Source organism: Burkholderia sp. Ac-20349, assembly GCF_017104865.1.
Classification (GTDB): domain Bacteria; phylum Pseudomonadota; class Gammaproteobacteria; order Burkholderiales; family Burkholderiaceae; genus Burkholderia; species Burkholderia aenigmatica.
On sequence record NZ_JAAGPM010000052.1, the window covers coordinates 1 to 52220 of the forward strand.

The window sequence follows — 52220 nt, forward strand, 5'->3', positions numbered from 1 at the left end:
CCGCTGGTCGCGGCCGGCGTGTCGCTCGGCGGCAATGTGCTGCTGCGCTGGCTCGGCGAGCATCGCAGCGACACGTCGATCCTGCGTGCCGCCGCCGCGATCTCGACGCCGATCGACGTGCACGCCGACGAGCAGCAGCGCGCCGATCGCGATCAGCAGCAGTGCATGAACGCGCGTATACATCACGCACAGCGTCGACGCGACCGCGATCGCGCGCGCGGCACAGCCGCCGTCGAGCGCCTGCAGCAGCACCCACACCGACGCGAGGATCATGCCGGCCGCGACCGGGCGCAGGCCGGCCTCGAGCGCGATCTGCCAGCGCGCGCCCTGGTGCCGCCGCCACAGATGCGCGACGCCGTAGATCAGGAACGCGGTCGGGCCGAACAGCGCGAGCGTCGCGATCACCGCGCCCCAGAAGCCGGCCACCTGCCAGCCGATCAGCGTCGCCAGCAGCGAGCCGGGGCCCGGCGCCATCCGCGCGATCGCGAAGTCGTTCACGAATTGCGTGGCGGTCATCCAGTGATGCACGTCGACCACCTGCCGCTGGATGTCGGCGATGATCGCCTGTCCGCCGCCGATCGTCGCGATCGACAGCGGCGCGAACACGCCGAACAGCGCCGCGTAGCGTTGCGATGCGGTCATCGCGTATCGCTCCCGGCCGGCGTTGCGGCCGCGCGGCGATATTCGAGCGCGACGCTCAGCGTGCCGCCGACCAGCACGGTCCACACGAGCGGCCAGTGCAGCACCGCAACCGATACGAAGGTCAGCGCCATCACCGCGAACGGCAGCGCGCGACGCGGCAGCCGGCGCACCGCGGTGATCGCCATCGAGATCGACAGCCCGATTGCCGCGGCGGCCGCGCCGGCGAGCGCGATGTGCGTGAGCGGAAAGCGCGTGAGGGTCGAGAACGCGATGCCGAACAGCACGATCAGCACGGCCGGCGGCGCGATGATGCCGGTGAAGCCGGCCACGGCGCCGCGCCATCCGGCGAGCCGGTAGCCGATCCAGATCGCGAGGTTCTTGACGTTGACGCCCGGCAGCGCCTGCGACAGCGCGAGGCCGTTGAGGAACGCCTCCTCGTCGAGCCAGCGCCGCTCGTACACGAAGTCGCGCATCATCCGGCCGCTCAGCCCGCCGCCGAAGCTGGTCAGGCCGATCTGCGAGAACGCGATGAACAGCGCGAGGACGCCGGGCGGTGGGGCATCGCCAGCCGGCGGCGCAGGCGTGGGGATGGCGGAGGGCGGGGGCATCGGGCGGGCGGCGCGTGGCGATTGGGCGGGTGCCCATGTTAGCAAGCGGACCCTGTCAGCACGCTGACATAGGCTCGGCGGCGACGCGATGAAAGCCCGCGGACGAATCGACGGGTGAGTTCCGGCACATCGGCACATCGGCGCATCGGCACATCGGCACATCGGCACATCGGCACATCGGCGCATCCGGTGCATCCGGCACATCCGTACACCCCGCTCGGCCGCAACCCCGCACAGCTACGCGCGCACGACCGTCACGCCCGCCGCCTCGATCGGCTTCGTCAGCGCGGCGTCGGTTTCCTTTTCGACCACCACGGTGTGCGCCAGCGTGAGCTCGCCGATCACGAACTGCGACGCCGCGCGCAGCTTCGACTGCGACGCGAGCACGACCGTCTCGGCCGCGCGTTCGGCCAGCGCGCGCTTGATCGCCGCTTCCTCGAAATCGCCGGTGCTGAGCCCCGCGACCGGATGCACGCCCGTGACGCCCATGAAGTACAGGTCAGCGTGGATGCGCGCAATGCCTTCCATCGCCGCCGCGCCGACGGCGACGATCGAATGCTTGTAGAGCCGCCCGCCGATCAGGATCACGTCGATCGACGGATGCGCGGCCAGCGCCACCGCGACACTCGGGCTGTGCGTGACGATCGTCGCGCGCAGGTCGGCCGGCAACTGGTTGACGAGCAGCGCCGAGGTCGTGCCACCGTCGACGATGGCCACTTGCCCGGGCGCGATCATCTCCGCGGCCCGCCGCGCGATGCGCCGCTTTTCCGCCGTCTCGAGCGCCTCGCGCTGCGCGAACGGCGCGACGGCCGGCGACGCCGGCAGCGCGCCGCCATGCACGCGCTGCAGCAGACCCTCGGCCGCGAGCTCGCGCAGGTCGCGGCGGACGGTGTCTTCGGACACGCCGAATTGCGCGCTCAGCTCGACCGCCAGCACCTGGCCGTCGCGCGCGAGTGCGTCGAGGATCGCTTTCTTGCGTTGGGTCGTCAGCATCGTGTTTGCACGAAATTTCTTGAAGTTGCACGAATATGCACGTTACCATGGGCGCCGTCTTTTGTCGAACCGGAGGCTGGGATGGCTGCAACGCGGGACCGTGTCCGCATCGTCGATACGACGGTGCTGTCCGATGACTGGTATGTGCTGAGGAAGGTGACGTTCGATTTCCTGCGCCGCGATGGGACGTGGCAGCGCCTGAGCCGCGAGACCTACGATCGCGGCAACGGCGCGACGATCCTGCTGCGCAATGCCGATACGGGCGACGTGCTGCTGACGCGGCAGTTCCGGATGCCGGCATTCGTCAGCGGGCACGACGGCATGCTGCTCGAGGCCGCGGCCGGCCTGCTCGACGACGCGACGCCGGAAGCACGCATCCGCGCGGAGGCCGAGGAGGAGACCGGCTATCGCGTGCGCGGCGTGCGCAAGGTGTTCGAGGCGTTCATGAGCCCGGGCTCGGTGACGGAGAAGCTGCATTTCTTCGTCGGCGAATACGATGCGTCGCTGCGCACCGGCGATGGCGGTGGCGTCGCGGAAGAGGGCGAGGATCTCGAGGTCGTCGAGATGCCGCTGCAGGCGGCGCTGGATGCGGTCGAGCGCGGCGAGATCGTCGATGCGAAGACGATCATGCTGCTCCAGTACGTCGCGCTGCGGGAAACCGCCGGCGCGCGCACGGCATGACGCCGCTGCTCGTGCTGGTCGCCGGCCCTTATCGCAGCGGCACGGACGGCGACCCCGCACGCATCGCCGCGAACCTGCACCGGCTGGAGGCAGCCGCGCTCGCCGTGTATCGCCGTGGGCACGTGCCGATGATCGGCGAGTGGGTGTCGCTGCCGCTCGCCGTCGCGGCCGGGTCGCGACAGGTCGGCGACGCGATCAGCGAGGCGTTCCTGTATCCGGCCGCGCATCGGCTGCTGCGCCGTTGCGATGCGGTGCTGCGTATCGACGGCGCGTCGCGCGGGGCGGACATGGACGTCGGTCTTGCAAGGCAGCTCGGCAAGCCGGTCTATTTCGCGGCCGACGAGATTCCGGTCGCGCAGGACGGTTCGGATAGCTGAACAGGCGGGGGGCGCCCGGCCGCGGTGGCGCCCTGCATCGGCCGGCTGCCTGCATCGTCTGCGGCCGGTCGAGCATCGCGTCATGCCGTTGCATCGCGCATGCCGCGCCGCGCGCGAACCGGCGTATGATCGCGACGCTACCCGCGCACCGCTCGATGCTACCGCCGCCCCATCATGCCGTTTTCCGATTCCGCTGACTCCACCGCTGCTGCCGCTGCCGCGCAACTGCCCGCCGATCCCGTCGCCTCCGCCGTTGCTGCGCTCGCGCGCGCCGACGCGTTGCTCGTGACGGCCGGCGCCGGTATCGGCGTCGATTCCGGGCTGCCCGATTTTCGCGGTACGGACGGGTTCTGGCGCGCGTATCCGGCACTGCGTCATGAGCGTTTCGAATTCCACGAGATCGCATCGCCGCACGCGTTCCGTGCGCGTGCGCAACTCGCGTGGGGGTTCTACGGGGACCGCCTTGCGCTCTACCGTGCGACGGTGCCGCATGCGGGTTTCGCGATCCTGCGACGCTGGATCGACGCGATGCCGAACGGCGGCTTCGTGCTGACCAGCAACGTCGACGGCCAGTTCCAGAAAGCCGGCTTCGATCCGGCGCGGATCGTCGAGATCCACGGTTCGATCCACGCGATGCAGTGCCTGCGCCCCTGTTCGGACGACACGTGGGATGCGGCGCCGTTCGTGCCGGACGTCGACGAAGCGACCTGCCGCCTCGTCGGCGACCTGCCGCGCTGTCCGCACTGCGGCGGCCTCGCGCGGCCGAACATCCTGATGTTCGGCGACACCGGCTGGCTCGGTGCGCATTACGATACGCAGGAACGCGCGCTGGAAGACTGGATCGCGCAGGCCGGGCGGGTCGCCGTGGTCGAGATCGGCGCGGGCACCGCGATCCCGACCGTGCGCCTGCTGAGCGAACGGCTCGGGGCCGACGTGATCCGCATCAACGCGCGCGAAGCGCATGCGCGCCGTGCGGACGTGATCGGCTTGAAGGGCGATGCGCTGGCGACGCTGAGCGCGCTCGACGCAGCCTGGCAACGCGCGTGAACCTGCGGGCGGGCGAGACGGCCTGAACGGGCCGGGATCCTGCCGGCCGTCGCCGTTGCAGGTGCGCGGCGAATCCGCATACAGTTCAGCCTGTGCCGCCCGCGCGCGGGAGCGGACATCGCCCCGGGCGACCGGGGGCCGGCGGCTGAATCCAGCCGCCTCATCGACCGGGAGCGCCCTTGTTCTATTCGATCGTCGCGATCTTCGTCGGCGCCGGGCTCGGCGCGTTGCTGCGCTGGTTCCTGAGTCTCGCGCTCAACGAATTCTTTCCCGCCGTGCCGCTCGGCACGCTTGCCGCGAACCTGATCGGCGGCTACGTGATCGGCATCGCCGCCGTCGTGTTCACGACCCGCGTCGGGCTGCCGCCCGAGTGGCGCCTGTTCGTGATCACGGGCTTTCTCGGCGGCCTCACGACGTTCTCGACCTATTCGGTCGAAGTGATGACGCATGCGGTGCAGGGCGAATTCGGATGGGCGTTTGCGGTGGCTGCCCTACACTTGACTGGATCGTTCGCGCTGACGGCGCTTGGCATGTGGACCGCGCGCGCGTGGCTCGCGGCGGCCTGAGCGTGCCGCCCTCGGAGGGTGCGATGGACAAGATATTCCTGCGCTTCTATGTGCACGAGAAGCACCGGCTGCACTGGAAACCGTTGTGGGAATGGCTGCTGGAGGAGGCGAACCGGATGGGCGTCGCGGGCGGTTCCGCGTTTCGCGCGATGGCCGGTTTCGGCCAGCATCGCGTGCTGCACGAGGACCGCTTCTTCGAACTGCAGGGTTCGCTCGCGATCGAGATCGAATTCATCGTCACCGAGGACGAGGCGCAGCGCTTGCTCGAGCGGTTGTCGCACGAGAAGGTGCGGGTGTGCTACGCGATGATGCCGGCGCGCTTCGGCGTGATCGACACGCTCGGCGCACCGCCGGCGCAAGCGCCGGCGGCATAGGGGACGACAGCGTCAGATACCGAACATCGTCAGCGACACGGCGGCGCGCGTGACGATCATCAGCAGCACCTGCACGATCACGAACAGCAGGATCGGCGACAGGTCGATGCCGCCGAGGTTCGGGATGATGCGGCGCAGCGGGTTCAGGAACGGCGCGGTGAGCTGGTAGAGGATCGGCATGGCCGGCGAGCGCGGGTTGAGCCACGACAGCAGCGCCATCAGGATCGTCATCCAGATCACGAGGTTGAGCGCCCACTTCACGACGGTGAGCAGCGCGACCACGACGAGCGTCGCGATCACCGAGGCCGGATCGAAGCCGGCCATCACGACCATCAGCACGACGTAGACGAGCGCGGTGAGCAGCGCGGCGACGACGCTGGCCCAGTCGATGCCGCGTACGCCCGCGATCACGCGGCGCAGCGGCAGCACGAGCCAGTTGGTTGCCTGCAGCACGGCCTGCGTGACCGGGTTGTACGGCGGCACGCGGACGGCCTGCATCCAGACGCGCAGGATCAGTGCGGCGCCGAACAGCGTGAAGACGGTATTGAGCAGAAAACGGGCGATCTCGCCGAACATCGTTGGCATCCTTTTTATACAGTCAGTAGCTCAGTAGCGTGCGGCCGCCAACGCCGGATGGCGGCGCATCGGCCGACACCTTATCACGCCTCGTCTCGCGACGGGGAGGGGGGCGCGGCGGTGCGCGCGAGTGACGTTTCGACGGCTTCGGCGAGCGCCGGCAGCGACGCCGGCGGCGTGGCGCGCTGCGCCGCGAGCGCGACCGCGCGGCGCGTCAGCAGCGCGTACAGCGTCGCGTGATCGCCGCCGCGCGTTTCAAGCAGTGCCAACTGGCGTTCGACGATGCCCGTATCGCCGCGCGACACAGGGCCGGAGAGCGCGTTCGCGAGGCCCTTGTCGCGCGCGGTCTCGATCGTGCCGGCCAGCATCGGCAGCAGCGCGCGCAGCGCGGCTTCCTCGTCGAAGCCGAGACCGCGCCACAGCTCGACCGCTTCCGCCAGCCCGCACAGCGCGAAGCTCGCCGCGTAGTGCGCGGCCGCGTGATAAAGCATCCGGCCGCCGGCCGGAATCGACAGCGGATGGCAGCCGAGTGCGGCAGCAAGCCGCATCAGCGTCGCATGCAACGCGCCGTCGGCTTCGATCGTGACCGAGCAGCCGTCGATGCGGGCGAGGTCGGCGTCGGTGCCGCCGAACAGGTAGAGCGGATGGAAGCCGCCGGTGGCCGCGCCTTGCCGTTTTGCCGGATCGAGCAGCGCGACCGCCGACGCGCCGCTGCAGTGAACGACGGCCTGCTGCGCCGCGCGCGACGTGTCGAAGTGCAGCGCCGCGGCGGTCGACGCGAGATGGTCGTCGGGCACCGTCAGGAAGATCAGGTCGGCGGCGTCGGCGACCTGCTGCGGCGTGTCGACCGCCTGGCAGCCGTCGATGCGCGCGGCGAGGGCGGCGGCCGATGCCGGCGTGCGGCTCGCGATCGCGACGACCGGAAAGCCGGCCTGCGCGAAGCGCTGCGCGACGCAGCGCGCGAGACGGCCGGCGCCGATGAAGCCGAGGCGGGGTGTGTCGGGGAGGGACATGGCAGCGGGCGTAAGCGAAAACGAAGCAACCGCCAGTATCGCAGGAATGACGGCGGGGTCGCGAAAGGGCCATTTCCGCATGGACACGTGGGTGGATGACCGGTATGCGGCGCGATCGACGCGTGTATTGGCGCCCGGCGTCACGGTCGAATCACGATCGTCGAATCCGACCCCGAAACATATCGCGCCCGTATCCCGCTTGAAATGTCGGCATCTTGTCTCAAATTTGTAATCGTTCATTACGGTCGCGTGCCCGCCATGCGCGCCGTATCCGGTAAGACTGACCGGCCATGATGTGGCGACCCGACTCGTCGGACGGAATCGCGCGACCCGCAAGGGTCGCCGCAGGCGCTGCAAGCCACGCCGCACGGCGGCTCCGGCCGCGTGCGATTGCAATTTGCAACAAATGCACGATACGCGAGGGGCGGGTTTTCGCTACATTGCTTCCATGCGACGTGCATGCCCGCCGTTGCCGACAGGGGCGCATAAAATACCGCTCCAGCAGGAGAATCGAAGTGAAAAAGCTCATTCCGTTCATCGCCGCCGCCGCGCTGGGCCTGGGTGCCGCAAGCGTTGCGCAGGCTCACGTGTCGATCGGGGTCGGCATCGGTATCCCGGTCGCGCCCGCGTATCCCGTCTATGCACCGCCGCCGCCCGTGTACTACGCGCCGCCGCCTCCGCCCGTGTACTACGCACCGGCGCCGGCCTACTATGCGCCGCCGCCCGCCGTGGTCGTCGGCGGCTATGGTGGCTACTACGGTCGCCCGTACTGGCGCCATGGTTACGGCGGCTGGGGCCATCACGGCTACTGGCGTCGCTGATTCGTGCCGCGCGGCCTAGCCGCGCGTGGCAAAACGGCGCAACGTCCCGCGAGGGGTGTTGCGCCGTTTTTTCTTGGGAGCCGCCGCCCGACCGCGATGAGCGGCCCCGGGCAGGCCGGTTGCGATTACACCGCGTGCACGATCAGGTCGCGGTAACCGCCGACGATCACGCTGTACGAGAAATACGCGAACAGCAGCGCCGACGCGATGTGACACGCGCGCATCAGCCCGGCGCCCGCACGCTTGCGGCCCTGGCTCGCGAGCGTGCACATGAAGAGCGTCCACGCGAGGCCGCCGAGGAAAAAGCCCGACAGGAACACCGACGCGGTGGCCGGCGTGGTTGCGCCGGCTTTCGCGATCAGCGCGCCGCCGACCGCCGCGAACCACAGGATCGCGCTCGGCGACGACATCGCGAGCAGCATCCCGCGCAGGAAACTGCGCCGCGCGCTGGCGCGCGGCTGAGGCGTGTCCTCGGCATCGTCGCCGGACGCCTTGGCGGGCGCGAGCGCTTCGCGCGCCATCTTCCACGTGAGAAACAGCAGCACGGCGCCGCCGCCGATCCACACGATCCAGCGTACCGGCTCGAACTGCAGCAGCACGGCCATCCCCGCGAGCGCGAGCGCCGCGTAGACGAGATCGCCGACGCACGAGCCGATGCCGAGCCAGAAGCCCGGCCGGAAGCCGTGCGACAGCGTCAGCGACAGCATCGCGACGTTCACGAGGCCGATGTCGAGACACAGCGACAGCGACAGAAAGAAGCCGTCGGACAGCATGGAGGCGGGTGGAAAGGTCATCGTCGTTGTCTTGTACTTGTAGCGATGGCAGTCCATGGGCCGGCGGGCGCCGGCCCATGGCGTCAGAGTCCGATCTCCTGCCAGAGCCGGTCGACGCGCGCCTTCACGGCGGCATCCATCTCGATCGGGCGGCCCCATTCGCGGCTGGTCTCGCCGGGCCACTTGTTGGTCGCGTCGAGCCCCATCTTCGAACCGAGGCCGGCGACCGGCGACGCGAAGTCGAGATAGTCGATCGGCGTGCTGTCGACCATCACGGTGTCGCGCACCGGGTCGACGCGCGTCGTGATCGCCCAGATCACTTCCTTCCAGTCGCGGATGTTCACATCCTCGTCCACGACCACGATGAACTTCGTATACATGAACTGCCGCAGGAAGCTCCACACGCCGAACATCACGCGCTTCGCGTGGCCCGCGTAGCTCTTCTTCATCTGGACGATGGCCATCCGGTAGCTGCAGCCTTCGGGCGGCAGGTAGAAGTCGGTGATCTCGGTGAACTGCTTCTGCAGCAGCGGCACGAACACTTCGTTCAGCGCGACGCCGAGCACCGCGGGCTCGTCAGGCGGCTTGCCCGTGTAGGTCGAGTGGTAGATCGCGTCGCGGCGCATCGTGATGCGCTCGACGGTGAACACCGGGAACCACTCCTGCTCGTTGTAGTAGCCGGTGTGGTCGCCGTACGGGCCTTCGAGCGCATGCTCGTACTTGGCGGACGCATTGCCGGCCGGGCGCGGCGGTGCGCCGGCCGGAGCGGGGGCGGGCGTGCCGTCCTGCGGATAAATGAAGCCTTCGAGCACGATCTCCGCGCGCGCGGGCACCTGCAGCGTGTCGACGCCGGGCGTCAGGCACTTCGCGAGCTCCGTGCGGCTGCCGCGCAGCAGCCCGGCGAACTGGTACTCGGACAGCGAATCGGGCACGGGCGTCACCGCGCCGAGCGTCGTGGCCGGATCGGCGCCGAGCACGACCGCGACCGGATACGGCTTGCCGGGGTTCTGCAGCGCGAATTCGCGGAAGTCGAGCGCGCCGCCGCGATGCGCGAGCCAGCGCATGATCAGCTTGTTGCGGCCGATCAGCTGCTGGCGGTAGATCCCGAGGTTCTGCCGCGACTTGTTGGGCCCGCGCGTGACCGTCAGGCCCCACGTGACGAGCGGCCCCGCATCGCCGGGCCAGCAGGTCTGGATCGGCAGCCGGTTCAGGTCGACGTCGGCGCCTTCCCAGACGATCTCCTGGCACGGCGGCGACGACACCGACTTCGGCGCCATGTCCCACACGGCCTTCGCGAGCGACAGCAGCTTGCCGGCGTCCTTCAGGCTCTTCGGTGGATCGGGTTCCTTCAGCGCGGACAGCAGGCGGCCGAGATCGCGCAGCGAGTCGAGCGCGGCGTCGTCGCCCGCATCGACACCCATCCCGAGCGCGACGCGCCGCGGCGTGCCGAACAGGTTGCCGAGCACCGGGAAGTCGTAGCCGGTCGGTGCATTGAACAGCAGCGCAGGGCCGCTGGCGCGCAGCACGCGGTCGCACAGCTCGGTCATTTCGAGCACGGGCGACACGGGCTGCGTGACGCGCCGCAGTTCGCCGAGCGCCTCGAGGCGCTGGATGAAATCGCGTAAGTCTTTGTATTTCATGAAGATGGTCCGGGCCACCCGCAAGGCGGGCAGCGATGGGCGGGCGCAGCGGCCGGCTGCGGCCCCGAATCGACCGACGATTTTACCCGCGCCGCCGCATGCCCGCCCGACGGAGAAAAAAGTCGACCGCGCGCAACCCCTCTACGGCATGGGGCTGGCGATCTGAAGAGCGACGCTAAATTACTTTTTGTTATAATTTCAAGGTTCTATAGTGTTGACGATCTATAAAACCCTGCTAGAATCCGCTCACATTGGCTGCAGGGTAAAAGGCTTCGAGCCGCCAATCACCGATCTTTGACGCAGCGCGTCACCGTCCGCCGAAACCTGCACGGCGTATCCGACGGCCTTAGTCGTAGTCTCAGCCAGCGCCACCAGACGCTGGTTTTTTGCGTGGGTGCCACCGCGTATGCCCGCCTCGCCCAGTGTGCGAAGGTGCCGGCCCTCTTACACCGTGGCCTCGAACGGTACTTATACCGTTTCCCCGATGCTTGCACGCCCCAACCAAAGCGTGCGGCGTCGTGATTCCGCGGCGCGTTACCTGTCTCGCCATCGAGCTGAGCGAGCCGCACGAGTCATGTTCATGGGAGATGATCTGAATGAACGCTTGGTTATCGTGGCGTCCTAGCGAGCAGCATGCGCAATTCGTGCGCAGCATGCTGCGTCGTGGGACGCGTGTCAGTCACCATCTATTCAGCGTTGTCGGCTGTTTCGCTGTCGCAGTTGCGCTTGCACTGTGGCTGCTGCCAACCGTCCGCGGCACGCTCGCCGCGAAGCTGATGCCGGTCGTATCCGCGGCCGTGCAAGCCGGCCCGGCCCGTCTGCTGACCGGCCATCCGCTGCCGAACTTCGCGCCTGCCGGCGCGCAGCCGCAGCAGGAAGACAGCCCCGAAACGGACGCGCTCGCGGTCGGCCTCGACGTCGCACCGGAAGCCGCCGCCGCCCAGGGCGATGCGTCCGATCCGGCCCGTAACGGCCCGTCGCCCGTCGCGCTGGCCAAACTGATCCCGACCCAGCGCGTCGCGGCCGATGCGCGCGACGACCGTGCGCTCGCATCGAATCGCGAACAGGCGCTCGTCGCGACCTACCTGTCGCGCCGTTACCGCGTCGCGCAGGAGCCGCTCGGCCAGCTCGTCAAGGCTGCGTTCCAGACCGGCCGTGACGTCGGCCTCGATCCGCTGCTGCTGCTGTCCGTGATGGCGATCGAGTCGGGCTTCAACCCGTACGCCGAAAGCGGCGTCGGCGCGAAGGGGCTGATGCAGGTCATGTCGAAGGTCCACTCCGACAAGTTCGAGTATTTTGGCGGCACCGATACGGCATTGCAGCCGCTCGCGAACCTCCAGGTCGGCGCACTCGTGCTGAAGGACTGCATCGCACGTGGCGGCTCGCTCGCGACCGGCCTGCGCATGTACAACGGCTCGACGAACCCCGAAGACAATGGCTACGGTTCGAAGGTGATGGCCGAGCGCGGTCGCCTGCGTGACGTCGCGCGTGGTCGTAGCGTGCCGGTCAATGCGCCGCAGGCGCCGGCGAAGCCGATCGTGACGGCCGCGGCCGTCACGGCAGCGGCAGGCGGTGCGAAGCGCGTGCATGCGACGCTCGAAACCACGACGTCGGCGAAGTCGACGGCATCGAAGGACGCCGCGTCGCAGGACGACGCGAGCGTCGATACCGCGAAGCAGTCGCACGCGGATCATTCGGAGCTTGGCGCGTAACGTGCGGCGGTAATTTACCGCACGGCTCTGGCCGGCAGGACATGAAAAAGGCACCCGATCCGGGTGCCTTTTCTTTTTGCGGTGTGCGGAGAAGCCGCCGCACCGGCCGCGTGTCAGTGCTGCCCGAACAACGTCGCGAGCCGGTCGACCGCTTCCTCGAGCCGTGAGTAGGCCGTCGCATAGGACAGGCGGATATAGTCACGCGGCGCGTGGACACCGAAGTCCATGCCGGGCACCAGCACGACGCCCGCGTCGTGCAGCATCGCCGTCGTGAGCGCGGCGCTGTCACCGGCCGCCGGGTGGGCGACGCCGCCGCAGTGCGCATACACGTAGAACGCACCGTCCGGCATCACGGGCACCGTGAAGCCGAGCCGTTCGAGCGCCGGGGCGATGAAGTCGCGGCGGCGCTTGAATTCGAGCCGGCGCGCTTCGTAGATGTCGAGTGCGGCCGGCTCGAAGCACGCGAGTGCCGCGTGCTGCGCAAGCGCGGACGGGCAGATGAACAGGTTCTGCGCCAGCTTTTCGAACGTACCGACCAGTGCGGGCGGCACGACCAGCCAGCCGAGCCGCCAGCCCGTCATGCTGAAATACTTGGAGAAGCTGTTCACGGTGACGACGTCGTCGCCGAACGACAGCGCCGACACGGGTGCCGCGTCGTAGCTGAGCCCCTGGTAGATCTCGTCGACGATCGTGAAGCCGCCGCGTGCGCGCACGGCTTCGACGATCCGCTTCAGTTCGTCCGGCTCGAGCGACGTGCCGGTCGGGTTCGACGGCGAGGCGAGCAGCACGCCGCGCGTGCGGTCGCCCCAGCGCGTGCGGACGTCGTCCTCGGTAAGCTGGAAGCGCGCGTCGGGGCCGCTCGGCACGAGCACCGCGCGGCCTTCGGCCGCGGCAACGAAGTGCCGGTTGCACGGGTACGACGGGTCGGGCATCAGCACCTCGTCGTCGCGCCCGACGAGCGCGAGGCACGCGAGCAGCAGCGCGGCCGACGCGCCGGCCGTCACGACGATCCGTTCCGGGCTGATCGTGAGGCCGTAGGCGCGCGCGTAGTGCGCGGCGATCGCCTCGCGCAGCGGCGCAATGCCGAGTGCGCTCGTATATTGCGTGACGCCGCGGCGCAGCGCGGCCGCGGCGGCTTCGACGACCGGCTCCGGCGCGGTGAAATCCGGCTCGCCGATGCCCATGTGGATAACATCGCGCCCGGAAGACTCCAGACGCTGTGCCTCCTTCATCAATTCCATCACGTAGAAGGGCTGGATCGCGTCGACGCGTGCGGCGAGTTTGACGAGCGAATCGGTGGCGGTATTCATCGGGCGGGCAGGGCGAGGGAGGCGAGACAAAAGAAAAAACGGGCGCATGCGCGCCCGTTCAGGACCAACGGAATCAGCCGTTGCGGCGCGCCTGCGTTTCGGCGGGGCGCAGCTTCGCGGCGAGCTTGTCGAGCACGCCGTTCACGTACTTGTAGCCGTCGGAGCCGCCGAACGTCTTCGCGAGTTCGACAGCTTCGTTGATGATCACGCGGTACGGCGTTTCGACGTGGTGCGTGAGCTCGAACGTCGCGATCAGCAGCACGGCGCGTTCGACCGGCGACAACTGTTCGATCGGACGGTCCAGCGACGGCGTCAGCGCTTCGACGAGCGTGGCGTGCTCGCGGATCACGCCGTGCAGGATGGCTTCGAGCAGATCCTTGTCAGCCTTGTCGTAACCGAGCGCGCCGCGCAGTTGCGCGTCGATCTCACCGGAGGACGCGTTCGACAGCAGCCACTGGTACAGCCCCTGCGTCGCCAGCTCGCGCGATTGTCGGCGGGCGCTCTTCTTCATGCGCGCTCCTCTTCGTCGTCTTCGTCTTCTTCTTCCTCGTCGTCGTCGCCGAGCTGGTCGAGCGCCATCGTCAGGTTGGCCATCTCGACGGCGACGCGTGCGGCGTCACGACCCTTTTCGGTCATGCGCGCGACGGCCTGCTCGTCGTTTTCGGTCGTCAGGACCGCGTTCGCGATCGGCAGGTTGAAGTCGAGGCCGATGCGGGTGATGCCCGCGCCGCTCTCGTTCGACACGAGTTCGAAGTGGTAGGTCTCGCCGCGGATCACCGCGCCGAGCGCGATCAGCGCGTCGAACTGGCCGCTTTCCGCGAGCTTTTGCAGCGCGAGCGGGATTTCCAGCGCGCCGGGCACCGACACGAGCAGCACGTCTTCACCGGTGACGCCGAGGCGTTCCAGTTCCTCGACGCACGCGTCGGCGAGGCCGTTGCACACGGGCTCGTTGAAGCGCGATTGCACGATGCCGATACGCAGGCCGTCGCCTTCGAGATTCGGTTGGTATTGTCCGATTTCCATGATCTTGTCCGTGGTGTGGATGAACGGTTATAGGGCGAAAGCGTCGTGGCGGGTTACGCGTTGGACGCCGGGCAGGACTTGGCTTCGCCGCCGGGCATCGGAATGAAGCCCGTGACTTCCAGGCCGTAGCCGGACATGCTGCCCAGCTTGCGCGGATTCGACAGCACCTGCATCTTGCCGACGCCGACATCGCGCAGGATCTGCGCGCCGATGCCGAACGTCTTGAAATCAACCGGCCGGCGCTTGAGCGCAGCGGCCTTTTCTTCCTCGTCGAACGCCTTGAAGACGTCGATCAGGTGTTCCTTCGTGTCGCCGCAATTGAGCAGCACGATCACGCCGAGGTCGCGCTCCGCGATTTCGCGCATCGCGGCATCGAGCGTCCACGAGTGCGTCGACACGCCCGTTTCGAGCAGGTCGAGCACCGACAGCGGCTCGTGCACGCGCACCGGCGTATCGACGTCGGGCGACGGTTCGCCGCGCACCAGCGCGATGTGCGGCGAGCCGCTCGGCTGGTCGCGGTACAGGACCGCGCGGAACGTGCCGTGCGCGGTCTGCATCGTGCGCTCGGCGATGCGCTCGATGATCGATTCGGTGCGGCTGCGGTACTGGATCAGGTCGGCGATCGTGCCGATCTTCAGGTTGTGTTCCTGCGCGAACTCGATCAGGTCGGGCAGGCGCGCCATCGTGCCGTCGTCCTTGATGATCTCGCAGATCACCGCGGCCGGCGTGAGGCCCGCGAGCGCGGTGAAGTCGCAACCGGCCTCGGTGTGGCCCGCACGAACGAGCACGCCGCCCGGCTGCGCCATGATCGGGAACACGTGGCCCGGCTGCACGATGTGCTCGGGGCGCACGTCGTGCGCGACCGCCGTGGCGATCGTGTGCGCACGGTCGGCGGCCGAGATGCCGGTCGTCACGCCTTCGGCCGCTTCGATGCTGACCGTGAAGGCGGTGCCGTACTGCGTACCGTTGCGGTAGGTCATCAGCGGCAGGTGCAGCTGCTTGCAGCGTTCCTGCGTCAACGTCAGACAAACCAGGCCGCGGCCGTACTTGGCCATGAAGTTGATCGCTTCCGGCGTGACGAATTCGGCGGCGATCACGAGGTCGCCCTCGTTTTCGCGGTCTTCTTCGTCGACCAGGATCACCATCCGGCCGGCTTTCAGCTCGGCGATGATGTCGAGCGTGGAGGCGAGCGTCATAAGGGGGCGAGAAAGAGGAAAGTGCGTATTTTACGCCAGCCGGACGACCTTTCGGCTGGCATGGGCCGCGCGCGGCCGGCGAGCGCTCCGGAAAGCGCCCCGGCCGGCCTGCGCGGCAGGCCTGGCGGGGCCGCCGCGCGGTGCCTGCACGCGGGTGCGGGGCGGTGGGCCGGGCTTTGCCCGGCCGTGCGTCAGGCGTGCTGGTCGCGCCCGCCCAGGTAGTCGAGCTTGCCGAGTTCGACACCGCTGTGACGCAGGATGTCGTACGCGGTCGTCACGTGGAAGAAGAAATTGGGCAGCACGAAATTCAACAGGTACGACTGGCCGGTGAACTCGATCGGGCCGACGCGCATCTTCAGCACGATCTGGCGCGCCTCGCTGCCGTCGATCTGCGCGGCGTCGAAGCTTTTCAGGTAGTCGATCGTCTTCTGGATGCGTGCGTGCAGCTCGTCGAAGGTCTGCTCGACGTCCGGATAGCTCGGAATCTCGGCGCCGGCGAGGCGCGCGGCGCAGCCCTTGGCCGTGTCGGTCGCGATGTAGACCTGGCGGACGAGCGGCAGCATGTCCGGGTACAGGCGGGCGCCGACGAACACCGACGGGTCGATCTGCTTTTCGGCTGCATGCGCCTGCGCCTTGCCGAGGATGTGCTGCAGGTTGGTCAGGCCACGGATCAGCACGGGCAGGGAAGCCTGGTACATCGAGATGGACATGGGGACGACTCCTTGAAGAAGAGGGCGGCCGGTATGCGGCACGTCGTGCGTTGCGGCGTTGAAACCGCTGTCGACGCATCTTAGCGCGACGGCATGACCCGTGCGCGTCGTTGGCCAATCGGCCGATGGTGCCGGCGGGCCGGCCGGGGTGCCCACCGCCGGATCCGGTCAAGCACGCTGCATCCAGTCAATCATCTGCCGATACCGATCGGCGATATTGGCGGGCGATTGCGGCACGTGGTCGTCGCCCCAGTAGCGGACGAGCCGCACGTCGCGCTTGAGCTGCGTCAGTGCCGCGAACATCCGTTCGCTTTGTTCGAGCGGCACGTAGTCGGCGTCGCCGTGGATGAGCAGCAGCGGCGTCGTGATGTGCGCCGCATGCAGGATCGGGCTGATCGCGTGGTAGGCGTCCGGGCGGAGCCACGGCGGCGCGTCGATGTTCCAGCTGTTGTCGGCCAGCAGCTTGCCGATCAGCGAGAAACGCTCGGGGCGGGTGTCGTGGCCCGTCTCGTAGCGCAGCCGGGCGTCGAGCGACGCGTAGAGCGCCGCCGCGTCGCTGATGCCGGCGCTGGACACGCCCGAGCGGAACATCGGCGTGCGGGCGAGCAGCATCATCGTCGCCCAGCCCCCCAGGCTCTGGCCATACAGATGCAGCCGGTCGCGGTCGACGTATCCGGCGTCGGCCGCGGCGTCGACGGCGGCCAGGACGTCGTCGAGCATCCTGTCCGCCATCGTCGCCGGCGCTTCGCCGAGCACGTCCCGCATGTTGACGTCGATGACGGCGAAGCCATGCGCGGCAAATGGCTGGAAACTGAACGGCAACGGGCAGTCCGGCTCATGAAACAGGTGCGGATGGGGCGCGACTTTTTCGTGCGGATAGACCCAGACGACCGCGGGCACCGGCGCGCCCGCGAAATCCGGCGGCAGCAGGACGTCCACGAAGCGCTGCCGGCCCGGCTCCGCGCCGCGGCAGGCAAGCCGTTGCGTGGTACCGGTCGCGATGTCGGCCAACTGGCGATTCGTCTCGAATGCCAGCGTCGAATCGCGCGAGTCCGCCAGCCGGACCGTCAGGCGGGTCGCGTCGCGGCCGTGTTCGATGAAGGCGGCATACGGGCGCCCCGTCTCCGCCGCTACGCGTTCGCGGCGCCCGCCGCCGTGGTCCGGCGGCGCGTCGGCGTCGTGCGTGTCAGGTGCGGCCGGCGGCGTGTCCGCAACCGCCCCATGTGCCAGTCCGGCCACGGCACATGCTTCCGGCGACAGCGCGGACAGCGTGCCGGTGGCGGGATCGAACGCCCACCAGTCGCGCGCGGGCTCGACGGGTTCGTCGCCGAACGACGCACTGTCGAGCACATCGGCCGTTGGTCGCCGGCCGGCGGCATTGGCCTCCCAGGCACGGCGTGCGTTCCCGAACAGTCGGCGGTGCAGGTTCGCCATCGTGGGCGTCGCGCGTTCGGCCAGCAGGGGCAGTGCGACACGGCCATCGGCGAGCCAGGTGAACGGCCCGTCGCGGTCGAATGGAGACAGGTCGAGGTTGCGCGATGTCGTGATCGGCGTCACGATCCCGGTCGCCGGGTCGATCAGCACGGCGTGTACGGCGTCGTCGTCGGCCGACAGCGTGACGGCCGCGATCCGCTTCCCGTCGGGCGACCACGACGGCGAGCCGCACGCGCGGCCGGCCCGTCCGTCGCCGGCCAGCCGGCGCAGCGTGCGGCCGGCGAATTCGAACAGGTAGAGTTCGGCCCGATCGAGCCCGCCGAGGTAGGCGCGGTCGAAGCGAAGCGCGTCGGCCATCGGGCGGACGACGGCGAAGCAGATCGAGCCGCTGTCGGGCGATAACGCGCAGGTGCGACCGTAGTCTCGCTGGAAGGTGTCGAGCGACAGCAGATCGTCGACCGTGAAGCGGCGGCGTTGCAGCGGATCGGAAGGGACGGCCGTCACGCAAGCTCCTTGTCGGGTCGGCGGAAGCGGATAGACAGGCCCGGCCGGAGATGAGTTCCGGCACTGTCGACCGCGCGCGGGAGGCGACGACGCGAAGGTCTGGGCGCGGGCGGGAATCGTCGCCGCTGGCAGTGCGATTCACATGTCGACCTCGCTGCCGACGGTGCTGCCTCTTGGCGGTTTGAACAGGCGCGCAGCGGGGAGGGCGTACCGGGTGTCGGCTCGCCGCTCAACGCAAGACGGCCCGGCCTTTCACGAATCGTTTGGCCGAGTCGGCGACATGCTGCCACCATGACATGCCGACGCGCCGCCGTTCGCGCCACGCATGGTCGTGCAGCGCCACCGCCGTCCACTGCTCGGCGTGCGTGCGAAAACGCGGCACGCCGAAGCGCTCGGGCGCGTCGAACAGGTCGAGATACGCGCGTCTATAGTGCTCGACGAGCGTGCGATCGTCATAGTGCGTTTCCATCCAGTGGCGCGACGCCTGCCCGACCTCGTCGCGCAGGCGCTTGTCGGCGAGTAGCGCACGCAGCACCGGCTCCGCCTCCTCGAGCCGCACGTCCACCCACGGCAGCTCCGTCGCCCCGGTCATCGCGCGTAACTGTGCCTGCACGCGCGCGTCGAGATACCCGAGGGTGGGCTTGCCCTGCGACAGCGATTCGAGTCCGCTCAGGTGATAGTTGCCGGTCACGCATTCGTCGACGGCCAGCGCGGCGCACTGTTTCAGACGCAAGCACGCGTCGTGCGGCGTGTCGACGATCGTCCGCACGCGGCACAGGCCCTTGCGCTCGAGCCGACGCAGCAACGCCAGCGTTTGCGGTGCGCCCTTGGTTTCCCAGCGCGTCTTCCACGCGCTGCGGCTGCCGCTCGGCGAGTAGACGACCACGGGCGGCCCGTCCTCGGATTCGGGCCCGGGCAGGTAGCGTGCGTCGTGAATGGGCACCAGATTCGGCACCACGCGTGCGAACGGATAGTAGCGCTCCGGCCCCTGCGCGATCACGAGTTGCGGGATCGGCTCGTTGACGATGCGCGCGAGCCGGTCGGCATCCTGCCCTGCCCAAAGCGACGGCGCGGAGTGGTATTGGCGAATGAGCTTGCGTGCACCGAAGCGCTGCGGCAAATCGGCGCCGAAGGTCTCGTCGAACGAGAAGTGCTGGTGCAGATGAATGACGTCGGCGGCGTCGATGGCTGCCAGCGCGATGTCGCGCTGCGTGTGCCAGTCGATATCGACCGTAAACGTGCGCGCGCCGTAGGCCGACGCGTTGAACACGATATGGCGCGCCTCGATGTCGGTGTGCCGGTTAAGCGCGGCGACGATGTTGCCGGGGCTGCCCGCCACGGGCGTATTCGAGAGATGGACGACGCGCATGCTCGTTCGTCAGCGCGTGCGTGACGCAGGGGCGCGCGCGGATTCGGGGGCCGGTGCAGGGGTGAATGTCGGCATCGCCGCAGGCATCGCGTCGCCCATGCCCGCTTGCGCGAGCGTCTGCCAACGCAGCTTCGGGAAGATGTCCTCGCCGAGCGCGCTTTCCATCGACAGATTGCGTACGTCGACGCCGCGGCGTGTCAGCAGCGCCGATGCATGACGGAACGACGGCTCGATGAAGCCGGGGAAATTTTCGTCGAGATAGCTGGGCTGCATGGTCGACGCCGATTCCTCGTAAAAGCGGGGCGTGCGCTTCGCGTCAGTGAGGTCGACACCGTGCAGATAGAGGCGTGTGAAGCCGAGCGCGGCGAGTACTTGCAGGCCGGTATAGGCGACCGTTCGGCCGTCGAAGACACCGCACCGCAGGTCGAGGCTGAAGCCGAGCGGCTTCGGCGTGTCGAACAGTGCGAGCGCCTGTGTGTCGTACGTCGTGCGCAGCTCGCGCGCACGCGGCGCGCGGCGGCCGGCGGGAAAGAGCATGTCGTCGAGGAGAAACACACGGCAGCGGATGCGCTCGACGCCGATGCGCTCGGCGATGTGCCAGAGCACGTGGGGCGTGGCAAACAGCGTGAGCGGCTCGCCGATCACGCGCTCGACGAGATCGGGCCGATTGCGTACGAAGCCGGTATCGACGATGCAGTAGTAGTCGAAACTGACACCCTGACGCTCGGTGAGCGCGATGGCGCCGTTCACGCCCAGCACGTGCGTCATGCGCAGCGCGCGGTAATCGATGGTGTTGACGGACGGGCCGGTGGCGATGAGATGACATGCCTGCCCCGCGTGGCGCAGGGCGGGCGCGGATGCCATCTGGGTGTTGGCGCACGCGATGCGGCGTCCGTGGATGCACATGCCGACGAGTCGCCCGGCTTCGTCGCGTTCGAGCGCGACCCCGTGCGCGAGGCGCTCGTTGTGTCGCCACGCGCGCGAATGCGTGTAGCGGTAAAGCAGCTTGAAAAAAGTATTGACTGCCCGCCGGACCGACGAAGCGGATGCACGCGCACCTTGTTCCGCTTTGACGCCGGTGCGCAGCGAGCGGATCGCATTGCCTTCGGAGATCATCGCTGAGCCTTGCAACGAAACGAAGCCTGAGGCTTCGCGACATGGTAAAGCGTCAGCTTACAATTTGATCTCGTTACACAGGTTACATATCCGGCAAGACAGTATTACTGTTTATTGCGCGCGCAGCGCTCATGACAGACGCGAATAATCGCTGCCGTTAATGAAATGAGCGCGGCGCCGGCGTCTCGAAATGGGCGGTCGTCGGGCGTTCGAGCCGCTGGCCGTGACGGCAAGCCGCGGTTCCCGAGGTGAGGGCCGGCGATCAACAGGCTGGCCGTTCAAAATGCTTGAACGATTTACAACTATTCGGAAACGTTCCGGGTATTCGTTTCACATCCCGTGACTCATGTTGGGTCACGCAGAAAATGCCTGACCCACGAAAGACCATTCGGAAAACGCCAATTGGCGAGCGGTGGGGCGCGAAGGCAGGCGGTCGATTCGCGCGATTCGCGCCAAGCCGAATTACTTCGATGCTTGATGCTCGCCCTGGGCCGTGCTGAGCATCCGCTCCACATACCGCGCGATCATGTCGACTTCGAGATTGACCTTGTCACCGGTCTTCACGTGACGCAGCGTCGTGACCTCGACCGTGTGCGGAATCAGGTTGATCGAGAACTCGCAGCCGTCCGCGCGATCGTCGACCGTGTTGACGGTCAGGCTCACGCCGTTGACCGTGATCGACCCCTTGTACGCGAGATAGCGACCGAGCTCGCGCGGCGCGACGATGCGCAGTTCGTGCGACTCGCCGACCGGCGCGAAGCGCGACACGGTGCCGAGGCCGTCCACATGGCCCGACACGATATGCCCGCCGAGGCGGTCATGCGCGCGCAACGCCTTCTCGAGATTCACCTCGCCGGTCTCCGCGAGGCCGACCGTGCGGTTCAGGCTTTCGCGCGACACGTCGACGTCGAACGACGCGTCGGTCTTTTCGATTACCGTCATGCACGCGCCCTGGATCGCGATGCTGTCGCCCAGCGCGACATCGGCGAGGTCGAGCCCGCCGGCCTGCACGGTCAGGCGCACGCCGGCATCGGCCGACGCGCCGAGCGGCTGGATCGATTCGATACGGCCGACAACCGCGACAATTCCGGTAAACATGGTGGCGATTCCGTTCAGTGAGAGGCGTCGGACGGCGTGAAGCGCGCGAGGATCCGCAGATCGTCGCCGACCCGCTCGAACCCGTGGAACGACAACCGCGTGCGCGCCTCGAGGCTCGCCGGCGCCGCGAGATCGAACATGCCGGCCGCATCGGCGCCCAGCAGGCTCGGCGCGAGGTAGACGAGCAGTTCGTCGACGCACTGTTCGCGCAGCAGCGAGCCGTTCAGCTTGTGGCCCGCCTCGACGTGCAGCTCGTTGACGCCGCGCGCGCCGAGCGCCGCCAGCATCGCGGGCAGGTCGACCTTGCCATGCGCATTCGCGAGCGGCACGATTTCCGCGCCGCGCGCTTTCAGCACGTTCGCGCGTACTTCACCGGCGGCGTCGAGCCGGCCGCAGAAGATCAGCAGCGGCGCGCCCTCGAGCAACCGCGCGTCGAGCGGCAGATCGAGGCGGCTGTCCACCAGGATGCGCTGCGGCTGGCGCGGCGTGTCGATGCCGCGCACGGTCAGCAGCGGGTTGTCTTCGCGGACGGTACCGATGCCGGTGAGGATCGCGCAGGCGCGCGCACGCCATGCGTGCCCGTCGAGGCGCGCGGCCTCGCCGGTGATCCACTGGCTTTCGCCGGACGGCAGCGCGGTGCGGCCGTCGAGCGAGGCGGCGGTCTTCATCCGTACCCACGGGCGGCCGCGTGTCATCCGCGACACGAAGCCGATGTTCAGCTCGCCGGCTTCATGTGCGAGCAGCCCGCAGCGCACGTCGATGCCCGCGTCGCGCAGCATCCCCAGGCCGCGCCCCGATACCTGCGGGTTCGGGTCTTCCATCGCCGCGACGACCTTCGCGACGCGCGCGTCGATCAGCGCGTTCGCGCACGGCGGCGTGCGGCCGAAATGGCTGCACGGTTCGAGCGTGACATAGACGGTCGAGCCCGCGACGTCGTAGCCGCGCGCGCGTGCGTCCTTCAGCGCCTGCACCTCCGCGTGATCCTGGCCGGCCGGTTGCGTGAAGCCTTCGCCGATCACGTCGCCGTCCTTGACGATCACGCAACCGACACGCGGGTTCGGCGCCGTCGTATACATGCCGCGCGCGGCGAGCGCGAGCGCACGCTGCATGTGGGCGAAATCGATATCCGAGAACATGCGCGCGGACCCGGGTCAGGCAGCGAGTGCCGCGAATGCGCGGCGCGCGGCCGCGAGCGTCGCGTCGATCACCGCGTCGTCGTGCGTGCTCGACACGAAGCCGGCCTCGTACGCGGACGGCGCGAAATACACGCCTTCGTCGAGCATCAGGTGGAAGAAGCGGTTGAAGCGCTCGGTGTCGCTCTTCGTCACTTCCGCGAAGCTGGTCGGCACGCGTTCGGCGAAGTAGAGGCCGAACATCGCGCCGATCGAGTCGGCCGCGAACGGCACGCCGGCCGCGCGCGCTTCGGCCGCGAGGCCGTCGGCGAGGCGCTTCGTCTGCGCGGTGAGCGCATCGTAGAAGCCGGGCGCCTGGATCAGCTGCAGCGTCTTCAGGCCCGCGGCGACCGCGATCGGGTTGCCCGACAGCGTGCCGGCCTGGTAGACGCCGCCGAGCGGCGCGAGGTGGGCCATGATGTCGCGGCGGCCGCCGAACGCGGCAGCCGGCATCCCGCCGCCGATCACCTTGCCGAGGCAGGTGAGGTCGGCCGTGATCCCGTAGTAGGCCTGCGCGCCGCCGAGTGCGACGCGGAACCCGCACATCACTTCGTCGAAGATCAGCACGGCGCCGTGCTTCGTGCACAGCGCGCGCAGCGCGTTCAGGAATTCGGGCGTGCCGCGCACGAGGTTCATGTTGCCCGCGACCGGCTCGACGATCACGGCGGCGATCTCGTCGCCGAACGCGCCGAACGCTTCTTCGAGCGCGGCGACGTTGTTGTACTCGAGGACGGTCGTGTGTTTCGCGATGTCGGCGGGCACGCCGGCCGACGTCGGGTTGCCGAACGTCAGCAGGCCCGAGCCGGCCTTCACGAGCAGGCTGTCCGCGTGGCCGTGGTAGCAGCCCTCGAACTTGACGATGCGGCTGCGGCCCGTGAAGCCGCGCGCGAGACGCAGCGCGCTCATCGTGGCCTCGGTGCCGCTCGACACCATCCGCACCTGCTCGATCGACGGCACGAGCTTGCAGATTTCCTCGGCGATCTCGATCTCGGCTTCGGTCGGCGCGCCGAACGAGAAGCCGTCGGCGAGCACGTTCTGCACGGCCGACAGGACTTCCGGATGGACGTGGCCGACGATCATCGGGCCCCAGGAGCCGATGTAGTCGATGTACTGCTTGCCGTCGGCATCCCAGAAATACGGGCCTTGCGCACGCGCGACGAAGCGCGGCGTGCCGCCGACCGAACGGAATGCGCGCACCGGCGAGTTGACGCCGCCGGGAATGGTCTTCTGGGCGCGTTCGAAGAGGATCTGATTGTTGGACATGGGCGAAACCTGCGAGAGAAGGGCGCGGGGGCCTGTGCACGGGCCGCGGCGCCTGGGCGGAACGATCGTCCGATTGTACCGGAGACGCGCGCGGCGGGCCCGCGGCGCGGTCTGCGGCCTTTCGGCGCGCGAAGGATCGCGCGGGCCGGGCAGGAAGGGGCGATTCGGCCCCGTTATCGATCCGGCAACGGCGGTGGCTTGCGCTTGCCGGTCAGCTCGGCCCAGCGCTTCTCGAGCGGGCCTTCGACCATCGGCTTGATCACCGTGCCGGAGCTTTGCGCATCCCAGGTCTGCACCGAATACGGATGGACACGCAGCGCGTCGCGTGCGATCACGACGTCCTGGTGCGCGTCGACCAGCCAGTCGTATACGAAGTCGATGCACAGCCGGTAGCCGCGTTTCGTCGCCGCATCGGGCACCTCGTACGGTGCGCGCGTCACGTAGCCGGAGCCGAACACGCCCTTGGGCTCCTTCGCGACGCGGTGCAGGAACACGCGGTCGCCCGGCAGGATGCCGCGCGCGAAGCCGCAGCCCCACACGTCATGCACGGCCTCGCCGGCCTTCACGCGCGCGGCGACGTCGGGCAGGTCGGGCCACGGCCATTTCTTGGGGCTCCAGATCAGCAGGAAAGCAGTCATCGGTTCGGTCGTGCGTCGAATTGGTCAGACGAGAGAGGCAAGGAGCTGCAAGCTTAATCGAATCCCCGCTCGCGATCCTGCGCGGCGGGCACCGCACCGCTGCTTTTAGGCCCGCCGCGCACGTGCACCGGCGGCACGTAAAAAAGTTGCGCGTACAATCATGGGCCTGAGCGCGCCGTTCGCGGCGCGGCCTCCCGTCTTCATCGCCACGCGCGCCCCGATGCGTGCGGGCTCCATTCCGGATACCCATGTCCCACGTCGTCCGGCGCCGGCCCGATGCCCGGCTGATCCTGTTGCTCGGTGCGCTCGCCGCCTGCGGGCCGATCGCTACCGACATGTACCTGCCGAGCCTGCCGTCGATCGCCGACGGCTTCTCCGTCAGCCCTGGCGCCGCGCAGCGCACGCTGACGAGCTTCATGGCCGGCTTCTCGGTCGGCATGCTGCTGTACGGCCCGCTGTCCGACACGTGGGGCCGCCGCCCCGTGCTGCTCGGCGGCATCGCGCTGTTCACGCTCGCGAGCATCGGCTGTTTCGTGTCGACGTCGATCGACATGCTGATCCTCGTACGCTTCCTGCAGGCGCTCGGCGCCGGCGCGGCGTCGGTGTTGTCGCGCGCGATCGCACGTGACGCGCACGAGCCGACCGACGCGGCGAAGGTGCTGTCGATGGTCGCGATCGTCACCGCGGTCGGGCCGCTGCTCGCGCCACTGATCGGCGGCCAGATCCTGCGTTTCTCGGGCTGGCGCGGCGTGTTCGTCGTGCTGGCCGTGTTCGGCGCGGTGTGCGCGGCGACCGCGTACCTGCGCGTGCCGGAAACCTGGCCGAAGGAGCGGCGCAAGAGCGCGGCCGTGCTCGCGTCGTTCGCGTCGTACGGGCGCATCCTGTCCGATCCCGTCGCATGGGGGCACATGCTGTGCGGCGGCATGGCGTTCGCGTCGATGTTCTCGTACATCACGGCGACGCCGTTCGTGTACATCGAGTATTTCCACGTGTCGCCGCAGCACTACGGGCTGCTGTTCGGCCTGAACGTCGTCGGCATCATGATCGGCAACTTCGCGAACACACGGCTCGTCGGCCGCATCGGCTCGCTGCGCATCATCGCGGCCGCGTCGCTCGTGAGCTGCATCGCATCGCTCGCGGTCGCGCTCGTCGCGCTGACGGGGTGGGGCGGGCTGTGGTCGATCGTCGTGTGCCTGTTCTTCGTCGTCGGCGTGGTCGGGATCCTGTCCGCGAACTGCACGACCGACCTCATGCATCGCTATCCGCACAACGCGGGCGCGTCGGCGGCCGTGTTCGGCGCGATGCAGCTGGCGCTCGGCGCGCTCGCGAGCGTTGCGATCGGCGCACTCGCGGACGGCACGCCGTTCGCGATGGGCGTGACGATCGGCATCTCGGGCGTGCTGTGTTTCGCCGGCCGCTACCTCGTGCTGCGCTGGCACGGGCGGCCTGTGAAGGCGGGCGCCTGAGCCGCGGCCTGACGGCAGAATGAAAAACGCCACCGTGCGCGCTGCGCCGGTGGCGTTTTTGTTTGGAACGCGGGAAGCGGCGGCCGCCGCGCCGCGTCAGTCCCGCGCGACGTCCTTCGCCGCCGGCGACGCGCCGTGGCTCAGCCAGTCGAGCACGTCGGCCGTTTCGTCGTCGCTCGCGCGTGCCTTCGCCTGCGCGACGGCCTCGGGCAGTTCGCCGTTCGTCGACGCACGGCGGATCGCGACGCCGACCGCGAGGATGTCGATCATCAGCAGATGCAGGATCCGCGAGATCATCGACAGCTGCGACTCGCGCATCTCGATGTGGTCGGTCTCGAGTGCGACGGTCGCGCGCTTCGCGAGCGGCGTGTTGCTCGACGTGATCGCGATCACCTTCGCACCGGCCTGCATCGCGACGTCGAGCACGCGCAGCAGCTCGGGCGCGCGTCCCGACTTCGACACCGCGACGATCACGTCGCCCTTGCCGAGCAGCGCGGCCGATGCGGCCTGCATGTACAGGTCGCCGTACGCGATCGTCGGGATCCCGAAGCGGAAGAACTTGTAATGCGCGTCCTGCGCGACGATGTTCGAGTTGCCGAGCCCGTAGAACTCGATGCGCCGTGCGCCGTTCAGGATCTCGATCGCGTTCTCGACGTGCTCGAAATTCAGGTGCTCGCGCAACTGCAGGATCGCCGACACCGTGTTGTCGAGCACCTTCGCGCCGAAGTCGGTGGCCGTGTCGCCGAGATGCACCTGGCTGTGGCTCATCGGGATCGTGCCGGTGAGGCCGGTGGCGAGCTTCAGCTTGAAGTCGGACAGCCCCTGGCAGCCGAGCGAGCGGCAGAAGCGGATCACGGTCGGCTGGCTTACGTCGGCCTTGCGCGCGATGTCGACGATCGGATCGTTGATGATCGAGCGCGGATGGTTCAGCGCGAGATCGGCCACGCGGCGCTCGGCCGGCGTCAGGGCGTCGCGCATCTGGCGGATCCGTTCGAACACGGCCGACGACGCACCGCCCGAGCGGTTCGACAGCTGCTCCGCGAGGATCGCCGACACGCCGAGGAACGCCGGGTATTCGGCGGTGATCAGGTAGGTCGGGATGTTCTCGAGGTAGTGCGTGAAGCGGCCCTTCGCCTCGAAGCGCGCACGGAACGACGAGCGCGTGAACAGTTCGCCGAGCTTCAGCGCGACCCCGCCGCCGATGTACACGCCACCGAGCGCGCCGAGCGTCAGCGCGACGCTGCCCGCGAACGCGCCGAGAATGCCGCAGAAGCATTCGACCGTCTCGAGCGCGAGGGCGTCGCCCGCATGCGCGCGCTCGACGATCTCGACCGTGTCGACGGTCGCGGCGACGCGCTTCTTGTCGCGCGCGGCGAGCGCGCGATAGATGATCTCCATGCCGGGGCCCGCGCACACGCGTTCGAACGACACGTGCGGAAACTTCTTGCGCGCGTACTGCAGCACCAGGTCCTCACGCTCGTCCTGCGGCGCGAACGACGCATGGCCGCCTTCGCTGCCGAGCGCGATCCAGCGGTCGTCGGCCGGAATCAGCCCCGACACGCCGAGCCCGGTGCCGGGCCCGAGCAGCCCGATCACGCTGTTCTGGCGGCGCGCGCCGCCGCCGATCTGCACGCGCTGCGCGTCGGTCAGGCCCGGCAGCGCCATGGCGAGCGCGGTGAAATCGTTGACGACGAGCAGCGTATCGAAGCCGAGCGCGCGGCGCGTCGCCTCGATCGAGAAGCTCCAGTCGTGGTTGGTCATCGTGACCTGATCGCCGTCGACCGGATTGGCGATCGCGATCGCCGCGTGATTCACGCGGCTGATCTTCACGTCCTTCAGGTATTTGCGGATCGCGTCGGTGAGCGTCGGATAGTCGGCGCCGGGATACACGCGGATCTGCGTGATGTCGCCCGGGCCGGTTTCCAGCGCGAAGCGCGCGTTGGTGCCGCCGACGTCCGCGAGCAGGCGCGGGCCGTCGGCATGCTGGCCCGCGACGGCCGCCTTACTTTGCGCACCAGTAGACATCGAGCTGGGTCCCCTTGTCGTTGGCCAGTTGGGAAATCGCGTTCTTCTGCAGCGATGCGGCTGCGGCGTCGAGCACCGCGCGCTTGGCGTTGCCCGCGATCAGCAGGAACAGCCGGTCGACGCGCTTGAGCGCATCGAGCGAGAAGCTCACGCGCGCGTGCGGCGCGGCGCCGGGATGCACGGCGACGAAACGCTCGGGCGTCGTGATCGCGTGCTCCCATTCGGGCGCATCGGCGAAGATCGACGCGGTATGGCCGTCCTCGCCCATGCCGAGCACCGCGACGGTCGGCACGCGGTAATCGGCGTTCGCGTTCAGCGCGGCGACGTGCGCGTCGAGCGCGGCGCGCGTGTCGACGAGCGGCAGGAAGCGGGCCGGGGCGGCTGCATGCTGCAGCAGCGTGTCGCGCACGAGGTGCGCGTTGCTGGCTGCGTCGTCCTCCGGCACCCAGCGGTCGTCGACCAGCGTCACGTCGACGCCGGCCCAGTCGAGCGCCGCGTGCGACAGCGTTTGCAGGAACGGGCGCGGGCTGGTGCCGCCGGACACCGCGAGCATCGGGCGCGCGGGGCCGGCGAGCGCGGCGCGCAGCGCATCGCCGACGGCGCGCGCGAGCGCTTCGCTTTGCGCTTCCTGGGTGTCGAAAGCGTGGATCTCGATCACATCTCCTCCGGACTGCTTTGTCTGTTCAAATCGTACGAATCGTGGGGCACGTTGCCGCGTACGGTGGCGTGCGCGGCAACGGTTTGCATCAGTTCTCTTCTTCGAGCCAGCAGGTGTCGTGCTGCGCGAGCATCGCGCTCGCCGCGGCCGGCCCCCACGTGCCCGCCGCGTACGGCTTCGGCGGCTTCAGCGTGCGTGCCCATTCGTTCAGGATAGGCTCGACCCAGCGCCATGCGGCTTCCTGTTCGTCGCGGCGTACGAAGAGGGCGAGCCGGCCGTTGATCACGTCGAGCAGCAGGCGCTGGTACGCCTCCATCTGCCCTTCCTTGAAGAACTGGTCGAACGCGAGGTCGAGGTGCACGCTCGCGAGGTTCATCCCTTCGCCCGGCTGCTTCGCGAGGCAGTACAGGCGGATCGTCTCGTTCGGCTGCAGCCGGATCACGAGGCGGTTCGAGCCGGGACGCAGCGCGGTGGGCCCGAGCGCCGAGTGCGGCACCGGGCGGAAATTGACGACGATCTCCGCGACGCGATCGGCAAGACGCTTGCCGGTGCGCAGGAAGAACGGCACGCCGGCCCAGCGCCAGTTCTCGATCTCGACCTTCAGCGCGACGAAGGTTTCGGTCTGGCTGTCGGGCTTCACGCCCGGCTCGGTCGCGTAGGCCGGCACCTGCGCGCCCTTGATCACGCCCGCATGATACTGGCCGCGCACGGCCACCTTGCCGATGTCGCGCGGATCGACCGGCTTCAGCGCGCGCAGCACGCGCAGCTTCTCGTCGCGTACCGAATCCGAATCCATCGAATGCGGCGGTTCCATCGCGACGATCGACAGCAGCTGCAGCAGGTGGTTCTGCACCATGTCGCGCAGCGCGCCCGTATTGTCGTAGAAATCGCCGCGCGCCTCGACGCCGAGCTCCTCGGCGATCGTGATCTGGATGCTCTCGACCCACTCGCGGCGCCACAGCGGCTCGAACAGCGCATTGCCGAAGCGCAGCGCGAGCAGGTTCTGCACGGGTTCCTTGCCGAGGTAGTGGTCGATCCGGTAGATCTGGCCTTCCGCGAAGATCTCGCCGACCGCGTCGTTGATCGCATTCGACGACTTCAGGTCGTAGCCGAGCGGCTTCTCGAGCACGATGCGCGAGCCTTCGTTCAGGCCGACCGACGCGAGCGCCTTGCAGATCGGCACGAACAGCGACGGGCCGGTCGCAAGATAGAACACGCGGATGCCGGGCAGCGATGCCACGGCATCGCGCAGCACGACGTAGTCTTCCGCGCGGCCGAGATCGAGGTGCACGTACTCGATGCGATCGAGGAAGGACTTCCACGCAGTTTCGTCGAATGCCTTGCCGGCGGCCTTGGCCGCGTGCGGTTTCACGTGGGTGTCGACCCATTCGAGATAGGACGCCCGATCCGATTCATGACGCGCCACAGCGACGATCCGGCCGCTCTCCGCCAGCATGTTCGCACGGTGCGCTTCGAACAGCGCGGGCAGGATCTTGCGCATCGACAGATCGCCGGTGCCGCCGAAAAGTACGAAGGTAAAGCTGGAATCGGTATGCATGTGTCTCCGCCGGGTTGGGGTGCTGGGAAGCGATCCGTAGTGCGATAAAAATATTTTTGACACTGAATTGTAGTTTAACTACAATCCGCCGCAAGGGGTAGCACCTGGGTGAAGAAAAAAAGAAGTGCGGTCGATGAACTGCGCGAGCTTCGCCTTCGGGAACGCCTTGTGCCGAATGTTATCGGACATTGACGGCGCGCATCGTCAGCGCGACGTCGGCCCCGGGCTCGCGCCGCATCACCGCGGCGGGCCAGAAACACAAAGAGGAGACACGCCGTTGAATCTCGATTCACGCTTTCTGTAAGAGCCCGGCCGGTCATCGGCCCCGTACGCTGCATGCGTCCCGCGGCTCGATTTCCCCGTCGTTATCAAGAAGCCGGTTCCCCGTCGGGGAACCTCACGAGTTGATTCAGTCTGGAGGAGATAAGTAATGAAAGTTCGCTCGATCATGGGCGCGCTCTGCGCCGCAGGTCTGATGGCTGGCGCCGTGGCGGCGCAGGCAGCCGAGAACGTGACGGTGCTGCACTGGTGGACCTCGGGCGGCGAGTCGAAGGCCGTCGGCGTGCTGAAGGACGACGTGCAGAAGCAGGGCTACGTGTGGAAGGACTTCGCGGTCGCGGGCGGCGCGGGTGCCGCGGCGATGACTGCGCTGAAGACCAAGGTGATCAGCGGCGACGCACCGTCGGCCGCGCAGATCAAGGGCCCGCTGATCCAGGACTGGGCGGACCAGGGCGTGCTCGTCAACATCGATTCCGCTGCCGGCGACTGGAAGCAGAACCTGCCGCCGGAAATCGACAAGATCATCAAATACAAGGGCCACACCGTCGCGGCGCCGTTCTCGGTGCACCGCGTGAACTGGCTGTACATCAACAAGGCCGCGCTCGACAAGGTCGGCGCGAAGGTGCCGACCACCTGGCCTGAATTCTTCGCGGTGGCCGACAAGCTGAAGGCCGCGGGCATCCAGCCGGTCGCGATGGGCGGCCAGCCGTGGCAGGACCTGACGCTGTGGGAAGACGTCGTGCTGTCGCAGGGCCCGGCGTTCTACAAGAAGGCGCTGGTCGACCTCGACCAGGCGACGCTGACGTCGCCGCAGATGCTGTCCGTGTTCGACACGGTGCGCAAGATCCAGGGCTACTTCGATACCGGCCGTAACGGCCGCGACTGGAACCTCGCGACCGCGATGGTGATCAACGGCAAGGCCGGCATGCAGTTCATGGGCGACTGGGCGAAGGGCGAGTTCGAGAACGCCGGCAAGAAGTCGGGCAAGGACTACATCTGCGCACCGGTGCCGGGCACGGCGAATGCTTACACGTTCAACGTCGATTCGTTCGTGTTCTTCCAGCAGAAGGGCGACAAGGCGGCGACGCCGGGCCAGCTCGCGCTCGCGAAGACGATCATGACGCCGGACTTCCAGGAACAGTTCAGCCTGCTGAAGGGGTCGGTGCCGGTACGCCTCGGCGTGAAGATGGACAAGTTCGACGACTGCGCGAAGAAGTCGTATGCCGACGAGCAGACCGCGATCAAGTCGGGCGGCTTCGTGCCGTCGCTCGCGCACGGGATGGCGCAGAGCGATGCGACCGCCGGCGCGATCACGGACGTCGTGACGAAGTTCATGAACTCGCAGCAGGATTCGAAGAGCGCGGTCGCCGCGCTCGCGAAGGCCGCGAAGGTCAAGTAACGCGCGACAGGCGCCCGGCCGGAAGCGCTTCATCGGCCGGGCGTTTTTGCATGTGCAGCAAACGGGCTCGCCCGCGGGCTCGTGCCGTACCTGGCGCCGGCCCGGCCTGCGTCGCCCTCGTTCCAGGAGTCGAATCAAGTGGCTGCCCCTCTTAGCGGAAACGGATCCGGCGCTGCCGCCGCACGGCGTACGTCGCCGATGTCGGCCTTCGCCGATCGCTGGATCCCGAAGCTCGTGCTTGCGCCGAGCGTCGCGATCGCCGTGGTGTTCATCTACGGCTTCATCCTGATTACCGGCTATCTGTCGCTGACCAATTCGCGGCTGTTGCCGAACTACGAATTCGACGGCTTCGGCCGTTACTCGGACCTGTTCCAGAACGACGTGTGGTGGACCTCCGCCGCGAACCTCGGCTGGTTCGGGATTCCGTTCATCGTGGTCTGCGTCGCGCTCGGGCTGTTCCTCGCGATCCTGCTCGACCAGCGGATCCGCAACGAAGGCGCGCTGCGCGCGGTCTTCCTGTACCCGATGGCGCTGTCGTTCATCGTCACCGGCACCGCGTGGCAGTGGATCCTGAACCCGGGCCTCGGCCTCGAGAAGGTGATGCACGACTGGGGCTGGACGAGCTTCTCGTTCGGCTGGCTCGACGATCCGGACAAGGCGATCTTCTGCGTGGTGATCGCGGCCGTGTGGCAGTCCACCGGTTTCGTGATGGCGCTGTTCCTCGCGGGGCTGCGCGGCGTCGATGCGGAGATCTTCAAGGCCGCGCAGGTGGACGGCGCGACGCTGCCGACCATCTACCGCAAGATCGTGATCCCGAGCATGCGCCCGGTGTTCTTCTCGGTGCTGCTGATCCTCTGCCACATCACGATCAAGACCTTCGACCTGGTCGTCGCGCTGACGGCGGGCGGCCCGGGCACGTCGTCGTCGCTGCCGGCCATGTTCATGTACACGTTTTCGTTCAACCGCGGCCAGCTCGGGCTCGGCGCGGCGTCCTCGGTGATGATGCTCGCGACCGTGGTCGCGGTGCTGGTGCCGCTGATGTATATGGAATCGAGGAGCACCCGCAATGCAGCCTAAGATGACGATCAGCCGGGCAGTGATCTATGCGGCACTGATCCTGTTCGCGCTGTATTTCCTGTTCCCGATCTACGTGATGCTGTCGACGTCGTTCAAGGATCTCGACCAGCTGCGCACCGGCAACCTGCTGACGCCGCCCACCACGTGGACCATCGATCCGTGGGTGAAGGCCTGGAGCGGCGCGTGTACCGGCGTGCGTTGCGACGGCATGAAGCCGTTTTTCCTGAACTCGCTGCAGATGGTGATCCCGGCCGTGCTGATCTCGTCGCTGATCGGCGCGTTCAACGGCTACGTGCTCACGCACTGGCGCTTTCGCGGCGCCGACGCGCTGTTCACGATGATGCTGGTCGGCTGCTTCATCCCGTTCCAGGTGATCCTGCTGCCGATGGCGCGCCTGCAGGGGATGCTCGGCCTCGCCAACACGATTCCGGGCCTCGTGTTCGTGCACGTCGTGTACGGCATCGCGTTCACGACGATGTTCTTCCGCAACTTCTACGTGAGCGTGCCGGCCGAACTCGTGAAGGCCGCGCGCATCGACGGCGCGGGCTTCTTCACGATCTTCACGAAGATCCTGCTGCCGGTGTCGCTGCCGATCTTCATGGTGTGCCTGATCTGGCAGTTCACGCAGATCTGGAACGACTTCCTGTTCGGGATCGTGTTCTCCGGCGTCGATTCGATGCCGATCACGGTTGCGCTGAACAACCTCGTCAACACGTCGACGGGCGTGAAGGAATACAACGTCGACATGGCCGGCGCGATCATCGCCGCGCTGCCGACGCTGCTCGTCTACATCGTCGCCGGCCGCTACTTCGTGCGCGGGCTGACGGCGGGCGCGGTGAAGGGGTAAGCGCGGCTTCATCCGATACGACGAACCGGCCGCGCCTCGCGCGCGGCGCATCGAAACGAACCCGACGCGGCGCCCGAGTGCGCCGCGCGAGACGAGACAGAGGATTCACAGCATGGCAAGCCTTTCCATCCGTGACGTGTACAAGACCTACCCGAACGGGGTGCCGGTCCTGAAGGGTGTCGACATCGAGATCGAGGACGGACAGTTCCTGATCCTGGTCGGCGGGTCGGGCTGCGGGAAGTCGACGCTGCTCAACATGATCGCCGGGCTCGAGACCGTGACGAGCGGCGAGATCTGCATCGACGGCAAGGTCGTCAACGACCTGTCGCCGAAGGATCGCGACATCGCGATGGTGTTCCAGTCGTACGCGCTGTATCCGTCGATGACGGTGCGCGAGAACATCTCGTTCGGCCTGAACATCCGCAAGGTGCCGAAGAGCGAGCAGCAGCAGATCGTCGACCGCGTGTCGCAGATGCTGCAGATCCAGCACCTGCTCGACCGCAAGCCGGGCCAGTTGTCGGGCGGCCAGCGCCAGCGCGTCGCGATGGGCCGTGCGCTCGCGCGCGATCCGTCGCTGTTCCTGTTCGACGAGCCGCTGTCGAACCTCGACGCGAAGCTGCGCATCGAGATGCGCGCGGAAATCAAGCTGCTGCACCAGCGCCTCGGCACGACGATCGTCTACGTGACGCACGACCAGATCGAGGCGATGACGCTCGGCGACCGGATCGCGGTGATGAAGGACGGCGTGGTCCAGCAGTTCGGCGCGCCGCAGGAGATCTACGATTCGCCGTCGAACCTGTTCGTCGCGGGTTTCATCGGCGCGCCGCCGATGAACTTCATCAACGGCAAGCTGGTCGAGCAGGGCAGCGGGATCGCGCTCGAGATCGACACGGGCGTCAAGCGCGGCGCGCTGAACCTGCCGTTCGACGCGGCGAAGCTGAAGTCGCACGTCGGCCGCGAGGTGATCCTCGGCCTGCGGCCGGAGCGCATCACCGACGTGCGCCACGCGCACAACGGCGACGCATCGCACCTGCAGCCGTTCGACGTGCGCGTCGACGTGACCGAGCCGACCGGGCCGGATACGCACGTGTTCGCGCAGGTGAACGGCAAGCGGATCGTGAGCCGCGTGCATCCGGCCGCGGATCCGCAGCCCGCCCAGACGCTGTCGCTGCTGTTCGACGTGTCGAAGGCGGTGCTGTTCGATCCGGCGTCGGAAGAGCGGATCGCGTGATGTCGCGTGAGCGCTGAAGGAAGCAAAAAGGGGCCGTCTTCGGACGGCCCCTTTGTTTTGGCGCGACGGTCGATGCCGCGGCGACAATCAGTGCGGCAGCCGCACGTCGAACTTGAACGTCGCGAGCCGCGCGACGAGGATGAAGCCGGTCGCGAGCAGCACGCTGTAGACGGAATCGAACTGCAGCCACACGAGCAGCAGGTAGAACCAGCAGCCGACGAACGCGCAGGTCGCATACGGCCGCGAATCGCGCAGGATCAGCGGGATGTCGTTGCACAGCACGTCGCGGATGATCCCGCCGACCACGCCCGTGATCACGCCCATCATCACCGCGATGAAACGCGGCATCTCGGCGTCGAGCGCGATCGCCGTGCCCGAAATGCTGAAGATCCCGAGCCCGATCGCATCGGCGACGAGCAGCAATCGCTCGGCCGACAGCCGCGACAGCATCCGCAGCACGAACGGCGCGAACAATGCGAGCACGAAGATCACGATCACGTAGTCGTCGTGCACGACCCAGTAGAACGGCCGGCGCTCGAGCAGGATGTCGCGCAGCGTGCCGCCGCCGAACGCGGTGGCGAGCGCCACCACGAACGTGCCGACCGAGTCGAGACGGTTCTTGCGCGCCTCGATGAAACCCGAGATCGCAAAGGCCAGCGTGGCGATCGCCTCCAGTATCGCGATCGCGAGCGTCAGCCTAGGATGCGGCACGCGGCCCCCGGTCGCCCGGCGCCGCGAACGGCTGCAGCAGCACCAGCACCGCGCCGGCGCCGCCATCGTTGCCGCGCGCCTCGCAGAACGCGATCACCTCTTCCTTCTGCACGAGCCACGCGCGCACCTTGCCTTTCAGCACGGGCTCCTTGCCGATCGAACCGAGCCCCTTGCCGTGGATCACGCGCAGGCAGCGCAGCCCCTTCTTGCCGGCTTCGCGGATGAATTCGGCGAGTGCATCGCGCGCCTCGTCGCGCCGCATCCCGTGCAGGTCGATCTGCGCCTGCACGATCCACGCGCCGCTGCGCAGCTTGCGCACCACGTCGCGGCTGATGCCGGGGCGGTGGTAGTACAGCGAGTCGTCGCTGTCGAGCAGCGTCTCGGGATCGAATTCGTCGGACAACGTCGCGTTCAGCACGGCTTCCTCGTCGCGCTGCGTCTGCTTCGGCACCGGGTCCGGTGGCGTGCGGCCGGCCGCCGCGCGCGGCGGCGCATTGAGCGGCTGGATCGTGCCGATCTCGTTGCGGAACAGGTTCGCGTCCGCTTCCGCCTTGCGCTCGGCCTTCGCGGTTTCGACGCGGTTGCGCTCGCGGCGCTCGGCTTCGCCCTTCAGGTTCGCGCGTAGCGCGCCGAGGCCGGCGAGCCCCTGGCCGCGCAACGCGGCGGGATCGGGCGCGGGCGCCGGCGCGACGGGCGCGGGGTTCGCGGGACGGGCGGCGATCTGCCGCTTCGCGGGATCGCTCGGATGGGGCTGGTTCTTCGCCATGATTCGGTACGCAGGGCAGGCGCGTTCGGGCGCGCGGGCAAAAAAAAGCCGCTGCACGGCGGCAGCGGCTTGTCCGGCCAGACCCGCTTCGCGGCAGCGGACGCCATTGTAGCGCCCGGCGCGGCAGGTCTCGCGGCTTACTTCTTGTCGTGCAGGCTTTCGAGGTAGCGCTGCGCGTCGAGCGCGGCCATGCAGCCCGTGCCGGCGCTGGTGATCGCCTGGCGGTACACGTTGTCCTGCACGTCGCCCGCGGCGAACACACCCGCGACGCTCGTCGACGTGGCGTTGCCGTGCAGGCCGCTCTTCGTCAGGATGTAGCCGTCCTTCATCTCGAGCTGGCCCTGGAACAGGTCCGTGTTCGGCTTGTGGCCGATCGCGACGAACACGCCCTGCACGGCGAGATCTTCCGTCGCGCCGGTCTTCACGTTCTTGATGCGCAGGCCCGTGACGCCCGAATCCTCGCCCGTCACTTCGTCGAGCACGTGATCCCACTTGATCACGACGGCGCCTTCCTTTTCCTTCTCCAGCAGGCGGTCGATCAGGATCGGTTCCGCGCGGAACTTGTCGCGGCGGTGGATCACCGTGACCTTCTTCGCGATGCCCGTCAGGTAGAGCGCTTCCTCGACGGCCGTGTTGCCGCCGCCGATCACGGCGACTTCCTGGCCGCGATAGAAGAAGCCGTCGCAGGTCGCGCAGGCCGACACGCCCTTGCCCATGAACAATTCTTCGGACGGCAGGCCGAGATACTGCGCGGACGCGCCGGTCGCGATGATCAGCGAGTCGCACGTGTATTCGCCCGAGTCGCCGATCAGGCGGATCGGCTGCTCGTGCAGCTTCGCGGTGTGGATGTGATCGAAGATGATTTCGGTGTTGAAGCGCTCTGCGTGCTCGAGGAAGCGCGCCATCAGCTCCGGACCCTGCACGCCTTTCGCGTCAGCCGGCCAGTTTTCGACATCGGTCGTGGTCATCAGCTGGCCGCCCTGCGCGATGCCGGTGATCAGCACCGGGGACAGGTTGGCGCGTGCTGCGTAGACGGCAGCCGTGTAGCCGGCGGGGCCGGAACCGAGAATCAGGACTTTGGCGTGTTTGGGCGTGGACATGTGCGAATCCGTAAAAGGCGGCCGCGGCGGGCGGGGTGGGGCTCGCCGTACGATCCGGGTTGACCGGGATGCCGTCATAGATGGGTATCAGACGCGCATTATAAAGGCCCCGTTGCTGCGCTGCCGAACGAGAGTTTCAATCGAGGCGATAGTGTCGGGCGGCGCAACGGCCGCGCACGCGAGGCGGGCGGGGCGCGCGGCGACGCGTTGCCGCACGGGTGCGGCAGGGCGGGGCGCCGGTTCGGGGCGGCGCAGCAGCGGTGCCCGACGGCCGGCCGGACCAGGGTGAAAGGGCCGCTGCGGAGCGCGTCCGCGGGGCCGGCCGTACCCCGGCCCTCTTATGTAACCGTCATTTACACTTGGCGGCCCGGTGCAGCGTTTACAATAAGCGGGATCGAACGACAGGCGGGCGCACGGCCCGTCCTCTTTATACGGATTCATGGCAAAAGCTCCTTATTCCGCCCAGGCACAGGCGTTGCCGCACCGGATGTCGAAGCTCCTCACGGAGATCCGCTGGATTCTCCAGGTCGCGCTCTGCGCATTTCTGGTGATGGCCCTGCTGAGCTACAGCCGGCGCGATCCGAGCTGGACGCACGCCGCCCAGGTGGACCACATCTCGAACTGGGCCGGCCGCGTCGGCGCGTGGACGGCCGACATCATCCTGCTGCTGTTCGGCCTGTCGGCCTACTGGCTGATCGTGCCGCTCGCGCGGCGCATCGCCGTCAACTATCGCCGCATCACGCGCCACGAGGCGGTCGCGGACGAACCCGAGCGGCCGATCGGCTGGCTCACCGAAATCCTCGCGTTCGTGCTCGTCGTGCTGGCGTGCGACGGCATCGAGGCGCTGCGCATGTGGTCGCTGAAGGTGCAACTGCCGCGCGCGCCGGGCGGCGTCGTCGGCGAGGCCGTCGCGGGTGCGATGTCGCATGCGTTCGGCTTCACGGGCGGCACGCTGCTGCTGCTGATCGCGCTGGCGATCGGCCTGTCGCTGTATTTCCGCTTCTCGTGGCTGTCGGTCGCCGAGCGCGTCGGCGGCGCGATCCTGTCCGCCGTCAATGTCGCGAAGCTGCGCCGCGAGGCCGAGCGCGACCGCAAGCTCGGCGAGGCCGCGGCCGTGCGTCGCGAGGGCAAGGTCGAGGAGGAGCGTGTGCGCATCGAGGATCACGAGCCCGTGACGATCGTGCCGCCGGTCGTCACGCCGGTGAAGTCCGAGCGCGTCGAGCGCGAGCGCCAGGTGCCGCTCTTCACCGACCTGCCGGGCGATTCGACGCTGCCGGCGGTGTCGCTGCTCGATCCCGCGCCGAAGGCGCAGGAGGCGATTTCCGCCGACACGCTCGAATTCACGTCGCGCCTGATCGAGAAGAAGCTGAAGGACTTCGGCGTCGAGGCGAGCGTCGTCGCCGCGTATCCGGGCCCGGTCGTCACGCGCTACGAGATCGAACCGGCCACCGGCGTGAAGGGCAGCCAGATCGTCAACCTCGCGAAGGATCTCGCGCGTTCGCTGTCGCTCGTGTCGATCCGCGTCGTCGAGACGATCCCCGGCAAGAACTACATGGCGCTCGAACTGCCGAACCAGCGCCGCCAGACGGTGCACCTGTCCGAGATCATCGGCTCCGAAGTCTATGCGGCCGCGTCGTCGGCGCTGACGCTGAGCCTCGGCAAGGACATCGGCGGCAAGCCGGTGTGCGCCGATCTCGGGAAGATGCCGCACCTGCTGGTCGCCGGCACGACCGGTTCGGGCAAGTCGGTCGGGATCAACGCGATGATCCTGTCGCTGCTGTATAAAGCGACCGCCGACCAGGTACGCCTGATCCTGATCGATCCGAAGATGCTCGAAATGAGCGTCTACGAAGGCATTCCGCACCTGCTGTGCCCGGTCGTCACCGACATGCGCCAGGCCGGCCACGCGCTGAACTGGACGGTCGCGGAGATGGAGCGCCGCTACAAGCTGATGAGCAAGCTCGGCGTGCGCAACCTGGCCGGCTACAACAACAAGATCGACGAGGCCGCGAAGCGCGAAGAGAAGCTGCCGAATCCGTTCAGCCTGACGCCGGAAGATCCGGAGCCGCTTGGCCGCCTGCCGAACATCGTCGTCGTGATCGACGAGCTGGCCGACCTGATGATGGTCGTCGGCAAGAAGGTCGAGGAACTGATCGCGCGGATCGCGCAGAAGGCGCGCGCGGCCGGTATCCACCTGATCCTTGCCACGCAGCGACCGTCGGTCGACGTGATCACCGGCCTCATCAAGGCCAACGTGCCGACCCGGATCGCGTTCCAGGTGTCGTCGAAGATCGACTCGCGCACGATTCTCGACCAGATGGGCGCCGAATCGCTGCTCGGGATGGGCGACATGCTGTACCTGGCGCCGGGCACCGGGCTGCCGGTGCGGGTGCACGGCGCGTTCGTCGCGGACGACGAAGTGCACCGTGTCGTCGAGAAGCTCAAGGAGCAGGGCGAGCCGAACTACGTCGAGGGCCTGCTCGAAGGCGGCACCGCCGACGGCGACGAGGGCTCGGCCGGCGCGGGAACCGGCGAAGGCGGCGACGAGTCTGATCCGCTGTACGACCAGGCGGTCGAGATCGTCGTCAAGAACCGCCGCGCGTCGATCTCGCTCGTGCAGCGCCACTTGCGGATCGGCTATAACCGCGCGGCGCGGCTGCTCGAGCAGATGGAGCAGTCGGGGCTCGTGTCGGCGATGTCGTCGAGCGGCAACCGCGAAATTCTTGTGCCGGCGCGCGACGCGGAATGAGTCCGCGGCGCTCGCAGCGCCGGCCATCCAGGGAGAAAACCGCAATATGCAGCAACATTCGTTCGCAATGTCCCTTCGTTCGACGCGGCGCTGGCTCGGCGCGGCGCTCGCCGGCGCATCGCTGATGCTCGCGGCGACGCACGCGTTCGCGGGCGGCACCGAGCAACTGAAGGCGTTCGTGTCGCAGGTGCGTTCGGCGAAGGGCGACTTCACGCAGCAGATCGTCAAGGCACCGTCGAAGGGCGCGAGCGCCGTGCAGGCCGTGCCGAAGCCCACCGACAATTCGAGCGGCACGTTCGTGTTCGCGCGTCCGGGCAAGTTCATCTGGACGTACCAGAAGCCGTACCAGCAGGTGCTGCAGGCCGACGGCGAGAAGCTCTACGTGTACGACCGCGACCTGAACCAGGTCACCGAGCGCAAGCTGAACGGTGCACTGGGCGCGAGCCCGGCCGCGATCCTGTTCGGCAGCAACGATCTCGAGAAGAACTACACGCTGCGCGATGCCGGCGAGAAGGGCGGCATCGAATGGCTCGAGATGCTGCCGAAGGCGCAGGACACGCAGTTCCAGCGGATCGGCATCGGCTTCAAGAACGGCACGCTCGCCGCGATGGAGCTGCACGACGTGTTCGGCAACGTCACGCTGCTGACGTTTACGAACATCCAGACCAATCCGCCGCTGAAGGGCGATACGTTCAAGTTCGTTGTGCCGAAGGGCGCGGACGTGATTACCGGCTGACCGGCGCCGCGCGCCGCGCGCCGCGCTCCCGCAACGGGCCTGCCGGCGACGGCAGGCCCGTTTTGTTTCCGGGCGCGGGCACCAGGCGCGGGCACCGGATACGGGCACCAGGCGCGGCGGGGCTTTCGCGCGGCTGTCATAATGTCGGGTCCGGCGGCCGCGTTCGGCCGCTACCGTTTGAAGTGGAGCGAGGGTTCATGTCCGACCTGTTTCAAGTCGAGCCGCGCCGGCCGCTCGCCGAGTCGCTGCGGCCGAAGACGCTCGCCGAGGTGATCGGCCAGACGCATTTGCTGGGCGAAGGCAAGCCGCTGCGGCTCGCGTTCGAATCGGGCAAGCCGCATTCGATGATCCTGTGGGGGCCGCCCGGCGTCGGCAAGACGACGCTCGCGCGGCTCACCGCGCTCGCGTTCGACTGCGAGTTCATCGCGCTGTCGGCGGTGCTCGGCGGCGTGAAGGACATCCGCGAGTCGATGGAGCAGGCGAAGGACACGCTGAACCGCACCGGCCGCCACACGATCCTGTTCGTCGACGAAATCCACCGCTTCAACAAGGGCCAGCAGGACGCGTTGCTGCCGTTCGTCGAGTCGGGGCTCGTGACCTTCATCGGCGCGACGACCGAGAACCCGAGCTTCGAGGTCAATTCGGCACTGCTGTCGCGTGCGCAGGTGTACGTGCTGAAGTCGCTGAACGACGACGAGATGCGCCAACTGCTGAAGCGCGCACAGGAAATCGCGCTCGACGGCCTCGCGTTCGACGACAAGGCGATCGATACGCTGGTCGGCTACGCGGACGGCGATGCGCGGCGCTTCCTGAACCTGCTCGAGCAGGCGCAGACGGCCGCCACGTCAGCCGGCGTCGCGACGATCGATGCCGAGTTCGTCAGCAGCGCGATGACGCTGAACGCGCGGCGCTTCGACAAGGGCGGCGACAACTTCTACGACCAGATTTCGGCGCTGCACAAGTCGGTGCGCGGTTCGAGCCCGGACGGCGCGCTGTACTGGTTCTGCCGGATGATCGACGGCGGCGCGGATCCGAAGTATCTCGCGCGGCGGATCGTGCGGATGGCGTGGGAAGACATCGGCCTTGCCGATCCGCGCGCGCTGCAGATGGCGAACGACGCGGCCGAAACCTACGAGCGGCTCGGCTCGCCGGAAGGCGAACTCGCGCTCGGGCAGGCGGTGATCTATCTCGCGTGCGCAGCGAAGAGCAACGCAGGCTACAACGCGTTCAACCAGGCGATGGCGTTCGTGAAGCAGGACAAGTCGCGCGAGGTGCCCGTGCATCTGCGCAACGCGCCGACCAAGCTGATGAAGGAACTCGGCTACGGTCATGCCTACCGTTACGCGCACGACGAGCCGAATGCGTATGCGGCCGGCGAGACGTACCTGCCGGACGGGATACGCGAACCGCGCTGGTACAAGCCGGTGCCGCGCGGGCTCGAATCGAAGATCGCCGACAAGCTCGCGTGGCTGCGCGAACTCGACCGCGAGGCAGGCAAGAAGGACTGACGGGCGCGCGCGGCCCGGTGAGGCCGGCGCCGCCGCGAGTGTGTCAGCGCTTGCGGGCCGGCTGTTTCTTCCAGTAGCCGAACGGCTCCTGATGGCACTCGATGTCGAGTTCGGTGACGCGGGCGTGCAGGCTCTGCTGCGCATCGGCGATCGCGAGGTTGTAGATCGCGGGCGCGATTTCCTCGACGAAGAAGTGCAGTAGTGCGCCGGCCTGGATATTGCCGATCGGCTCGTCCATGTTTTCCGTGAAATAGCGTTGCAGCGACGCGATCGCGCGGTCGCGTACGTCCTTGTCCAGTTCGATGGCCATCGGGTTCCTTGAGTAGCTGTGACGGGTGGCGGGTGCCTCGCTCGATGCACTGCGGCAGGCGCACACGGATGTTTCGCGATCCGCCGCGCGTCGATGCCGCGCGATTCGGCGGGTGCCGACGGGCGGACCGGCAATGCGATACTGCCATGGCCGTCGCACCCCGGTCATCGCCCGTTTGCAGCATTGTCCGTCCGGCCAGTGCCGTGGCGGCCCCGCGGTGCGTTAGAATTCCCGTCTTACACAACGATTCTCCAAGTCCTCCCATGCTCGACATCCAGTTGCTGCGCAAAGACCTCGACGGCGTCGCCCAGCGCCTCGCCGATCGCGGCTACACCCTCGACATCGCCGCGTTCTCCGCCCTCGAAGCGGAACGCCGCGCGATCCAGACCCGCACCGAAGAGCTCCAGGCGCGCCGTAACAGCCTGTCGAAGCAGATCGGCGCGATGAAGGGGAAGGGCGAGGACACGTCGGCCGTGATGGCCGAGGTCGGCGGGATCGGCGACGAAATGAAGGCGGGAGAAGCCAAGCTCGGCGAAATCCAGGCGCGCCTGTCCGACCTGATGCTGGGCATGCCGAACATCGCGCACGAAAGCGTGCCGGTCGGCAAGGACGAAGCCGACAACGTCGAAGTGCGCCGCTGGGGCACGCCGCGCCAGTTCGATTTCGAGGTGAAGGATCACGTCGACGTCGGCACGCCGCTCGGCCTCGATTTCGAGACCGGCGCGAAGCTCGCCGGCGCGCGCTTCACGATGCTGCGCGGCTCGATCGCGCGCCTGCACCGCGCGCTTGCGCAGTTCATGATCGATACGCACACGCTGCAGCACGGCTATACCGAAACGTATACGCCGTACATCGTGAACCCCGAGATCCTGTACGGCACGGGCCAGCTGCCGAAGTTCGCGGACGACATGTTCCGCGTCGAGAAGGGCGGCGAGGAGAACAAGGTCACGCAATACCTGATCTCCACGTCGGAAATCTCGTTGACGAACACCGTGCGCGAGTCGATCGTCGATGCATCCGCGCTGCCGATCAAGCTGACCGCGCATTCCCCGTGCTTCCGCTCGGAAGCCGGTTCGTACGGCCGCGACACGCGCGGGATGATCCGCCAGCACCAGTTCGACAAGGTCGAGATGGTGCAGGTCGTTGCGCCGGAAGCGTCGTACGCGGCGCTCGACGAAATGGTCGGCCATGCGGAAGCGATCCTGCAGAAGCTCGGCCTGCCGTACCGCGTGATCACGCTGTGCACGGGCGACATGGGCTTCTCGGCCGCGAAGACGTTCGACCTCGAGGTGTGGCTGCCTGCGCAGAACACCTACCGCGAGATCTCGAGCTGCTCGAACACCGAAGCGTTCCAGGCGCGCCGGATGCAGGCGCGTTTCCGCAACGCGCAGGGCAAGCCCGAGCTCGTGCATACGCTGAACGGTTCGGGTCTCGCCGTCGGCCGTACGCTCGTCGCGGTGCTGGAGAACTACCAGAACGCGGACGGCTCGGTCACGGTGCCGGACGTGCTGCGTCCGTACATGGGTGGCATCGAGCGCATCGACGCGCCCGTGAAGGCGTCGTAAGATCGCGCGCCTGCAAGCCCTTGGTGCTCTCGTAAAAATATTTGCAAAAAGGGCTTGTGGGTTTCGAAGAGAACGTTCTATAATCTTTTCTTTCGCGGAAACGACCAACCGCGAAATGCAGTAAGGAAGGAGAGGTGGCAGAGTGGTCGAATGTACCTGACTCGAAATCAGGCGTACGGTTTCCCCGTACCGTGGGTTCGAATCCCACCCTCTCCGCCAAAATACGAAGCCCCTTGATCCGGAAGGATCAAGGGGTTTTTCGTTTTGGGCGCGCGGCGCGTGCGTCGTATCGCAAGCCGTTGCAGTGGCAACAGCTTGACCGTCGGCAATCCGGATCGTGCTGATGCCGCAGCGCCCACCGCGTGCATGATCGTGCCGCGTCTTCGATACAGCGGCGCCGAATGGCACACACCGCGTCTCCCTGACGAACAACCGAGTCTCGAAAGTCCTGACGGGCATGGCGCTGTTCGTACTCGCATCCGCGTCGTTCGTCGTCGTGCGCCGCTGAGTGGCGTGCCCGCGCAGGGCCGCGACCGCCGGGCCGCGCGACGCATCCGACCTGATCGGACTGGCCGGTCTTGTCGCGCGTATCCAGTCTCCCCCGCTTTCTTCAGCTTTAAGCCCGCGCTTCCTGCGCCGTTAACACGAGGCGGCGGCCGGCGCCCGTGCCGGACCGCATCGTTCCCCGTCGATTCAAGGTTCCATGAAGCTGAGCTACAAGATTCCCCTCGCATTCGCTATCGCGCTGCTGCTGATGTTCGGTGGCGCGCTGTACGGTATCCACATTCTCAATCGGTCGATCGATACGTTTGCCGAAGACGTGCAGACGAACGTCGGCGACGAACGGCTCGTGTCGGCCACGCTCGTGCAATTCAAGCTGCAGGTGCAGGAATGGAAGGACACGCTGCTGCGCGGCAAGCAGCCCGACAAGCTCGACCGGTACTGGCAGGCGTTCCAGACGCGCGAGCGGACGGTCGATACGCTCGCCGCGCAGCTCGTTCACCAGTTGCCGCCCGGCGAGAGCCGCTCGCTCGTCGAGCAGTTCATGCGCGCGCACACGGCGATGGGCGAGGGCTACCGGCGCGGGTTCGACGCGTTCAAGGCTGCCGGATTCGAACCGTCGGCCGGCGATGCCGCCGTGGCGGGCGTCGACCGCGAACCCGCGGCGCTGCTGGAGCGGGCCGCGAAGTCGATCGCCGACGAGAGTGCCGCCGTATCGGCGCAGGCGAGCCGCGACGCGCAGCACGCCACCACTGCGAGCCTCGTGCTGATGCTGGTCGTGCTCGGCGTCGCGATGGTGGGCGCGTTCCTGTTCAGCCGCGCGATCCTGCGTCCGCTCGACCGCGCGGTGGCGTGCGCGCAGGCCGTCGCCGAAGGCGACCTGACGCGCGACGTCGATGCAGCTGGCCGCGACGAGATCGCCGACCTGCTGCGCGCGTTGCAGACGATGCAGGCGAGCCTGTCGGGTGTCGTGCTCGAAGTGCGTACGCACGCCGAAGCCGTCGCGACGGCGAGCGCCCAGATCGCGTCGGGCAATCATGACCTGTCGGCGCGTACCGAGGCGCAGGCCGCGTCGCTCGAGGAGACGGCCGCGAGCATGACCGAACTCACGGGCATCGTCCGCCAGTCGGCCGAGCACGCGCAGCACGCGGCGCAACTGGCACGTGACGCGTCGAACATCGCGGCGGCAGGCGGCGGCGTGATGACGGATGCCGTCGGCACGATGAACGGTATCGCCGACAGCTCGGCGAAGGTCGGCGAAATCATCGCGGTGATCGACGGCATCGCGTTCCAGACCAACATCCTCGCGCTGAACGCAGCGGTCGAGGCCGCGCGTGCGGGCGAACAGGGGCGCGGCTTCGCGGTTGTCGCGGCGGAAGTGCGGACGCTTGCGCAGCGCAGTGCCGCCGCCGCGAAGGAGATCAAGGGGCTCATCGAGCAGTCGACGCGGCGGGTCGACGAGGGCGCGGTGCTGATCGGCCGTGCGGGCGAATCGATTCACGAGATCGTCGGCGCGGTGCAGCGCGTCACGACGATCGTCGGCGAGATCTCGTCCGCGTCGCAGGAGCAGAGCGGCGGCATCCAGCAGGTGAACATCGCGGTGACGCAGATGGACGAAGCGACGCAGCGCAACGCGGCGCTCGTCGAGCAGGCGTCGGCTGCGACGCAGGCACTGGCCGAGCAGGCGAGCGCGCTGCGGCACGCGGTGGCCGTGTTCAGGCTGCCGGAAATGGCCTGACGGCGGCGCCGTCGCGCCGGACTGAAACGGAACCGGGGGGGCGGCGTGGCGTTGGCCTTGGGCCGCGCGCCGGCGCCGGCTAACACCGGCCCGTCCCCCGCGATCACGCCGCGGCCGGATATTGCGCGAGCACCCGGGCGCGGATCGACGGCTTGATGTTCGATTGCGCCATGTCGCCGCCGTAGTGCGCGACGACACGCGGATTCATCACGCGATACCAGAGCGGCGGCACGTACGCGAACAGGATCATCGTCGCGTAGCCGGCCGGCAGTTGCGGCGAATCGTCGAAGTGGCGCAGCGCCTGGTACGAGCGTGTCGGATTCGCGTGATGGTCGGCGTGCCGCTGCAACTGGTACAGGAACAGGTTGGTGACGACGTGATTGCTGTTCCACGAATGCTGCGGCGTGCAGCGTTCGTAGCGGCCGCTCGGCAGCTTGCGGCGGCCGAGCCCGTAGTGTTCGACGTAGTTCACGACTTCGAGCAGCGACGCCCCGTAGACGGCCTGGATCACGAGGAACGGGATCACGACCTTGCCGGCCATCGCGATCGCGATGCCCCACACGACGACGGTCATCGCCCATGCGTGCAGCACCTCGTTGCGCCAGGTCCACGGCGAATGCCCGAGCCGTTCGAGGCGGGCCTTCTCGAGCCGCCACGCCGAGCGGATGCTGCCGGTCACGGTGCGCGGCAGGAACGCCCAGAACGATTCGCCGTAGCGCGCGCTCGCCGGATCCTCGGCCGTCGCGACACGCACGTGGTGGCCGCGGTTGTGCTCGACGTAGAAGTGGCCGTAGGCGACCGGCGCGAGCGTGATCTTCGCGAGCCAGCGCTCGAAGCGGTTGGTCTTGTGCCCGAGCTCGTGCGCGGTATTGATCGAGATGCCCGTCGCGGCGCCGAGCGACAGCGCGAAGCCGACGTAGTCGTACCAGGCGAGCGCGTGGGTGCCGACGATCCAGACGCACACGAAGAACGCGACGTATTCGACGAAGGTCGCGAGATAGACGATCAGCCGGTAATAGCGCTCCCGTTCGAGGTGCGGCACGACCGCCTCGGGCGGGTTGTCGCGATCGTCGCCGATCAGCGTGTCGAGGATCGGGATCACGCCGAACGCGAACAGCGGGCCGAACCACCAGAACACGTGCAGGCCCGTCGACAGCGCGAGCTGGGCGGCGAGAATCGGCAGCGTGATCGTCAGAGCGCCGAGCAGCCACAGGTAACGCTTGCCATCCGACCAGCCCGAAGCCGATCCGTCGGTCATTGCCATTGTCTCCCTCCTGCCGGCCGGCCCGAGGGCGGCCGCCTGTCCGGTTGTTCGAATTCTCGTTGGTCCGCGACGCACGCGCGGTTCTACCGGATCGTCACCCGGTTCTGCCTGTTATACGACCCATGCGCACGCTTGCCAAACTCCGGCGCTAGGCGCGTGGCTCCAAACGGAGGGGGGCGCACGGCGCAGGCAGGGAAGGGGCCGCGCACGCTGATTGAAACATGCGGGGAACGCCGGATCGACCCGCGCGGGCGGCAGATTTGTCAGACGGATCGGGTGCCGTGACGCGTTCGGGTGTCGACGCTGCAGGCTCACAACAAATGTTGCGATGCAATATGCGGAACGCGGCGAGTCCCCGCGACGCCTGCTTTCGGGGTTACAAGTATTACGGATCGTTACGGCTTCCGCGATGAAGTCCGCAAGCTCCGGCAGGCGATTGCCTCATGCCATAAGGCGACTGGCGACATGCGTCGAACGAAGCGGTCATGGCCGTCGTCCTGACGCACGCATCGACGTGGCGATGCTGCACCTGCACATTGGCTGCTCGCAAGACAGCTGGCGGCCCCCGCCGCCTTTCAATTCGCGCTGCCATTTGAAAATAACGATTTGACTCATGCCCCGCTTTCGGTTGAAGCTAATAGCTTGCTGTCCGAAGGGGGCTGTGCCTGCATGAGTTCGACCTTGACCGTTCGTCGTATCGTTGCCGACCAGGGCGGCGTGTATCGCGAACTCCGCGCCGCATCGCTGCGCGAGCCCTACGCGCCCGGCGAAGCGCCGGAGGCCGAATTGCTGAACGTCGAAGCGGACGCAGCGTCGGCGATTGCCGCGCAGCGCGCCGTGTCCGACGAATCGACGACTTTCCTGCTGTATACCGAAGGCCATCCGGCCGGCATGATCGGCGCGTATTTCGACAATACGCCCGATCGGCGCGCGTTCGTCAGCGAGCTGTGGGTCGCGCACGCGGTGCGCCATCTGCGCGGCGGCGTGCTGCTGCTGGAGACGGCCACCGCCTGGCTCGCCGAGCGCGGCGCCCAGGATGTCTACGCATGGATTGCCGATGCGAACCGCAACGCGATCCGCTTCTACGAGCGTGCGGGTTTCGGCAACACCGGCGAACACGCGCCGATTGCGCGGATGCCGGGCGCGATGAAATCGCTGTACGTGTCGCAGGTGAAGCACTGACGCGACGTCAGAACGCGGGCCGCACGGCGCGATGAAGGTCCGGTCGCCCGCTGCCTGCCCGCCTGCCGGTTGTGCGCCCGCCCGGGCCACCACCACCCGGCTCCCCAAAAATAATGGCCGCGCGCGTGGACGCCTGTAAAATACGCAAAAAATTTTTGCAGAGTGTCCATGTCGCTTAAAAAATCGCCATTCTTCGAGCTGCGCAGCGGATCGGTCGATACGTTGCTGTTCACCGTGAAGACGACCGATCTCGACGCGTTGCGTACCGAACTGGTCAAGCGCTTCGAAGCGACTCCCGAGTTTTTCGCCGACGATGTCGTCGCGATCGACGTCCGCCGCCTGGCTGACGGCGAACGCGTCGCGCTGGCGGACATCCGCCAGATGCTGAACGACGTGCGGATGCGCCCGGTGGGTGTCGTCGCGCTGGCAACGCAGGGCTGGGCGGGGGAAGCCGGCCTGCCGTTGCTCGAAGCGCGCGATCGCCGTGCGCCGGCCGCAAAGCACGCCGACGAAGCGGAGCCGGCGCCGGCGCCCGTCGTCGAAGCCGCCGCCGCTCGGGCAGTCGAACTGGCGCAGGAGCCCGCGCCGACGTTGTTGCACGCGGGGGGCCAGACGCTCGTGATCGACCGGCCGTTGCGTTCGGGGCAGCAGATTTACGCGAAAGGAGACCTCGTGGTGCTCGCGCCGGTCAGTCACGGTGCGGAGATCATCGCGGAAGGCAATATCCACATCTACGCGCCGTTGCGTGGCCGCGCACTCGCGGGCGTGCACGGCAATCACGACGCGCGCATTTTCTGCACGTGTCTGGAGCCGGAACTGATTTCGATCGCGGGTATCTATCGAACAACCGAGAACCCGCTGCCCGCCGAAGTACTGGGCAAATCGGTGCAGATCCGGCTCGAAGAGGAAAAACTGATGATCGAACCGCTGCGCCTGACGTAATCCACGCGGTGCGCTCCGGATCGATCGGCTCTCATTGACGAACACAGGGTATTGGGTAAATGGCAAAAATCATCGTGGTGACCTCGGGCAAGGGCGGCGTGGGCAAGACGACGACGAGCGCGAGCTTTGCGTCCGGTCTCGCGCTGCGCGGCCACAAGACGGCCGTGATCGACTTCGACGTCGGCCTGCGCAACCTCGATCTCATCATGGGCTGCGAGCGCCGCGTCGTGTACGACCTCGTGAACGTGATCCAGGGCGAAGCGAACCTGAACCAGGCGCTGATCAAGGACAAGAAGTGCGAGAACCTGTTCATCCTGCCGGCGTCGCAAACCCGCGACAAGGATGCGCTGACGCGTGACGGCGTCGAGAAGGTGCTGAACGACCTCGTCGCGATGGACTTCGACTACATCGTCTGCGATTCGCCGGCCGGTATCGAGGCAGGCGCGCTGCACGCGATGTACTTCGCGGACGAAGCGCTGATCGTCACGAACCCGGAAGTGTCGTCGGTGCGCGACTCGGACCGCATTCTCGGCATCCTGTCGTCGAAGACGAAGCGCGCGACCGAAGGCAAGGATCCGATCAAGGAACACCTGCTGATCACGCGTTATAGCCCGAAGCGCGTCAGCGAAGGCGAGATGCTGTCGCTCGAGGACATCAGCGAGATCCTGCGCATCAAGCTGATCGGCGTGGTGCCCGAGTCGGAAGCCGTGCTGCATGCATCGAATCAGGGCCTGCCGGCCGTGCATATCGATGGCACCGACGTGGCGGAAGCGTACAAGGACGTCGTCGCGCGCTTCCTCGGCGAAGACAAGCCGCTGCGTTTCACCGACTACCAGAAGCCGGGCCTGCTGCAGCGCCTCTTCGGCAGCAAGTAACGGAGGCCGACCATGTCCATCCTTTCGTTTCTCCTCGGCGAGAAGAAGAAGTCCGCATCGGTCGCGAAGGAGCGCCTGCAGCTCATCATCGCGCACGAGCGCGTCGGCGGCCGGCCGCCGGCCGATTACCTGCCGGCGCTGCAGAAAGAGCTGGTCGCGGTCATCTCGAAGTACGTCCATATTTCGAACGATGACATCCGCGTGAGCCTCGAGCGCCAGGACGATCTCGAAGTCCTCGAAGTGAAGATCGAGATCCCGCAAGCCTGACGCTTGCCGGTATCCCTCCGCACGGCGGCACTCGCCGCCGTGCGCGTCTTACGCCCTGTTGCACTTTCGGGCACGCCGTAACAAGGCGTCTGTCGGCCGTAACCGCACCTCCCGCATTGAACGAATACGCTCGCGTAACTTGTTCAACCAGGAGTTTGTGATGGCTGTCTCTATCGTTCAACGTCGTATCGTTTCGCTCGCACTGCTTGCCGCGAGCCTGTCAGCCGTCGTCGCGCCGCTTGCCGCACGTGCGGACGAGATTCTCGTCGGCACGCCCGTGATCGCACCGCAGGGCCGCGTGGTCGTCGCCGAGCCGGTCGCCGTGCGCACCGAGGAAATCGTCGTGGTCGCGCCGAATGCGCCGCCGCCGGTGCGCTACGAGGTCGTGCCGGCCACGCGCGTGGGCTACGTATGGGATCGCGGGCACTGGCACTGGGATCATGGCCGCTACGTGTGGATCGGCGGCCACTGGGAAGCCGAGCGCGTCGGCATGCAATGGGTGCCGGGCCATTGGGACCAGCGCGGTCCGAACTGGTTCTGGACCCGTGGTCACTGGGCATGATGGAGGCGAGCGATGAAACGAACCGCAATCGCCATCGCGCTCGTCGCGATCACGCTGGCCGGGTGCATCGTCGTGCCGGCACGGCCCGTGTACTACCGGCCGGCACCCGTCGTGATCTACTGAGCGTCGCGCGGGCCGGGCTGCGCCGGGCCGTTCGTCCCGGCCGCAGCCGGCTCGTCTTCGGGCGGCGCCGGCGCATGTGCTGCACGTTCGGCCGGCGCGGCGGCGGACGAGATCGGAGGAGCACA

General features: G+C 67.7%; 49 protein-coding genes, 1 tRNA gene and 2 pseudogenes. 25 read left to right on the plus strand and 27 right to left on the minus strand.

Features of this window, described 5'->3' with window-relative positions:
- Positions 1 to 126 (plus strand): annotated as a pseudogene (locus tag G3N61_RS18445) (alpha/beta hydrolase); the annotation flags it as partial.
- On the opposite strand, the pseudogene G3N61_RS18450 reads toward G3N61_RS18445, so the two are convergent.
- The 3 genes and pseudogenes from G3N61_RS18450 to G3N61_RS18460 form a co-directional block, all read right to left on the minus strand.
- Positions 118 to 642: pseudogene (locus G3N61_RS18450) on the minus strand (chromate transporter); the annotation flags it as partial. The pseudogenes G3N61_RS18445 and G3N61_RS18450 sit on opposite strands and share 9 nt — an antisense overlap.
- A complete protein-coding gene (locus G3N61_RS18455; RefSeq protein WP_205823259.1) occupies positions 639 to 1250 on the minus strand; it encodes a chromate transporter in 612 nt (203 codons plus the stop codon). The pseudogene G3N61_RS18450 and the gene G3N61_RS18455, both read right to left, overlap by 4 nt.
- 237 nt (positions 1251 to 1487) lie before the next feature.
- Complete coding sequence (locus G3N61_RS18460; RefSeq protein WP_205823260.1) at positions 1488 to 2243, minus strand: DeoR/GlpR family DNA-binding transcription regulator; 756 nt, start codon at positions 2241 to 2243, stop codon at positions 1488 to 1490.
- Between the two features lie 81 nt (positions 2244 to 2324).
- Here G3N61_RS18460 and G3N61_RS18465 point away from each other — a divergent pair, with 81 nt between their 5' ends.
- The 5 genes from G3N61_RS18465 (at position 2325) to G3N61_RS18485 (ending at position 5288) form a co-directional block, all read left to right on the plus strand.
- The gene (locus tag G3N61_RS18465; protein ID WP_089450075.1) at positions 2325 to 2924 is read left to right on the plus strand and encodes an NUDIX domain-containing protein; all 600 of its coding nucleotides are present in this window, start codon (positions 2325 to 2327) and stop codon (positions 2922 to 2924) included.
- Positions 2921 to 3301: a DUF4406 domain-containing protein gene (locus tag G3N61_RS18470; RefSeq protein WP_089450076.1), complete on the plus strand. Its 381-nt coding sequence runs from the start codon at positions 2921 to 2923 to the stop codon at positions 3299 to 3301. Before G3N61_RS18465 ends, G3N61_RS18470 begins: the two co-directional genes overlap by 4 nt.
- A gap of 174 nt (positions 3302 to 3475) precedes the next feature.
- A complete protein-coding gene (locus tag G3N61_RS18475; protein ID WP_089450077.1) occupies positions 3476 to 4348 on the plus strand; it encodes a Sir2 family NAD-dependent protein deacetylase in 873 nt (290 codons plus the stop codon).
- Positions 4349 to 4527: 179 nt separating this feature from the next.
- Positions 4528 to 4914 (plus strand): fluoride efflux transporter CrcB, encoded by a 387-nt coding sequence (gene crcB / locus G3N61_RS18480; RefSeq protein WP_011351225.1) that lies wholly within the window; start codon positions 4528 to 4530, stop codon positions 4912 to 4914.
- Positions 4915 to 4937: 23 nt separating this feature from the next.
- A complete protein-coding gene (locus G3N61_RS18485) occupies positions 4938 to 5288 on the plus strand; it encodes a DUF190 domain-containing protein (protein ID WP_043183075.1) in 351 nt (116 codons plus the stop codon).
- 12 nt (positions 5289 to 5300) lie between these two features.
- Here G3N61_RS18485 and G3N61_RS18490 read toward each other — a convergent pair whose 3' ends face one another.
- Both G3N61_RS18490 and G3N61_RS18495 read right to left on the minus strand, forming a co-directional pair.
- Positions 5301 to 5864, minus strand: coding sequence for a YggT family protein (locus tag G3N61_RS18490; protein ID WP_039371016.1), 564 nt, complete (start codon positions 5862 to 5864; stop codon positions 5301 to 5303).
- A gap of 83 nt (positions 5865 to 5947) precedes the next feature.
- Complete coding sequence (locus G3N61_RS18495; protein ID WP_205823261.1) at positions 5948 to 6877, minus strand: DUF2520 domain-containing protein; 930 nt, start codon at positions 6875 to 6877, stop codon at positions 5948 to 5950.
- Positions 6878 to 7392: 515 nt separating this feature from the next.
- Here G3N61_RS18495 and G3N61_RS18500 point away from each other — a divergent pair.
- Positions 7393 to 7698: a hypothetical protein gene (locus tag G3N61_RS18500; RefSeq protein WP_043181688.1), complete on the plus strand. Its 306-nt coding sequence runs from the start codon at positions 7393 to 7395 to the stop codon at positions 7696 to 7698.
- Positions 7699 to 7823: 125 nt separating this feature from the next.
- Here the strand turns inward: G3N61_RS18500 and G3N61_RS18505 are convergent, their stop codons facing one another.
- Both G3N61_RS18505 and G3N61_RS18510 read right to left on the minus strand, forming a co-directional pair.
- On the minus strand, positions 7824 to 8492 hold the full coding sequence (locus tag G3N61_RS18505) for a LysE family transporter (RefSeq protein WP_089450667.1): 669 nt from the start codon (positions 8490 to 8492) through the stop codon (positions 7824 to 7826).
- Positions 8493 to 8554: 62 nt separating this feature from the next.
- Positions 8555 to 10111 carry a UbiD family decarboxylase gene (locus tag G3N61_RS18510; RefSeq protein WP_043181692.1) on the minus strand — a complete coding sequence of 519 codons (1557 nt, stop codon included), beginning with the start codon at positions 10109 to 10111 and terminating at the stop codon, positions 8555 to 8557.
- Here G3N61_RS18510 and G3N61_RS18515 point away from each other — a divergent pair.
- Both G3N61_RS18515 and G3N61_RS18520 read left to right on the plus strand, forming a co-directional pair.
- Positions 10083 to 10277, plus strand: a complete 195-nt coding sequence (locus G3N61_RS18515) for a hypothetical protein (RefSeq protein WP_205823262.1) — start codon at positions 10083 to 10085, stop codon at positions 10275 to 10277. The two genes, G3N61_RS18510 and G3N61_RS18515, sit on opposite strands and share 29 nt — an antisense overlap.
- Positions 10278 to 10707: 430 nt before the next feature.
- Complete coding sequence (locus G3N61_RS18520) at positions 10708 to 11823, plus strand: lytic transglycosylase domain-containing protein (protein ID WP_043181694.1); 1116 nt, start codon at positions 10708 to 10710, stop codon at positions 11821 to 11823.
- A gap of 113 nt (positions 11824 to 11936) precedes the next feature.
- Here the strand turns inward: G3N61_RS18520 and G3N61_RS18525 are convergent, their stop codons facing one another.
- The 12 genes from G3N61_RS18525 to G3N61_RS18580 form a co-directional block, all read right to left on the minus strand.
- The gene (locus G3N61_RS18525) at positions 11937 to 13133 is read right to left on the minus strand and encodes a pyridoxal phosphate-dependent aminotransferase (RefSeq protein WP_175025622.1); all 1197 of its coding nucleotides are present in this window, start codon (positions 13131 to 13133) and stop codon (positions 11937 to 11939) included.
- A 73-nt stretch (positions 13134 to 13206) separates the two neighbouring features.
- Positions 13207 to 13644 carry a transcription antitermination factor NusB gene (gene nusB / locus G3N61_RS18530; protein ID WP_043181698.1) on the minus strand — a complete coding sequence of 146 codons (438 nt, stop codon included), beginning with the start codon at positions 13642 to 13644 and terminating at the stop codon, positions 13207 to 13209.
- The gene (ribH, locus tag G3N61_RS18535) at positions 13641 to 14156 is read right to left on the minus strand and encodes a 6,7-dimethyl-8-ribityllumazine synthase (RefSeq protein WP_089450082.1); all 516 of its coding nucleotides are present in this window, start codon (positions 14154 to 14156) and stop codon (positions 13641 to 13643) included. Before ribH ends, nusB begins: the two co-directional genes overlap by 4 nt.
- 53 nt (positions 14157 to 14209) lie before the next feature.
- Positions 14210 to 15352, minus strand: a complete 1143-nt coding sequence (ribBA, locus tag G3N61_RS18540) for a bifunctional 3,4-dihydroxy-2-butanone-4-phosphate synthase/GTP cyclohydrolase II (RefSeq protein WP_043181701.1) — start codon at positions 15350 to 15352, stop codon at positions 14210 to 14212.
- A 191-nt stretch (positions 15353 to 15543) separates the two neighbouring features.
- Complete coding sequence (locus G3N61_RS18545; RefSeq protein ID WP_043181703.1) at positions 15544 to 16062, minus strand: DUF1993 domain-containing protein; 519 nt, start codon at positions 16060 to 16062, stop codon at positions 15544 to 15546.
- A 168-nt stretch (positions 16063 to 16230) separates the two neighbouring features.
- Positions 16231 to 18000, minus strand: coding sequence for a prolyl oligopeptidase family serine peptidase (locus tag G3N61_RS40090; RefSeq protein WP_205823263.1), 1770 nt, complete (start codon positions 17998 to 18000; stop codon positions 16231 to 16233).
- A 229-nt stretch (positions 18001 to 18229) separates the two neighbouring features.
- Positions 18230 to 19369, minus strand: coding sequence for a hypothetical protein (locus G3N61_RS18555; protein ID WP_205823264.1), 1140 nt, complete (start codon positions 19367 to 19369; stop codon positions 18230 to 18232).
- 9 nt (positions 19370 to 19378) lie between these two features.
- Positions 19379 to 20485, minus strand: a complete 1107-nt coding sequence (locus G3N61_RS18560; RefSeq protein ID WP_205823265.1) for a hypothetical protein — start codon at positions 20483 to 20485, stop codon at positions 19379 to 19381.
- 462 nt (positions 20486 to 20947) lie between these two features.
- Complete coding sequence (locus tag G3N61_RS18565) at positions 20948 to 21583, minus strand: riboflavin synthase (protein ID WP_205823266.1); 636 nt, start codon at positions 21581 to 21583, stop codon at positions 20948 to 20950.
- A 14-nt stretch (positions 21584 to 21597) separates the two neighbouring features.
- On the minus strand, positions 21598 to 22719 hold the full coding sequence (ribD, locus tag G3N61_RS18570; protein ID WP_043181709.1) for a bifunctional diaminohydroxyphosphoribosylaminopyrimidine deaminase/5-amino-6-(5-phosphoribosylamino)uracil reductase RibD: 1122 nt from the start codon (positions 22717 to 22719) through the stop codon (positions 21598 to 21600).
- 15 nt (positions 22720 to 22734) lie between these two features.
- Entirely contained in the window at positions 22735 to 24018 is a 1284-nt protein-coding gene (gene hemL / locus G3N61_RS18575; protein WP_014897811.1) for a glutamate-1-semialdehyde 2,1-aminomutase, read from the minus strand.
- A 173-nt stretch (positions 24019 to 24191) separates the two neighbouring features.
- Positions 24192 to 24656, minus strand: a complete 465-nt coding sequence (locus G3N61_RS18580; protein WP_089430736.1) for a hypothetical protein — start codon at positions 24654 to 24656, stop codon at positions 24192 to 24194.
- 248 nt (positions 24657 to 24904) lie between these two features.
- Here G3N61_RS18580 and G3N61_RS18585 point away from each other — a divergent pair, with 248 nt between their 5' ends.
- Positions 24905 to 26122 carry a Bcr/CflA family multidrug efflux MFS transporter gene (locus tag G3N61_RS18585; RefSeq protein ID WP_043181712.1) on the plus strand — a complete coding sequence of 406 codons (1218 nt, stop codon included), beginning with the start codon at positions 24905 to 24907 and terminating at the stop codon, positions 26120 to 26122.
- A gap of 96 nt (positions 26123 to 26218) precedes the next feature.
- Here G3N61_RS18585 and G3N61_RS18590 read toward each other — a convergent pair whose 3' ends face one another.
- The 3 genes from G3N61_RS18590 to zwf all read right to left on the minus strand — a co-directional run bounded on the left by G3N61_RS18590 (position 26219) and on the right by zwf (position 30363).
- Positions 26219 to 28147, minus strand: coding sequence for a bifunctional transcriptional regulator/glucokinase (locus G3N61_RS18590; protein WP_043181714.1), 1929 nt, complete (start codon positions 28145 to 28147; stop codon positions 26219 to 26221).
- Positions 28125 to 28805, minus strand: a complete 681-nt coding sequence (pgl, locus tag G3N61_RS18595; protein WP_205823267.1) for a 6-phosphogluconolactonase — start codon at positions 28803 to 28805, stop codon at positions 28125 to 28127. Before pgl ends, G3N61_RS18590 begins: the two co-directional genes overlap by 23 nt.
- Before the next feature lie 88 nt (positions 28806 to 28893).
- Positions 28894 to 30363: a glucose-6-phosphate dehydrogenase gene (gene zwf / locus G3N61_RS18600; protein WP_205823268.1), complete on the minus strand. Its 1470-nt coding sequence runs from the start codon at positions 30361 to 30363 to the stop codon at positions 28894 to 28896.
- A gap of 430 nt (positions 30364 to 30793) precedes the next feature.
- On the opposite strand from zwf, the gene G3N61_RS18605 reads away from it, so the two are divergent.
- From G3N61_RS18605 to ugpC, 4 genes are all read left to right on the plus strand, one after another.
- Positions 30794 to 32041 (plus strand): ABC transporter substrate-binding protein, encoded by a 1248-nt coding sequence (locus G3N61_RS18605; RefSeq protein ID WP_043181719.1) that lies wholly within the window; start codon positions 30794 to 30796, stop codon positions 32039 to 32041.
- Between the two features lie 138 nt (positions 32042 to 32179).
- The gene (locus tag G3N61_RS18610) at positions 32180 to 33118 is read left to right on the plus strand and encodes a sugar ABC transporter permease (RefSeq protein ID WP_043181720.1); all 939 of its coding nucleotides are present in this window, start codon (positions 32180 to 32182) and stop codon (positions 33116 to 33118) included.
- A complete protein-coding gene (locus tag G3N61_RS18615; RefSeq protein WP_043181722.1) occupies positions 33108 to 33965 on the plus strand; it encodes a carbohydrate ABC transporter permease in 858 nt (285 codons plus the stop codon). The genes G3N61_RS18610 and G3N61_RS18615 overlap by 11 nt, the downstream gene beginning before the upstream one ends.
- A 112-nt stretch (positions 33966 to 34077) precedes the next feature.
- A complete protein-coding gene (gene ugpC, locus G3N61_RS18620; RefSeq protein WP_043181723.1) occupies positions 34078 to 35196 on the plus strand; it encodes a sn-glycerol-3-phosphate ABC transporter ATP-binding protein UgpC in 1119 nt (372 codons plus the stop codon).
- An 87-nt stretch (positions 35197 to 35283) separates the two neighbouring features.
- Here the strand turns inward: ugpC and G3N61_RS18625 are convergent, their stop codons facing one another.
- The 3 genes from G3N61_RS18625 to trxB all read right to left on the minus strand — a co-directional run bounded on the left by G3N61_RS18625 (position 35284) and on the right by trxB (position 37773).
- Positions 35284 to 35907, minus strand: coding sequence for a trimeric intracellular cation channel family protein (locus tag G3N61_RS18625; protein WP_043183085.1), 624 nt, complete (start codon positions 35905 to 35907; stop codon positions 35284 to 35286).
- Positions 35894 to 36673 (minus strand): Smr/MutS family protein, encoded by a 780-nt coding sequence (locus G3N61_RS18630; protein WP_205823269.1) that lies wholly within the window; start codon positions 36671 to 36673, stop codon positions 35894 to 35896. Before G3N61_RS18630 ends, G3N61_RS18625 begins: the two co-directional genes overlap by 14 nt.
- Positions 36674 to 36810: 137 nt before the next feature.
- Complete coding sequence (gene trxB, locus G3N61_RS18635) at positions 36811 to 37773, minus strand: thioredoxin-disulfide reductase (protein WP_041492769.1); 963 nt, start codon at positions 37771 to 37773, stop codon at positions 36811 to 36813.
- Positions 37774 to 38212: 439 nt separating this feature from the next.
- Here trxB and G3N61_RS18640 point away from each other — a divergent pair, with 439 nt between their 5' ends.
- From G3N61_RS18640 to G3N61_RS18650, 3 genes are all read left to right on the plus strand, one after another.
- Positions 38213 to 40522, plus strand: coding sequence for a DNA translocase FtsK (locus G3N61_RS18640; protein ID WP_205823270.1), 2310 nt, complete (start codon positions 38213 to 38215; stop codon positions 40520 to 40522).
- A gap of 46 nt (positions 40523 to 40568) precedes the next feature.
- Positions 40569 to 41258, plus strand: coding sequence for an outer membrane lipoprotein chaperone LolA (lolA, locus tag G3N61_RS18645; RefSeq protein WP_043181732.1), 690 nt, complete (start codon positions 40569 to 40571; stop codon positions 41256 to 41258).
- Positions 41259 to 41455: 197 nt separating this feature from the next.
- Positions 41456 to 42766: a replication-associated recombination protein A gene (locus G3N61_RS18650; RefSeq protein ID WP_043181735.1), complete on the plus strand. Its 1311-nt coding sequence runs from the start codon at positions 41456 to 41458 to the stop codon at positions 42764 to 42766.
- A 43-nt stretch (positions 42767 to 42809) separates the two neighbouring features.
- Here the strand turns inward: G3N61_RS18650 and G3N61_RS18655 are convergent, their stop codons facing one another.
- Complete coding sequence (locus G3N61_RS18655) at positions 42810 to 43076, minus strand: DUF2164 domain-containing protein (protein WP_011351259.1); 267 nt, start codon at positions 43074 to 43076, stop codon at positions 42810 to 42812.
- A gap of 263 nt (positions 43077 to 43339) precedes the next feature.
- Here G3N61_RS18655 and serS point away from each other — a divergent pair, with 263 nt between their 5' ends.
- From serS to G3N61_RS18670, 3 genes are all read left to right on the plus strand, one after another.
- The gene (gene serS / locus G3N61_RS18660) at positions 43340 to 44641 is read left to right on the plus strand and encodes a serine--tRNA ligase (RefSeq protein WP_043181736.1); all 1302 of its coding nucleotides are present in this window, start codon (positions 43340 to 43342) and stop codon (positions 44639 to 44641) included.
- A gap of 128 nt (positions 44642 to 44769) precedes the next feature.
- Positions 44770 to 44860: transfer RNA gene (locus G3N61_RS18665), tRNA-Ser, on the plus strand.
- 484 nt (positions 44861 to 45344) lie between these two features.
- Positions 45345 to 46880, plus strand: a complete 1536-nt coding sequence (locus tag G3N61_RS18670; RefSeq protein ID WP_205823271.1) for a methyl-accepting chemotaxis protein — start codon at positions 45345 to 45347, stop codon at positions 46878 to 46880.
- Between the two features lie 103 nt (positions 46881 to 46983).
- On the opposite strand, the gene G3N61_RS18675 is transcribed toward G3N61_RS18670, so the two are convergent.
- Positions 46984 to 48144 carry an alkane 1-monooxygenase gene (locus tag G3N61_RS18675; protein WP_205823272.1) on the minus strand — a complete coding sequence of 387 codons (1161 nt, stop codon included), beginning with the start codon at positions 48142 to 48144 and terminating at the stop codon, positions 46984 to 46986.
- 540 nt (positions 48145 to 48684) lie between these two features.
- On the opposite strand from G3N61_RS18675, the gene G3N61_RS18680 reads away from it, so the two are divergent.
- The 5 genes from G3N61_RS18680 to G3N61_RS18700 all read left to right on the plus strand — a co-directional run bounded on the left by G3N61_RS18680 (position 48685) and on the right by G3N61_RS18700 (position 51972).
- Positions 48685 to 49326 (plus strand): GNAT family N-acetyltransferase, encoded by a 642-nt coding sequence (locus G3N61_RS18680; protein ID WP_241017805.1) that lies wholly within the window; start codon positions 48685 to 48687, stop codon positions 49324 to 49326.
- Between the two features lie 168 nt (positions 49327 to 49494).
- The gene (minC, locus tag G3N61_RS18685) at positions 49495 to 50268 is read left to right on the plus strand and encodes a septum site-determining protein MinC (protein WP_043181744.1); all 774 of its coding nucleotides are present in this window, start codon (positions 49495 to 49497) and stop codon (positions 50266 to 50268) included.
- A gap of 59 nt (positions 50269 to 50327) precedes the next feature.
- Positions 50328 to 51143, plus strand: coding sequence for a septum site-determining protein MinD (minD, locus tag G3N61_RS18690; protein WP_043181745.1), 816 nt, complete (start codon positions 50328 to 50330; stop codon positions 51141 to 51143).
- A gap of 12 nt (positions 51144 to 51155) precedes the next feature.
- Positions 51156 to 51410: a cell division topological specificity factor MinE gene (minE, locus tag G3N61_RS18695; protein WP_006486661.1), complete on the plus strand. Its 255-nt coding sequence runs from the start codon at positions 51156 to 51158 to the stop codon at positions 51408 to 51410.
- A gap of 160 nt (positions 51411 to 51570) precedes the next feature.
- Positions 51571 to 51972 carry a YXWGXW repeat-containing protein gene (locus G3N61_RS18700; protein ID WP_089450097.1) on the plus strand — a complete coding sequence of 134 codons (402 nt, stop codon included), beginning with the start codon at positions 51571 to 51573 and terminating at the stop codon, positions 51970 to 51972.
- Positions 51973 to 52220: the final 248 nt, after the last annotated feature.

Excerpts from the sequence above, each read along its gene's own strand:
- G3N61_RS18455 (WP_205823259.1), bottom strand. The coding sequence starts at position 1,250 with ATGCCCCCGCCCTCCGCCATCCCCACGCCTGCGCCGCCGGCTGGCGAT.
- G3N61_RS18460 (WP_205823260.1), bottom strand. The coding sequence starts at position 2,243 with ATGCTGACGACCCAACGCAAGAAAGCGATCCTCGACGCACTCGCGCGC.
- G3N61_RS18465 (WP_089450075.1), top strand. The coding sequence starts at position 2,325 with ATGGCTGCAACGCGGGACCGTGTCCGCATCGTCGATACGACGGTGCTG.
- G3N61_RS18470 (WP_089450076.1), top strand. The coding sequence starts at position 2,921 with ATGACGCCGCTGCTCGTGCTGGTCGCCGGCCCTTATCGCAGCGGCACG.
- G3N61_RS18475 (WP_089450077.1), top strand. The coding sequence starts at position 3,476 with ATGCCGTTTTCCGATTCCGCTGACTCCACCGCTGCTGCCGCTGCCGCG.
- G3N61_RS18485 (WP_043183075.1), top strand. The coding sequence starts at position 4,938 with ATGGACAAGATATTCCTGCGCTTCTATGTGCACGAGAAGCACCGGCTG.
- G3N61_RS18490 (WP_039371016.1), bottom strand. The coding sequence starts at position 5,864 with ATGTTCGGCGAGATCGCCCGTTTTCTGCTCAATACCGTCTTCACGCTG.
- G3N61_RS18495 (WP_205823261.1), bottom strand. The coding sequence starts at position 6,877 with ATGTCCCTCCCCGACACACCCCGCCTCGGCTTCATCGGCGCCGGCCGT.
- G3N61_RS18505 (WP_089450667.1), bottom strand. The coding sequence starts at position 8,492 with ATGACCTTTCCACCCGCCTCCATGCTGTCCGACGGCTTCTTTCTGTCG.
- G3N61_RS18515 (WP_205823262.1), top strand. The coding sequence starts at position 10,083 with ATGAAATCGCGTAAGTCTTTGTATTTCATGAAGATGGTCCGGGCCACC.
- G3N61_RS18510 (WP_043181692.1), bottom strand. The coding sequence starts at position 10,111 with ATGAAATACAAAGACTTACGCGATTTCATCCAGCGCCTCGAGGCGCTC.
- G3N61_RS18520 (WP_043181694.1), top strand. The coding sequence starts at position 10,708 with ATGAACGCTTGGTTATCGTGGCGTCCTAGCGAGCAGCATGCGCAATTC.
- G3N61_RS18525 (WP_175025622.1), bottom strand. The coding sequence starts at position 13,133 with ATGAATACCGCCACCGATTCGCTCGTCAAACTCGCCGCACGCGTCGAC.
- nusB (WP_043181698.1), bottom strand. The coding sequence starts at position 13,644 with ATGAAGAAGAGCGCCCGCCGACAATCGCGCGAGCTGGCGACGCAGGGG.
- ribH (WP_089450082.1), bottom strand. The coding sequence starts at position 14,156 with ATGGAAATCGGACAATACCAACCGAATCTCGAAGGCGACGGCCTGCGT.
- ribBA (WP_043181701.1), bottom strand. The coding sequence starts at position 15,352 with ATGACGCTCGCCTCCACGCTCGACATCATCGCCGAGCTGAAAGCCGGC.
- G3N61_RS18545 (WP_043181703.1), bottom strand. The coding sequence starts at position 16,062 with ATGTCCATCTCGATGTACCAGGCTTCCCTGCCCGTGCTGATCCGTGGC.
- G3N61_RS18555 (WP_205823264.1), bottom strand. The coding sequence starts at position 19,369 with ATGCGCGTCGTCCATCTCTCGAATACGCCCGTGGCGGGCAGCCCCGGC.
- G3N61_RS18560 (WP_205823265.1), bottom strand. The coding sequence starts at position 20,485 with ATGATCTCCGAAGGCAATGCGATCCGCTCGCTGCGCACCGGCGTCAAA.
- G3N61_RS18565 (WP_205823266.1), bottom strand. The coding sequence starts at position 21,583 with ATGTTTACCGGAATTGTCGCGGTTGTCGGCCGTATCGAATCGATCCAG.
- ribD (WP_043181709.1), bottom strand. The coding sequence starts at position 22,719 with ATGTTCTCGGATATCGATTTCGCCCACATGCAGCGTGCGCTCGCGCTC.
- hemL (WP_014897811.1), bottom strand. The coding sequence starts at position 24,018 with ATGTCCAACAATCAGATCCTCTTCGAACGCGCCCAGAAGACCATTCCC.
- G3N61_RS18580 (WP_089430736.1), bottom strand. The coding sequence starts at position 24,656 with ATGACTGCTTTCCTGCTGATCTGGAGCCCCAAGAAATGGCCGTGGCCC.
- G3N61_RS18585 (WP_043181712.1), top strand. The coding sequence starts at position 24,905 with ATGTCCCACGTCGTCCGGCGCCGGCCCGATGCCCGGCTGATCCTGTTG.
- G3N61_RS18590 (WP_043181714.1), bottom strand. The coding sequence starts at position 28,147 with ATGTCTACTGGTGCGCAAAGTAAGGCGGCCGTCGCGGGCCAGCATGCC.
- zwf (WP_205823268.1), bottom strand. The coding sequence starts at position 30,363 with ATGCATACCGATTCCAGCTTTACCTTCGTACTTTTCGGCGGCACCGGC.
- G3N61_RS18605 (WP_043181719.1), top strand. The coding sequence starts at position 30,794 with ATGAAAGTTCGCTCGATCATGGGCGCGCTCTGCGCCGCAGGTCTGATG.
- G3N61_RS18615 (WP_043181722.1), top strand. The coding sequence starts at position 33,108 with ATGCAGCCTAAGATGACGATCAGCCGGGCAGTGATCTATGCGGCACTG.
- ugpC (WP_043181723.1), top strand. The coding sequence starts at position 34,078 with ATGGCAAGCCTTTCCATCCGTGACGTGTACAAGACCTACCCGAACGGG.
- G3N61_RS18630 (WP_205823269.1), bottom strand. The coding sequence starts at position 36,673 with ATGGCGAAGAACCAGCCCCATCCGAGCGATCCCGCGAAGCGGCAGATC.
- trxB (WP_041492769.1), bottom strand. The coding sequence starts at position 37,773 with ATGTCCACGCCCAAACACGCCAAAGTCCTGATTCTCGGTTCCGGCCCC.
- G3N61_RS18640 (WP_205823270.1), top strand. The coding sequence starts at position 38,213 with ATGGCAAAAGCTCCTTATTCCGCCCAGGCACAGGCGTTGCCGCACCGG.
- lolA (WP_043181732.1), top strand. The coding sequence starts at position 40,569 with ATGCAGCAACATTCGTTCGCAATGTCCCTTCGTTCGACGCGGCGCTGG.
- G3N61_RS18650 (WP_043181735.1), top strand. The coding sequence starts at position 41,456 with ATGTCCGACCTGTTTCAAGTCGAGCCGCGCCGGCCGCTCGCCGAGTCG.
- G3N61_RS18655 (WP_011351259.1), bottom strand. The coding sequence starts at position 43,076 with ATGGCCATCGAACTGGACAAGGACGTACGCGACCGCGCGATCGCGTCG.
- serS (WP_043181736.1), top strand. The coding sequence starts at position 43,340 with ATGCTCGACATCCAGTTGCTGCGCAAAGACCTCGACGGCGTCGCCCAG.
- G3N61_RS18670 (WP_205823271.1), top strand. The coding sequence starts at position 45,345 with ATGAAGCTGAGCTACAAGATTCCCCTCGCATTCGCTATCGCGCTGCTG.
- G3N61_RS18675 (WP_205823272.1), bottom strand. The coding sequence starts at position 48,144 with ATGGCAATGACCGACGGATCGGCTTCGGGCTGGTCGGATGGCAAGCGT.
- minC (WP_043181744.1), top strand. The coding sequence starts at position 49,495 with ATGTCGCTTAAAAAATCGCCATTCTTCGAGCTGCGCAGCGGATCGGTC.
- minD (WP_043181745.1), top strand. The coding sequence starts at position 50,328 with ATGGCAAAAATCATCGTGGTGACCTCGGGCAAGGGCGGCGTGGGCAAG.
- minE (WP_006486661.1), top strand. The coding sequence starts at position 51,156 with ATGTCCATCCTTTCGTTTCTCCTCGGCGAGAAGAAGAAGTCCGCATCG.
- G3N61_RS18700 (WP_089450097.1), top strand. The coding sequence starts at position 51,571 with ATGGCTGTCTCTATCGTTCAACGTCGTATCGTTTCGCTCGCACTGCTT.